42 protein-coding genes and 4 pseudogenes (1 of these 46 running past the window's edge) are annotated in these 57,671 nt (G+C 57.9%); 31 read left to right on the top strand and 15 right to left on the bottom strand.

Going from position 1 to position 57,671, the window contains the following annotated elements; all coding sequences use genetic code 11:
* From BJ122_RS13535 to BJ122_RS13505, 7 genes are all read right to left on the bottom strand, one after another.
* On the bottom strand, window positions 1-1,414 hold the 5' portion of the coding sequence (locus BJ122_RS13535; protein ID WP_181418958.1) for a TniQ family protein. 416 nt of this gene lie to the left of the window's left edge; 1,414 of the gene's 1,830 nt are visible here — the first part of the coding sequence; its start codon is at window positions 1,412-1,414; its stop codon lies beyond the left edge, outside the window.
* The gene (locus BJ122_RS13530) at window positions 1,414-2,505 is read right to left on the bottom strand and encodes an ATP-binding protein (protein WP_181418957.1); all 1,092 of its coding nucleotides are present in this window, start codon (window positions 2,503-2,505) and stop codon (window positions 1,414-1,416) included. Before BJ122_RS13530 ends, BJ122_RS13535 begins: the two co-directional genes overlap by 1 nt.
* Window positions 2,506-2,566: 61 nt before the next feature.
* Window positions 2,567-4,651: a Mu transposase C-terminal domain-containing protein gene (locus BJ122_RS13525; protein ID WP_110781564.1), complete on the bottom strand. Its 2,085-nt coding sequence runs from the start codon at window positions 4,649-4,651 to the stop codon at window positions 2,567-2,569.
* A gap of 110 nt (window positions 4,652-4,761) precedes the next feature.
* On the bottom strand, window positions 4,762-5,415 hold the full coding sequence (locus BJ122_RS13520) for a hypothetical protein (RefSeq protein ID WP_146227197.1): 654 nt from the start codon (window positions 5,413-5,415) through the stop codon (window positions 4,762-4,764).
* Window positions 5,416-6,358: 943 nt separating this feature from the next.
* Window positions 6,359-8,275, bottom strand: coding sequence for an AAA family ATPase (locus tag BJ122_RS13515; protein ID WP_110781562.1), 1,917 nt, complete (start codon window positions 8,273-8,275; stop codon window positions 6,359-6,361).
* A 23-nt stretch (window positions 8,276-8,298) separates the two neighbouring features.
* Entirely contained in the window at window positions 8,299-8,634 is a 336-nt protein-coding gene (locus BJ122_RS13510; protein ID WP_110781587.1) for a DUF6634 family protein, read from the bottom strand.
* 68 nt (window positions 8,635-8,702) lie between these two features.
* Entirely contained in the window at window positions 8,703-9,347 is a 645-nt protein-coding gene (locus BJ122_RS13505) for a hypothetical protein (protein ID WP_146227196.1), read from the bottom strand.
* A 547-nt stretch (window positions 9,348-9,894) separates the two neighbouring features.
* Between BJ122_RS13505 and BJ122_RS13500 the strand changes: the two genes are divergently transcribed.
* The gene (locus tag BJ122_RS13500) at window positions 9,895-12,957 is read left to right on the top strand and encodes a TrlF family AAA-like ATPase (protein ID WP_110781586.1); all 3,063 of its coding nucleotides are present in this window, start codon (window positions 9,895-9,897) and stop codon (window positions 12,955-12,957) included.
* A 1,022-nt stretch (window positions 12,958-13,979) separates the two neighbouring features.
* On the opposite strand, the gene BJ122_RS19035 is transcribed toward BJ122_RS13500, so the two are convergent.
* On the bottom strand, window positions 13,980-14,618 hold the full coding sequence (locus BJ122_RS19035) for a hypothetical protein (protein WP_146227195.1): 639 nt from the start codon (window positions 14,616-14,618) through the stop codon (window positions 13,980-13,982).
* A 420-nt stretch (window positions 14,619-15,038) separates the two neighbouring features.
* On the opposite strand from BJ122_RS19035, the gene BJ122_RS13485 reads away from it, so the two are divergent.
* From BJ122_RS13485 to BJ122_RS13475, 3 genes are all read left to right on the top strand, one after another.
* On the top strand, window positions 15,039-17,165 hold the full coding sequence (locus BJ122_RS13485; RefSeq protein WP_210205458.1) for an ATP-binding protein: 2,127 nt from the start codon (window positions 15,039-15,041) through the stop codon (window positions 17,163-17,165).
* Between the two features lie 365 nt (window positions 17,166-17,530).
* Complete coding sequence (locus BJ122_RS13480; RefSeq protein ID WP_110781557.1) at window positions 17,531-19,474, top strand: AAA family ATPase; 1,944 nt, start codon at window positions 17,531-17,533, stop codon at window positions 19,472-19,474.
* Window positions 19,475-19,791: 317 nt separating this feature from the next.
* On the top strand, window positions 19,792-20,790 hold the full coding sequence (locus BJ122_RS13475; RefSeq protein ID WP_110781556.1) for an IS1595 family transposase: 999 nt from the start codon (window positions 19,792-19,794) through the stop codon (window positions 20,788-20,790).
* Here BJ122_RS13475 and BJ122_RS13470 read toward each other — a convergent pair.
* Window positions 20,787-21,224, bottom strand: a complete 438-nt coding sequence (locus BJ122_RS13470) for a hypothetical protein (protein WP_110781555.1) — start codon at window positions 21,222-21,224, stop codon at window positions 20,787-20,789. The genes BJ122_RS13475 and BJ122_RS13470 overlap by 4 nt on opposite strands.
* A 69-nt stretch (window positions 21,225-21,293) precedes the next feature.
* A complete protein-coding gene (locus BJ122_RS13465; protein WP_210205457.1) occupies window positions 21,294-21,869 on the bottom strand; it encodes a metallophosphoesterase in 576 nt (191 codons plus the stop codon).
* Between the two features lie 368 nt (window positions 21,870-22,237).
* Between BJ122_RS13465 and BJ122_RS13460 the strand changes: the two are divergent.
* From BJ122_RS13460 to BJ122_RS13400, 14 genes and pseudogenes are all read left to right on the top strand, one after another.
* Window positions 22,238-22,902: pseudogene (locus tag BJ122_RS13460) on the top strand (transposase); the annotation flags it as partial.
* A 438-nt stretch (window positions 22,903-23,340) separates the two neighbouring features.
* Complete coding sequence (locus BJ122_RS13455) at window positions 23,341-24,354, top strand: ABC-three component system protein (RefSeq protein ID WP_110781553.1); 1,014 nt, start codon at window positions 23,341-23,343, stop codon at window positions 24,352-24,354.
* Window positions 24,351-24,839 carry an ABC-three component system middle component 2 gene (locus tag BJ122_RS13450; protein WP_110781552.1) on the top strand — a complete coding sequence of 163 codons (489 nt, stop codon included), beginning with the start codon at window positions 24,351-24,353 and terminating at the stop codon, window positions 24,837-24,839. The genes BJ122_RS13455 and BJ122_RS13450 overlap by 4 nt, the downstream gene beginning before the upstream one ends.
* A 56-nt stretch (window positions 24,840-24,895) precedes the next feature.
* Complete coding sequence (locus BJ122_RS13445) at window positions 24,896-26,713, top strand: coiled-coil domain-containing protein (protein ID WP_146227193.1); 1,818 nt, start codon at window positions 24,896-24,898, stop codon at window positions 26,711-26,713.
* Window positions 26,714-26,996: 283 nt separating this feature from the next.
* A pseudogene (locus BJ122_RS19915) lies at window positions 26,997-27,170 on the top strand (transposase); the annotation flags it as partial.
* An 88-nt stretch (window positions 27,171-27,258) separates the two neighbouring features.
* Window positions 27,259-27,605 (top strand): annotated as a pseudogene (locus BJ122_RS19910) (integrase core domain-containing protein); the annotation flags it as partial.
* A gap of 601 nt (window positions 27,606-28,206) precedes the next feature.
* Complete coding sequence (locus tag BJ122_RS13435; protein ID WP_110781585.1) at window positions 28,207-30,408, top strand: type I secretion system permease/ATPase; 2,202 nt, start codon at window positions 28,207-28,209, stop codon at window positions 30,406-30,408.
* Window positions 30,405-31,865: an HlyD family type I secretion periplasmic adaptor subunit gene (locus BJ122_RS13430; RefSeq protein ID WP_110781549.1), complete on the top strand. Its 1,461-nt coding sequence runs from the start codon at window positions 30,405-30,407 to the stop codon at window positions 31,863-31,865. Before BJ122_RS13435 ends, BJ122_RS13430 begins: the two co-directional genes overlap by 4 nt.
* Before the next feature lie 408 nt (window positions 31,866-32,273).
* Window positions 32,274-32,945, top strand: a complete 672-nt coding sequence (locus tag BJ122_RS13425; RefSeq protein ID WP_110781548.1) for a toxin-activating lysine-acyltransferase — start codon at window positions 32,274-32,276, stop codon at window positions 32,943-32,945.
* A gap of 2 nt (window positions 32,946-32,947) precedes the next feature.
* Window positions 32,948-33,781: a DUF4261 domain-containing protein gene (locus tag BJ122_RS13420; RefSeq protein WP_110781547.1), complete on the top strand. Its 834-nt coding sequence runs from the start codon at window positions 32,948-32,950 to the stop codon at window positions 33,779-33,781.
* A complete protein-coding gene (locus tag BJ122_RS13415; protein ID WP_110781546.1) occupies window positions 33,781-34,734 on the top strand; it encodes an imm11 family protein in 954 nt (317 codons plus the stop codon). The genes BJ122_RS13420 and BJ122_RS13415 overlap by 1 nt, the downstream gene beginning before the upstream one ends.
* A gap of 2 nt (window positions 34,735-34,736) precedes the next feature.
* The gene (locus BJ122_RS13410) at window positions 34,737-36,464 is read left to right on the top strand and encodes a hypothetical protein (protein ID WP_110781545.1); all 1,728 of its coding nucleotides are present in this window, start codon (window positions 34,737-34,739) and stop codon (window positions 36,462-36,464) included.
* A 21-nt stretch (window positions 36,465-36,485) separates the two neighbouring features.
* On the top strand, window positions 36,486-41,498 hold the full coding sequence (locus BJ122_RS13405) for a calcium-binding protein (RefSeq protein WP_110781543.1): 5,013 nt from the start codon (window positions 36,486-36,488) through the stop codon (window positions 41,496-41,498).
* 213 nt (window positions 41,499-41,711) lie between these two features.
* Entirely contained in the window at window positions 41,712-42,149 is a 438-nt protein-coding gene (locus tag BJ122_RS13400) for a hypothetical protein (protein WP_110781541.1), read from the top strand.
* Window positions 42,150-42,579: 430 nt separating this feature from the next.
* On the opposite strand, the gene BJ122_RS13390 is transcribed toward BJ122_RS13400, so the two are convergent.
* Window positions 42,580-43,578 (bottom strand): IS1595 family transposase, encoded by a 999-nt coding sequence (locus BJ122_RS13390; RefSeq protein ID WP_110781537.1) that lies wholly within the window; start codon window positions 43,576-43,578, stop codon window positions 42,580-42,582.
* 398 nt (window positions 43,579-43,976) lie between these two features.
* Between BJ122_RS13390 and BJ122_RS13385 the strand changes: the two genes are divergently transcribed.
* The 6 genes from BJ122_RS13385 to qatD all read left to right on the top strand — a co-directional run bounded on the left by BJ122_RS13385 (window position 43,977) and on the right by qatD (window position 50,480).
* On the top strand, window positions 43,977-44,921 hold the full coding sequence (locus BJ122_RS13385) for a hypothetical protein (RefSeq protein ID WP_110781536.1): 945 nt from the start codon (window positions 43,977-43,979) through the stop codon (window positions 44,919-44,921).
* Window positions 44,922-45,035: 114 nt separating this feature from the next.
* The gene (locus tag BJ122_RS13380) at window positions 45,036-45,515 is read left to right on the top strand and encodes an ATP-binding protein (RefSeq protein ID WP_210205456.1); all 480 of its coding nucleotides are present in this window, start codon (window positions 45,036-45,038) and stop codon (window positions 45,513-45,515) included.
* 30 nt (window positions 45,516-45,545) lie between these two features.
* Entirely contained in the window at window positions 45,546-47,504 is a 1,959-nt protein-coding gene (gene qatA / locus BJ122_RS13375; protein WP_110781534.1) for a Qat anti-phage system ATPase QatA, read from the top strand.
* Window positions 47,505-47,782: 278 nt separating this feature from the next.
* Complete coding sequence (gene qatB / locus BJ122_RS13370) at window positions 47,783-48,376, top strand: Qat anti-phage system associated protein QatB (protein WP_245407728.1); 594 nt, start codon at window positions 47,783-47,785, stop codon at window positions 48,374-48,376.
* Window positions 48,373-49,722, top strand: coding sequence for a Qat anti-phage system QueC-like protein QatC (gene qatC, locus BJ122_RS13365; protein ID WP_110781530.1), 1,350 nt, complete (start codon window positions 48,373-48,375; stop codon window positions 49,720-49,722). Before qatB ends, qatC begins: the two co-directional genes overlap by 4 nt.
* Before the next feature lie 8 nt (window positions 49,723-49,730).
* Window positions 49,731-50,480 carry a Qat anti-phage system TatD family nuclease QatD gene (gene qatD / locus BJ122_RS13360; RefSeq protein ID WP_110781528.1) on the top strand — a complete coding sequence of 250 codons (750 nt, stop codon included), beginning with the start codon at window positions 49,731-49,733 and terminating at the stop codon, window positions 50,478-50,480.
* Here qatD and BJ122_RS19960 read toward each other — a convergent pair.
* Window positions 50,477-50,578: pseudogene (locus tag BJ122_RS19960) on the bottom strand (transposase); the annotation flags it as partial. The gene qatD and the pseudogene BJ122_RS19960 sit on opposite strands and share 4 nt — an antisense overlap.
* 346 nt (window positions 50,579-50,924) lie before the next feature.
* Between BJ122_RS19960 and BJ122_RS13355 the strand changes: the two are divergent.
* The 3 genes from BJ122_RS13355 to BJ122_RS13345 all read left to right on the top strand — a co-directional run bounded on the left by BJ122_RS13355 (window position 50,925) and on the right by BJ122_RS13345 (window position 53,449).
* Window positions 50,925-51,272 (top strand): helix-turn-helix transcriptional regulator, encoded by a 348-nt coding sequence (locus tag BJ122_RS13355; protein WP_110781526.1) that lies wholly within the window; start codon window positions 50,925-50,927, stop codon window positions 51,270-51,272.
* A complete protein-coding gene (locus tag BJ122_RS13350) occupies window positions 51,262-52,539 on the top strand; it encodes a type II toxin-antitoxin system HipA family toxin (RefSeq protein ID WP_110781524.1) in 1,278 nt (425 codons plus the stop codon). The genes BJ122_RS13355 and BJ122_RS13350 overlap by 11 nt, the downstream gene beginning before the upstream one ends.
* 517 nt (window positions 52,540-53,056) lie before the next feature.
* Window positions 53,057-53,449, top strand: coding sequence for a hypothetical protein (locus tag BJ122_RS13345; protein ID WP_110781523.1), 393 nt, complete (start codon window positions 53,057-53,059; stop codon window positions 53,447-53,449).
* A gap of 260 nt (window positions 53,450-53,709) precedes the next feature.
* Here BJ122_RS13345 and BJ122_RS13340 read toward each other — a convergent pair whose 3' ends face one another.
* Complete coding sequence (locus BJ122_RS13340) at window positions 53,710-53,922, bottom strand: hypothetical protein (RefSeq protein ID WP_110781584.1); 213 nt, start codon at window positions 53,920-53,922, stop codon at window positions 53,710-53,712.
* Between the two features lie 470 nt (window positions 53,923-54,392).
* On the opposite strand from BJ122_RS13340, the gene BJ122_RS13335 reads away from it, so the two are divergent.
* Window positions 54,393-54,632 carry a BrnA antitoxin family protein gene (locus BJ122_RS13335; protein ID WP_110781521.1) on the top strand — a complete coding sequence of 80 codons (240 nt, stop codon included), beginning with the start codon at window positions 54,393-54,395 and terminating at the stop codon, window positions 54,630-54,632.
* A 242-nt stretch (window positions 54,633-54,874) separates the two neighbouring features.
* On the top strand, window positions 54,875-55,078 hold the full coding sequence (locus BJ122_RS13330; protein WP_110781519.1) for a hypothetical protein: 204 nt from the start codon (window positions 54,875-54,877) through the stop codon (window positions 55,076-55,078).
* 91 nt (window positions 55,079-55,169) lie between these two features.
* Here BJ122_RS13330 and BJ122_RS13325 read toward each other — a convergent pair whose 3' ends face one another.
* Window positions 55,170-55,532, bottom strand: a complete 363-nt coding sequence (locus BJ122_RS13325; RefSeq protein WP_110781583.1) for a hypothetical protein — start codon at window positions 55,530-55,532, stop codon at window positions 55,170-55,172.
* A gap of 148 nt (window positions 55,533-55,680) precedes the next feature.
* The gene (locus BJ122_RS13320; RefSeq protein WP_110781517.1) at window positions 55,681-56,190 is read right to left on the bottom strand and encodes a collagen-like protein; all 510 of its coding nucleotides are present in this window, start codon (window positions 56,188-56,190) and stop codon (window positions 55,681-55,683) included.
* A gap of 227 nt (window positions 56,191-56,417) precedes the next feature.
* On the opposite strand from BJ122_RS13320, the gene BJ122_RS13315 reads away from it, so the two are divergent.
* Entirely contained in the window at window positions 56,418-56,528 is a 111-nt protein-coding gene (locus BJ122_RS13315) for a sodium:solute symporter (RefSeq protein ID WP_110781515.1), read from the top strand.
* Between the two features lie 236 nt (window positions 56,529-56,764).
* On the top strand, window positions 56,765-57,436 hold the full coding sequence (locus tag BJ122_RS13310; protein WP_110781513.1) for a hypothetical protein: 672 nt from the start codon (window positions 56,765-56,767) through the stop codon (window positions 57,434-57,436).
* The last annotated feature ends 235 nt before the right edge of the window (window positions 57,437-57,671 follow it).

Here is a 57,671-nt window from a genome sequence, read left to right as displayed (position 1 = left end):
CAATCAGGTTCGTAATTGCGTCGACCGACGATTGAACGGCTTGGGCAGCTCTACCCAGTGACAAAGCACCTTTCGTGTCGGGACTGACCGGCAATGCATCGCGAAAGACGTCCGCGAGCAAAGCGTCCAATTCCGAAACGATATAGCGGTACGCATAGACTCCCGTGCTCTGCTTGTGGCGAGAGATCAGATTGCTTGCGATCAGTCTATTCATTACGTTCTCGGACACATTCAAATGACGCTGAGCTTCGACTTGAGTGATGCTTTCCATTTGTAGGCCAATCAGGCGCTCTGCCTCTTGGGCGTTAACCACCGCGTCGTGATTAGACCAGCCAGGTTGAGGCAACAGACCGCCCGCGGTAAGAATTTTCAGAACACGCGCAGATCCGATTTTGCAATGTTTCGCGGCCGTCGCAACTGAATGCAATTGGCGTACTTTCATCTCAACGCCGAAGACTGTATCGCCGGGACCGAGTGGGAAGTTGGCAAGGGCGTGTTCCGCAACGGTCTGCTGCACGGGACGGAATGCAGGGTTCTTTTCCAATCGTTTCAAGCTGGCGTACACGTGACCATAAACCTTCGCGGGGGTGAGCGCCCGAGTGCGAAGCTTCGCCATATCATGCACATAGTTTCGTTTCAGGTCGGACAGGAAGCGGGAGATGGAAGCTCCTCCCCCGTTTAGGACACTGAACCCGGCTTGCCCCACTTCGCGGAGTTCGCGATCGTTCAATCCATCGAGCGGAGCCTTAAGATCCGGCTTCGAACTGGCTCCGAAGATCTTGGCGGTGTGTTCTGCCGCGAAGAATTCGAGGCGATCGAGCCAGCTCTCCGTCGGCGCACCGTAAAGGCGATTGATAAGATACAGCTCGAAACCCGAAGGCGATCGTGACATGGCGACCGCAGCGAGGGCTGGAAGATCGTGGGCGATTGAGTTTGCAATGTCCGACCAGTTCTTCTTAACTCCACCGTTGGTTCTATTACCGATCTTTTGAAGCGCGATGTGGTGCTTCTCACAGGTTTGGACTGAAGCAAGAATCCAGTGCATCCTGTGTCGCACTGCCGCAGCCGCGGGGACGGCGGAGGTCTCAATGTCTTCCCTGAAGCACTCCGGACAGCCGACGTAGTGTCCATGACGCAGCGTCTGCCTAGTCAGAAGCTGGCCCTTCAGATGTCCGCGATCGGTTCTCATCCAATGAAGTTGGTTTTCTTGCAGCGATGTCAGAGGCTCGCCACTAATTTCTGCAAGTTTGGTAAGCGCCATTTCCGATCCGCTCGCGAGGTCGGAGAACGAAAACCCCATATCCAGCGCGAACGAGGATGCGGACCGGAAATTGCGGATCGCGAGCCGGGCGCAGTAGTCGGTAGTCAGCTCATCCGGCATCAACGGAACGCGAAGCGTCAGCTTCATGGACATCATGCCGCTCCCTTGCTTTTGGCCTTGGCCTTGGTTTTGATGGGATCGGTCGGCCCACCGATTTTCGGCGCGATGAAAATCTTCGAGCAGTCGATGTCGAGCCAGGCCGGGGCGATGAACGGATTGCGATCGGCGGCAAATCCGGTCTTACGCGCGAAGACGGTCGCGAAGTCCTCGGGGACGAGATGGGGGTAGCCGCCCTGCAAGGCATGCTCGATGGCCAGATGCGTCAGAACGATAGAGTATCCATAGGCATTCAACGCTGCATGAGCGAGTCGCGCGATAAAGTCAGCCTTGACTTCTTCACGGTCGCCCAGCTTTGCCTTCAGGTTGGCTGCCTTAGCGTAGGACTCGACCATATGGACGATTTCGCCGTGGTTGTCGTGATTGATCTCCTCAAATGGAACGATCGTAAAACGTCGGAGGACCTGCGTGTCGAATTGAAGAAACGGCTTTAAGGTTTCGACGCCCGAGAGAATGATCGTGATGCGGTGATCGTCGATGGCAATCTTGAGCGTGTCCGCCATCTGCTGGAGTTCTTTGTCAGGCATGTTATGAACGACATGCTGCATTTCGTCGAAATGCACGATGAATTTTCGCATGTGGTGCAATCGTTCGAAGGCCATCTCCCACAAGCGGTGGGCAGGGAGATCGCGTTGGACCGCGTAGCCGGTCGCACGAAGCAGCGCGCGAGCAAGCTGCATGGAGGTGCAAGGGCTCGGCACTGTGATGCTAATCAAGGGGGATCGGGACGTCGCTTCAGCGTATCCTCGCAAAACTGAGTGTTTCTCGAAATATCGCTGGAGCGAGCGGGATTTTCCGCCTCCCGTACGACCGATCAGTGCCAATCCACCGCCGCTCTTTCCGCGATTCTCGAACGACGGCGGAAGTTTTTCGTCCTTGCGTTTGACGGCTTCGCGAATGAGCAAGCGAAGGGCCTCGGCCAGCTTAGCATCCCGCTTGGTCGGGAGAAATTTGGCGCGGATGGTCTCCATGATCCTGAACTCGGTTGAGTTGCAGGCTTCTTCATGGAGGAGCGCGACCGGGTCAGCGGTGATTTCTGCGACATCGGTCATGTTGTCGTGAGGCATGATAGTTGCTCCGGTTTGTAGAAAAGCGTAGCGCGACTTGCGAGCGCTATTGTTCGGACGATCAGTCCTCGAGTTCGGGGCGGTAGGCAGCGTCCGGACTGTCACCGAGGATCGGAGTCGCCTCGGGCTGGCCGGCCGGCCCCGGGAAACTGGTGCCCAAGATGTCGTCCGGGTGCTTTTCTTCGGCAATGTCATCGCTGACGATGTCAAAGCCGAGCGTGAGGCGATCCTCCTCCAAGTCAAGTTCCTTCGCGGTCGGACGCGTGCCGGAGATGGCAGTGCGGCAGACAGCGTCTTCGGCGATTGCAGAGATCGCCCGGATCGCGTCGTGGACGATGTGTTCGTAGACACGGGCACCAGCAGCGTGACGGCGACGGAGGTCCGCAACAGCGTCCTTCCAGGTATTGAAATCGACGCCGCGAAGAGATGAGCGAACGGCCGGAACGACGTTCCAGCGGCCATCGAACCAGGCTGAGATGTGGCCGATGTCGGAGGTGTCGAAGCGTACGTCGAGATCGGTGTCCCCGACCTGGCGGCGCCACTCTTGGATCTCCTCGGACTGGTAATAATTGCCGCCAACGCGAATGCCGCGGGTGTGGAGAGTGCGCTTCAAAGGTACGCCAAAAATGTCACGACGCTCGTGGATATTGGGGCAGGGGGCGGTTCCGTAGAGGGCCGTCAGACGGACCCACGCATTATAGGGCGTCTCGCCGCAGAGACCTTCGTGCGGCGTGTGGTGATAGATATCGACAATAAAGCGCGTGAAGATCATCGGAAGCTGCTTACTTAGGATCGAGATACGGTCGTCCGCTTCGTAATCTCCCTTCTCAATGACATTGCTGAAGGATCGCCCAGTGAAGTTGGGCATCAACATGGTGTGAAACGTGCCAAGCGATCGCTCGATGTGCCCGCGCATATGCGACAGTCCGGCGGGAGCGTTTTCGTAAACAGAGCCGAGACAAGCGATCGTTCCGCGGAATCCAGAATCAATGAAGGGAGAACCAGCATCAGGCGAGTAGCAAGACCCGGGGCCGCGTTGCATCCAGTCGGACTTGCATCCTGCGGATTTGGCGATAGCGCTTTTGTCGGAAACGCTCATCGCGAGAGCGGCGATCGCATTCTGCGCATCGTCGAGTCTGGAGATGCGAAATCCGAGGACGCACCTCGTCGCAACGTCAAACACCACACAAAATTTGAGTCGCTCCTTCTTGAGACGTTTGCGATCTTCGGCCGTCAGTTGCTGATCGAGACCAAGGTCGTTCACGATCGTGTGCAACTGGATCGTCCAGGTGTCGATTTGGACGTGCTGTAGCGGGCGGGTCACATCAAGGCCATTGCCGACGACGGCAAAGCGTGCGCGAGCGCTCGAAATACCGTGTCGACTCGCATGAACCTCGAATTGATTCAGTTTCTGAATTCGACGCTGAAGCGTTGCCTTCGCGGGGGCCGTAAGTCGCGGTAGTCCGTCGGCATCACGCTGCAGGTTCACCGTGGCGAGCTCCGAAAGCAGCCTCCCGTGAAGCAAGCTGATAGGTGGTCGCGACTCGTGACAGTATGCGATGGCGTACTTAGTCAGTAGAGAGTGGACTTCTGGATCGATGTTCGAGATGGGATTGCCGCTGTGACGATACCGAGTGCGCAGTGCAATGACGTTTCGCTGGCCATCCTCGTAGTGTTTCAGCCAACGGCGCAAGGTTCGGGGCGAAGGCGGCCGCTTGTCCTTGATCCAGACGTCGCAACGGGTTCCATCGGTGAGACGACTAACCTCGATATCGATGATTGCCTTCTTGATCTGCGGATCGGTGCGGGTCACTTTATTGTCAGCGGCCTCCATCGCGAGGAATTGCGATACGTAGTATTCACGGCGCAGCAAAAGGTTTTGCTCCTCAGTTTTGAGGTTCGACAGGCTGTCCACGCCTGCCATAAGGCGAGCGCGGGCACGGGATTCTTCGAACCAATTGCGGTCGATGCGCATCTCGCCGGCATCGATCAACTTGACGATCTCTTCGTGCGTGAAGGGTTCGTGCAGCTCAACGCTGTGGCCCGTACGGGCAAGGACGTATCCGACGGCGTCACTGGATACGACACGACGTTCAGAGTTCTTCAGAATGATGCGATCGTTTTCGCCGATATTGATCTTGGTCATGACGGTCTCGAACTGCGGGCATGTGGGAGCGATGCGTCGGGCCGCTACTGCCGACGCTCATCGGGGTGTGAATGCTCGCTGTGAAGGCGAGCGTCGGGGCGATGCGTGGGCTACGTAACGAGGACGGGACGAATGAACGAGTCGTAGGTGATACGCTCTCTCGGACTTACCGGCTCGAATACGCGATGAACGATGAGGCGAACAATGGAACGGAAGCCCATCGCACCGAGGCCGCTTGCAGCCACGAGATCGGCAATGCGCACTGAAGTGGTGATTTGGTTGGCAAAAGCGGCCATTGCCTCATCGTGTTCCTTGACGGGGAAACGAAGGAAATCGAACGCCTGCGTGGCATTGTAGCGCGCTGCGTAGGAGAAATCAGCATCGGTCACCAAATGCACGGTAGCAGTTCGCGGCGGCATCTGCGCCGCGATTAGGCGAAGGGTCGTGTTGATCCCGGAGCGTTCAACACGCTTGGCGGGCTTGACCGCGACGTACATGCGGCTGCCATCGTGGTTGATCACAAGGAAATCGAAAGTGTGCTGGCGAAGATTGTTACCGTCGCGATAAGTTACGGCGGGCGGCTGGTCTTCAACCGTGGCCGTCTGCGTACGTAGCGTGAGCATAAAGAACACCATGAGCTCAAGATGGCTCTCGAACACGATTACACGGTTCTGGAAGACGGCGAAGCCGCGACAGGAGCCGCGAGACTTCAAGGCGATCTTACGCGTGGAGCGGGATTGCTCGGGCGGGATAGAGTAGTTCACGACGACCTCCGGACGCATCTCAAGCGTTCCGGGACTTATTAACCGGCAGCCTTGAGCGAACATTTTCCTCCCGATCGATGTATCGAGAGGACCGTGAGCCGCGGAGTTGGCCGCGGCGTCAGCGGGCTATGAGGCCGTTGTGGAGGATGGGACCGTTCAACACAGCAGTTCTCCTCGACCGAACACATGATGCGTCGGACGAATTTTCCAGAAAACGCGTTCCGGATCGTACGATTGACAGAACAGCGCCGCGGCGCCGATCGATCAGTCGGCTATTTTGGAGAATGCGGTAGAGGTCAGGAGAGTGCTAGCGGCGGAGGCGTAAGCGGTAATCAGCACGTTTTGCCTCCTCTTTTTCGGATCAATCGACTGATCCCGGTGCACTCAATGTTCGCAGCAGCGAACGCGGCCAAACATTGCTTTGTTTGGTGTGCCGTTAGGTACATGAGGGAGCCTGACTTGAAAAGATCCTACGGAAAACGGTCATTGCAAATGGTTAACAACCATTAACTCACGGTGCGCAATTTTTCCAAGAATATTTACTTCCATCGGAAGTAGGCATCCGATCGTTCGCCTTCACGGGAGTGACCGACGCGGGCGATCTCTTCGCATGGGCTTACGTCGCGCTTTATCGAGCTAAGCAAGAGAGTCGCGCCTGTATAAGCGTTTTCGTTCCCATGGAATCCGGGAGATCAATGTTGATGCTGCGCTGAATAGTGGCAGAAGATAACTTCACCCAGAGTTCGGGCCAAAAGTAGCGCTCCCGACCGGTGATGTATTTGGAGTAGACGCGCTTCTTCGATGGAAGCTCCGGCCGCATCGGTTGGGTGTCCCCACGGACATTGTCTATGCTGCGATCCGGCTTAGGTGCCAAATGCCACTACACAGACAACGATACGAGAAGTGTAGTTTTCGAGCCTAGGCCAAGCAGTAGTATGTAGCTCTAAACTGTAACAATTGCGTGCTTGAGGTCCTCTGCTGATGCGCGTCCGCGCTCCATCAAAAGCTGAACGATTCTATCGAAGGCATCTCTACGTTCTGTGATGATGCCTCTCGCTCTCTGGAAGCATCGATCCATCGTCCTTGCGACGGTCTGCCGGAGCAAAGGATCCAATCGCAGTCGTGCCAAAACGTCGTCCGGTTGTTTCGAGGTTAGGTAAACGAGGCTTTCCCCCAGACCGAGCGAAACTTCCATTGTCGCTGCAATCAACGTAGCCTGTCTGAGATCGGAATCGTCCGATCCGCCAGCTCCGTCAGCATGGTCGCCGAACACGAATTCCTCGGCCGCGATCCCAGCGAGCAAGATCGCGATCTGGGCGACGTAAGCAGCCTTCCCAAGGTTCCGGCCGGGAATCTGCCGCATGATGGTGCGGCCGCCAGAGCCGTCCATCCCGACCTCTCGGAGTACCTGACATTCGAGCAATTGACTGCCAGCCTCGCTCCCGAGGAAGTGGCCAACAATGGCGTGGCCAGCTTCGTGGACACAGGCCTCATGGAAGGCCTCCTCGGACTGCACAATCCGCACCGGGAGGCCGTGCATGAGGTCCGTGAAGGTCAGGGGACGCCGTTCGGAACGGGCCTTTCGCCTTGCGTCCCGGACCACCTGCTCGATCACAGCTCCGGAAGCGCCCTCAAGCCGGGATGCGATGTCAGCCAGATCGGCAGAGGCGGCGTCGTCCCTGAGATGGTGACGCAGAATGCCAATTCGGGCATCGAGATCGGGAAGGGGGATTTTGACGTGTTTTCCCAGTCGCCCCGGCCGGAGGATAGCCTTGTCGATCTTGTCCGGAAGGTTGGTGGCACCGACGACAACCACGCCTTCTCGGCCGTCAACGCCATCCAAACATTCAAGGAATGCGTTGATGACCTCTCGCGTATACTGCTCGTTCTTTCCGTCGAGGATTTCCCGATCTCCAAAGGAATCGAGTTCGTCGATGAAAAGGATGCTGGGGGCGTCCGCGATCGCTTCGTGGAAGGCTCGCCGCATGGCTTTCAGAAGGTCGTTGAGGTAGCCAGCCGCCTGCCAGCGGGCGAGCGAATGGATGTAAATTGGGACGTTGCAAGTTCGGGCTAGCGCCTGCGCAAACGTGGTTTTGCCAGTCCCAGTCGGACCAGAGACCAAGACGCCTCGATTGACATCTGCCCACGGCAGCTGCCCAGACCGATATTCATCGAGATCCTTGGCGAGTTCACGGCCCCAGGCAGCTGCCTCGCCAAATCCATGCAGATTGTCCAAAGTCAGCGTCAGGGACGGCTTGGGACGGTGCCTTCCGAGCTGGTCCTTCCTGACCTCCCTCAGGCTCCGCACGATGTGACGCGTGCTCCGACCTGGCTTGATCAGGATGCTCAGCAGGGAGAGAGGCTCTCCAACCGCAATCGCCAGAATTTCATCAGGCAGGCCACGAATTCCGACGGCCTGGGATGCTGTCTTCAGAGCCGAGAGGTCGGCAACTGGGAGGGCTAAGATTCCATCGGCCGCAAGGCGAAATGTCGGCGGGAACGCATCGGCACCGTAGGCAAACGCAACAACGTGATCATTGTCCGTAAGCGTCTTGCCGAGATCCTTTTCCCGTGTTCGTCGGCCCGAAGCATCACTGTCCCAATGCAGAATCTCTGGACGGATGGTGCGTTTGGTTCGATTGCGATTTCGATGAAGCGTCCGACCCGCCTCCACGAACGTGTCGCCGTCAGCCGGATTGCTCAGGATGAAACCAATAACGGAGGGGCATCCTGCCAGCACGTGATGCAGATAGTTCTGCCTTAGAGATCGAACCAGAAGATGGCGCGCGACCGCCACGCCGACGTCCGTTGGACGTTGGCGTGGGATCACTTGCGATCTCGAGAGCTTTCTCAGATTCATTGTTCTCTCCGAGATCGATGCGCTCAATGGAGACAGGGGTCGGCGAAGGGAGTGCCCAGCCTGTAGAGGCGAGAGAAGGTCCTGGCGTATCCAAGCTCCGGCGAAATCACCCACAGAGCCGAGGTGTAGGCCTCCTTGTCGTCGGTGATGATGGGATGACCGTTGACGACACCTGTGAGGCACAGCTCGAGGCGCTGCGCCATTTCCCAGTTGTTCAAGACCGGCGCCTTGGCAATTCGGGCCGGGCTGGGATGGTCTCCACGCCGAATGCACTCGAGGTCTTCGAGCAGACGACGCAGGCGATCGATGTCGGACCGAAGCTCGGGGACGGGAATGCGGCCTGTAACCATGTAAGACATGACGTGCTCCATTGTTGCCGGACGCACGAGCTGCGTTCGGTTAAGGTGGACGGGAGAAGGTGAAGGGATCAGCCGCGGAAGCGGGAGATTATGGTGCCGGGACCAATGCGGGCTTCATCGAGTTCAATCTCGATGAAGCGTTGCAGCGCCAGCGAGGCGATGACCGCTATCGCGTCATGCCCACTCCGGATGGCCTGCAGGCAGCTTGAGAGCGGCAAAGAGCCGCATTCCTCAAGGACGGTTAGAATGCGGACGCGATCCCCCAAGGAGGGTCTATAGGCCGCGTATTGGAGAAGATCGCGCGCGTTCTCGAGACGGACGCTCCCGCGCAATTCGGCTTCCTGGCGCGTCTCGTACTGGTAGCCCAGCGACTGAGCAGCTTCGCCGACCCAGTCGAGCGCGGTCCGCTTTCCAAATGTGGGCTTGGCATCCACCAGGCTGGCACCTTCGGGTCGGGTGACCGAGAAATCCGGAACGTGGTGGCGATTACGGCGGCTCAGAACCAGCGGCAGGCAGGTCCAAGAGATCACCGTTGGATCGAGGTCGAGAAGGCACCCCACGTCGCGCGCCAACCGCGTCCGGAAGATCGGCGCACCGATGCATCGCATCGTGCTCCTTGGAGAAAAGAACAGGGCTGCAGCTTCATCCCGGGTGCGCTGAAGAAGCTTCGAGAGTTGATGCTGCTGGTGGTCAGAGCGCTGAGGTCTGGACATGATACGCTAGTCCCCCAAAAGGATTGGGTGGTATCCGCGATACCTTCAAAGGCGAGGCGTCGTGGGTATCAGCGTATGTAAGAAAGGCGCGATCCATCGGGGCGCAGCAGGCGCTTTCCAGAGACCTTGAGGTGGGTGATCGCACTTGACATGGAGAGAACAAATAGCGAACTTTGCGCCGATGTCAATGAGGAATCTTTCGGCTCGAGTTTTCCCCGGAAATGACCAATGGCCGCTTTGCATTGGGTTGACTGATATCAGCGCGATGCTGACGTTAGCTTCAGTAAGCGATGATCTTCAATCGCGTTGTGTGGGATTGTGATACCAACTTAGTAGCTGCGGAACATAATATCCGATCCGATCAGGTTAACGGCGTTACTCGTGGCAGGAGCCTCTGCGGCGGCACAGAACGAGACCGTCGATACGCTGCGCCTATTGGTCAGGGCTGCTGATCTGTTCGGGGGCGTGCGGCCGCGCTGCGTGCGTGTCATATAGGTGATTGATTTAGTGTAGAAGTCTAAGAGCATGTTTGGCGGTGGGGGTTAACATGTATTCGAGGGGGTCAGAATGGCGCGAGTGGGACCTACACATTCACTCACCCGCATCCTTCCATTGGGAAGGCGAACGCTTCGGCGCCGACAAAGACCGCAACGCATCGCTCATTGACGAAATGATTGGCGTTCTCAACGACGCCAATCCAGCGGCGTATGCGCTCATGGATTATTGGACATTTGACGGCTGGTTCGCACTCAAGAGCCGTTGCGAGGACGCCAGTGCACCATCGCTCAAAAAGACCGTCTTCCCTGGAATCGAATTGCGTCTCGCTGCTCCGATGGAAAAGCGCCTAAATGCTCATGTCGTCTTTTCAGATAAAATCGACGATCAAGATCTCAGGGATTTCCTTGCTCGACTAAGACTTGAGCTAACGAACCAGCCGCTCTCGCGCACCGCTCTGGTTTCATATGCTCGTTACGTCGGTGCGGACAAGTTGTCGAAGCATGGCTTCGATAAATCCGCCGTCGATTCAGATGAGGAAGAGGCGCACCGCGCTGGATGTACGATCGCCGAGTTAACGGTCGCCTCCTATAAAGAGGCAATAGAGTGCGTTCCAAACGGACATGCCGTAGGCTTCATGCCATTCTCCACCAATGACGGTCTTTGCTCTATCGATCATATGGAGCACTACGCTTACACGTTATCCCTCTTTGAGAGTTCGCCGATTTTTGAAACTCGCAACCCCGATCTTTGGGCTGCCTTTTGCGGGATAACGACCGCTGGCAACGCAAAGTATATCGACAACTTTAAAGCTGCGCTCAAGAAGCCCCGATTAGCCGTTTCAGGAAGCGACGCTCACCAATTTATGGGCAACGGCACGAACGACAAGCGCGGGTACGGCGATTTTCCAATGGGTAAACGTACGTGGATCAAGGCGGATCCGACTTGGAAGGGCCTACTACAAGCAATAAAGGAACCTGCAAATCGCTCATTCCTTGGTGGAGTTCCCCCTAAACTCGAGCGGATCAATAACCACAAGACATTCTACATAGATCGGGTTGGGGTCACCCGATCGCCAAATAGTACACTTGTCGACACGTGGCTACACGGAACCGACATACCATTGAACCCTGACCTTGTCGCGATCATAGGAAACAAGGGAAGCGGCAAAAGCGCACTTGCTGACATTATGGCTTTACTCGGAAACTCACAGCAGAGCGCGCACTTCTCTTTCTTAAAGCGCGACCGTTTCCGAGGAAAATCCGGCGAACCGGCCCGTCAGTTTGTTGGTACGCTCTCTTGGATCGCGGGCAATCCATGTTCGATGAATCTCGCCGACGATCCATCAGCTGAGCGCGTTGAGCTTGTGCGATATATCCCGCAAGGCCGTTTCGAGGCGCTTTGCAACGATCACGTGTCTGGAAAAACCGACGTATTCGAGAAAGAATTGCGAGATGTCATTTTCTCTCACGTGCCTACGAATGTTCGTCTTGAGGCCCTGAGCTTCGACCAATTGATTGAGGCCCAAGAGAAAGTCTTTAGAGCTCGTACCGATGAGCTTCGCAAGTCGTTACGCGCCATCAACGAGCGGATAGTAGACATCGAAGATCAGTTACATCCCACGGTCCGAAAGAACATAGAAGAACAGATCCGACTTAAAGAAAACCAGATCAAGGAACATAACGCAACCGTTCCTACCGTTGTCGATAAACCTACGGATGAACTGACTGAGGCTCAAAGAGCTGCCAGTGAGCGACTTACAAACATCAGCGATGAACTGGAAGTATTGAAGGCGGAGGCCAAGGCCGAGGCTGACAACAGCCAGGCCATCAGTAGACAACAACGTGCACTGCGCAATATTGCGGAGCGCATCAGCCTGTTTAAGACGCAGTTCGCCTCGTTCTTATCCGAGATCGCTGATGACCTTTCCGTTGTCGGAATACCGCCAGCGAATTTTGTTGCTTTGAGGATCCGCGAGGATCTCCTAACACAGGAGCAGTCCGCTTTGGTGGCACGGGAGGAAGCCACAAAGACGGCGATTGAGAAGAACCGCTCTGACATAGACAAGCTTCTCGCCGAGCGGCAACAGTTATCTGCAACCCTCAATGAACCACAAAAGAAATACCAAGCTTACATTCAAGCTTTCACTGTATGGCAGAATGGTCTCGACGCAATACAGGGCTCTGACACCGAGCCGGACAGCCTCAAGGGCTTACAAAAGCGCCTTTCTCAGATACAGGCACTTCCAGCCGCGCTTGCATCTCTTGAAGCGTCTCGGCTTGATGTCACCATGGAAATTTTTTCTGTCTTGGAGGGGCAGAGATCGGCCCGCGAAGGCTTGTTTGCTCCACTGCAAAAGCTAATTCAAGATAACGCTCTAATCCGTCAGGAATATAAACTTCAGTTCCAAGCCCGGTTGTTGGGGTCACCTGAAACGGTCGGCTCCAACTTGTTCGGAATGGTCAAGCAGAATGCTGGCGACCTTCGGGGCGAGGATGAGAGTTTCGCCGCGATCCGCAGCCGCTTTGAAAAGTATCGATTTGACAGCGCCAACGACGCGAAGGGATTTGCTTCGGACGTTGCAACCTTGCTTTCGGCTACAGCCGCACTGTCTGTGGCTGGCATTCCGGGAATCCGCGCCCTGATGCGGAAGGACAAAAGCCCGGCAGATGTCTATAACTACCTCTTTGGCCTCCAGTACCTAGAGCCTAAATATACTCTGTTATTTCAAGATGCACCGATTGAGCAGCTGTCGCCTGGACAACGCGGCGCACTCTTGTTGATTTTCTATCTGCTAGTGGACAAAGGTCGCAACCCAATTCTGCTAGATCAACCAGAAGAGAATTTGGACAACGAAACGGTTGTGAGCCTTCTGGTTCCGGTCGTAAACGAGGCCAAAAAATCTCGACAGATCATCATGGTCACTCACAATCCAAACTTAGCGGTTGTGTGCGATGCCGAGCAAATCATTCACGCGACGCTCGAAAGGCGGAATGGGATACATATTGTCTATCAGTCCGGGTCAATCGAGGATGAAACTCTGAATAAGGCCGTCGTTGACGTCTTAGAAGGAACAAAAAGTGCCTTCGATAACCGAGGTGAGAAATATCATTGATCCCTCGGCCGAGCTGCAAATGGACGACCAAACGATCATGTTCTCAAAGAAAAGTCGTGATGTTAACCGAGATAGTGTTCCTGGTAAGATTGCGCGTGCACTTTCCCTGAAGTGTTTTCATCGCGCCTGTGAGCTGAACAGAACGCGGCCTTGAGTGATCGATGAATCGTCGAATCTTCTGCTCAACGCAATTAGCGCGCATTGGAAGAGTGCATGGTTAACCGTTGACTTCGCAGATTAGAGCGCCGACCGTTCCGAACCCGCGATCGAGACGAACCGGATCGACCTGATTCACACTTCCCCTGTGATCAGTTGAATAGAACTGAATACGGTCGCTGTTCGTGTCGATGAGAGCCATCGTCAAGACGCCAGATTTGACGGCGCCGGTGTCTATCGAGATCCGGTTTTCAGTTACAACAGGCTGGGGTGGCGTCAATGGAGAGTGACCATGGACGACAACGTGCGACAGCGGTCCTACATGATCTAAGAATGGCCCCCTGATTTGGAGGAGAAACCTTCAAATCTTGCTTGTCAATCGGACGGCAAGGGTCGATTCCAGCATGAATGAATGCGGCATTAGGTAGCAACCGCCACCAAAACCCGTTTAACGCATTGATATATCGAAAGATTATCTATCGCCTCAGAACAATGCCTCCATCCAACACCTTGCAATCTTGTCGGCCTAGGTGCCCTTGAACGCTGTCCACTCCATGGGATCAGCGCCGCGCTCCCAGCGAAATCCCGCATGTCCAAGCGTTGCTTCCAAGTCGACCGGACACAGGCAGCTATTCATTTCGCCAGGTCGATTGTCTAACCAAACGAGATGGTCCACGCCTCCAACAAGCTGGGCGAGTTCGCGCGGCGATTGATACTCGCGACCGGCATAACGTACCGAGTTACACATATAGCCACCTTCATCGCAGGTTCTTGACCGGTTTTCTGGGAGGCATGGAATGGACGCCAGCTGAAGACCCGGTCAGTTTCACCCGATCTTTCACCTAGCGTCCGAATGTCACGACCGTTTAGGTCCTCTTTCCTGCAGGCTTGGAAGTGATGTTAAAGAATGCATTTGGGGAGCCCGGGTCGGTCGGTCTGACAGTATACCCCAGTGCAAGACCGGCCGCGATCAGCATGCCGTTCGCGACATAACCCTTCGCAAATCGTTCCGCCTGGTGCTTCAAGCCGTAGCTATTGGAATTACGATTGATGGTCTTACGCTTCCCAAATCGGGATAGATAGTCGACCGCGCGAATGAATTCCTCGACAGCGTACTCCTCGAGCATTGCCGCACGATTCTCTGCGAACTTGGCCTTTCGAACTTCGGGGGACTGACTACGGTCACGGAAGATGCCGTATCCGAAATGCGTCAATGTTGGTTCAAGCGCCATCGCATGGCGGATTCCAGACTTTGCCAGAATCCTAGTCAAGCAACCATTCGGTGCCTCGAACGAGTGTTCGCTAAGATATCCGAAGAACGCATCATCATCAGGAGCGACTGAGACGGGGCCAGACGCCAGTTCAACACGCATTGCTGCGTTTGTACGCCAACCGAGTCCTCGGGCAAAGGCTTCGGTACGATGGGATGATTTGACGTCAGGGAGTACAGCCCGCAGGTCTGCCTTCATTGCTTCAACGTCGGAAATTCCAATGGACAACTTCATCTTCGATCCTCGGTTAGGGCAACGGTTCGCCGATTACGCCAGATGCCCATATCCGAAAGGACCGGGATGATTGTTAAGGGGCCGTTTGACCCGGCGACAGGTCGAAGGTGGCAAGCCAAAAATGATAGTAGCAAGGAGTCGGACCGACGGCAACCGGACCGCTAGTCCGTGAACGCCACTGAAGCCCGTAACCTCCTGAAAAGGTGAGATATATTCGTCTTGTGATCTTCGTGGCGACTAAACACGTGAATTCACGCCAAAGTCCGCCACACGCCCAAGATCGAACTTCGGTCTGCGGCGGAGCAGAAGACCCTACGGTCAGAAAGACGCCTCTTTGAGTTCACATGATTCGCGGTGTCAGAAACGCGATCAGCGAAAGTCCATCGTCGCCCATTTACAACGCAACGTCGGCTAGTCATGGTGCCCGTTGACACCTTTCGGGATTTCATCGTGGCGACGCTTACTCAAAACATCGAAAACCGTATTAGGAAGCTGCCGAAACCTTCAAATGCTGCTCAGGCGCTACAGCCACTTTTCGAGGCTGTCAGCAATTCGATGTACGCGATAGAAGATCTGCTGGGCACAGATGTCGCCAAAGGAAAGATCTCGATACGCGTCAAGTCGCTCTCCGACTCTGACAAGATTGAGATCGTCGTGGCGGACACCGGGATAGGTCTCGATGCTAGTCGTTACGACGCATTTTGCGAAGTCGACACGGATTTCAAGCGCGTCAAGGGCGGCAAAGGCGTTGGTCGGCTGTTCTGGTTGGATGCCTTCAAGTCGATCGTCGTTGAGAGCGTCTACGACGATCCAACAGGGCGGTTCCGACGTGGTTTCTCCTTCGTTTTGGAACACGAGGATCAAGTTAAGCCAACGCGGGCAGACGAGCTAGCAACTGGCCTTTCGACCGGCACCACGATCACGTTCTGTGGAATAAGAACGAAAGAGTATGCGGACACGTTCCCGAAGCGAGCCGACACGTTTCTTCGGTATTTCAGTGCGCACTTCATCTCAGACTTCCTATTGGGCGTAGGCCCCACAATCATCGTCGATCTCGAAGGTGATATTACCACCTTCCCCAATGCGGTGGCCGAACTCACAGTCGGCTCGCCGTTAGAAACCGGCCATTTTGAGTTGAAGGATTTTGGAACGCTATCCATCGTCGGATTCACGTGTAAGGCTGAGGCCAGCACTGGCCTTGACGGGAAGCATCAGCTTCACCTACTCGCAAATGGCCGGACCGTCGAGACGCGCAAGGTCGATGGACTGCTCGGCGTGACGGACCTTACACGCGATGCAAAGAACGACCTCGTATTTCACGGCTGCGTTTCAGGCGAATACTTGGACCTGCGAGTGAACGAGGGGCGTACCGCATTCAATCTACCTGAGAAGACGCTCAACGAGATCAGTCGCGGCTGCATGGAGCAGGTCCGAACGAAACTTCTTCCAGCACAAGTTTCGGCCTATGTCGAAAAACGAAAAGAGAACTACCAGTCATTTGTGACGCGATATCCGACTTTTGGCTTCGACGATGACGAAACGCAACTGCAACGAGTCCCATTTCATGCAACAACTGCAGAAGATTTTGCCGCGGGCTTGGTGAAGTATCAGATTAGGCGGGAAGAAGAGCGACAACGAGCATTGCAGTCGCTAATCGATACGTTGGATCTGCAGGACATCCCTGCGAATTTCGACAAGACGGTCAGCGATGCTGCCAGGGGTATACAATCGTCTGAGCAACTGGCTCTCGCTCAGCACGTCGTTCGTCGAAAACTTGCTCTAGAGCTTTTAGAGAAGCTGATCAAACGTCTTCGCTCCCGGAAAGATAAGGACGACGATCACTATCTTGAGAAGACGTTACACTCATTCATCTGTCCAATGGGGATACGTGGCGATGATTCCACGGAGGTAAAGAACCGTGCTCATGAACTCTGGATTGTGGACGAACGATTAGCGTTCACAAGGGCGTTCTCCTCCGACAAGCGGCTCGACGCGATTATGGCCAGTGGTGGATCAGCGGAACGGCCGGACCTATTAGTATGGAATCTAGCATATGGCTTGGGTGTGACCGAGGGCGACTCCGTAGACACATCTGAACCGCTGCGGACGATGATGATAGTCGAATTCAAGAGACCCGGGCGGGAAGACTACAAAGAAGCCGATGATCAAATAGAAGCACAAATAGTGAAGTACCTCGGTCAACTACGCGGCGGTGAACTTGAATCATTCGACCGCAGCCGTATCCGGGTGGCGGACGATTGCGTGTTCTACTGCTATGTCATCGCTGATATCGTTGGGGACTTGAAGCAACAGCTGTCGAATTGGGAGACAACGGCAAATGGCCAAGGCCGCATTCGGCCACTGAAGAACCAGTATCGAGGATCGATTGAAGTTATCCAATGGCAAGACCTTGTGAACGACGCATGGATGCGAAACAGGGCGACTTTACGCGCTGCAGGTTTGAGCAGGTCAAGGCCGAAGCTCATCGAGGCTCCAAAGGTTTCCGAGGGGGAGCCGGAACAGGTATTCGATCCGGCAGAGTCGTGACGTAATGCGGGTCGACTAGAAAATCGGATTCGGCGATGTCGAAAGATCCCGCTTAGGGTCAACGGCTCTGGCAAGCGGTTCAGGACATTCGAGTTCGAAAACGGTTGACGGGAGCGCAGATGTTCTCTATACGTTCTCGTCATGAAATTCCACCGCTTCATACGCTGATCGCTCACGAATCGCCCGAACGCGGGTGGGACGATGACGATTCAGCGGGCGGTGAAAGCCCCTTTAGCGACTGATAATTCGAATTCGAGTTGATCTTAGACGCTGCGGCGTCCTCATAGTCGTGCACCCCGCAATCAGCCGTTCCATCCGATGCCTGCACCGCCGTGCGGTGTGCTTCCAACGCATCGGTTTTCGCTATGCCCAAGCCATCTGCTAGCCTTTCACGCCATCAATCCAGCCTTCTGAAGACCTTCAAAGCCAACGCGGCCCTGTTCCTTGCGTATTGTTGTCTCGCTCGCGCACTTCGAAACGAATATCACGTTCGTCGGGGATTACCGTCGATTGTCGTGGTCATGATCGCGGAGGGATTGACGTCGGCCGACGTCAGCGACGCCGCAGACCTATTTGTTCGAGAAAGTAGCTACGAGGTTTTGAACCTCACCAAAATGCGCAGGACCGGATCACGACCGATCCTCGGTGAATCGGAATTGAATTCGGCCCTACGAAGATCTCGCCTTCTGGTGATTGCAGAAAGCGTCCAGTTCACTCCGGAGCCGATCATTGCCGCAGCCGACACAGTCGTCGTCATGGAAAGGCCAACACGAAGTCATTTGGAGGCGTCTTGTCGGCTCACGCTGGGGCAGGTGCCTGAGCCCTCGGCACTCGATCTGATGATGCAGGCTCCGGCCTCCATGATCGGTCAGGCCATTCGCCGGGGCCGATCCGTTCGGCAAACGCTGGAGCGCTTGCAGAGGCTGAAAACGGCGCAACTGAAATTAAACACGGGGGCCGATAAGTCCACGGTGCCATCCCTCAGCGAGATGCATGGCCTCGGCGAGGCAGGCAGTTGGGGCCATGAACTGGCTGTCGACTTGAAAGCGTGGGCAGATGGGATGTTACCTTGGAGCGATGTCGATCGTGGCGTTCTGCTGCATGGCGTCCCGGGTACGGGCAAGACGACCTATGCCAAGGCTTTGGCAAAGACCTGCGGCGTTCCGCTGATCATGGGCAGTATTGCGAGGTGGCAGGCCAAAGGGCATCTCGGCGACCTCCTGAAGGCCATGCGTGCAGCATTTGATGAAGCCAAAAACAAAGCGCCGAGTATTCTGTTTCTGGACGAGATTGATGCAGTCGGTGATCGAGAGCGATTTGGGGACCACAATGCCCAATACTCCACAGAAGTCGTCAACGCACTATTGGAATGCATCGATGGAGCTGATTCTCGTGAAGGTGTAGTCGTAATCGGCGCCTGCAACCACCCGTCCCGCATCGACAAGGCATTGATCCGTTCAGGTCGTCTTGATCGAACCATCGAGATTCCGTTGCCCGACGAATCCAGCCGTGACGGCATCCTGAGATGGCATCTGAGAGGCGCGCTCGCCGATGTCGCTTTATCCTCGATCGTTGGGAGAACCAGTGGTGCCAGCAGCGCCGACCTTGAGCGCTTCGTTCGCGAGGCCCGCCGACGGGCCAGACGAGAGCGACGCCAGATGGTTGTCGACGACGTCTTGGCGTCGCTTCCTGAGCTGATCGAGATTCCAGATAACTCCCGTTGGCGAGCGGCCATCCACGAAGCTGGACATGCCGCGGTCATCACCGAATTTGGCTTCGATATGGTCCTGGTGGCCGCTATCGCTGCGCATGTTGAAGTCGGCAAGTCCGGCATTGCCGGCGGCGTACGAGCGCGACCGATCACTTCCTATGATTGCACGCATGATACGTATCTTGCAGACATCGCCGTCTTGCTGGCAGGCATTGCCGCCGAAGATCTCTTCTTCGGATGTCGCTCGGATGGAGCCGGAGGCAGTCCTGGCACCGATCTCCATCTCGCCACAGTCAAAGCGACCTTGATGGAAGCAAGCGTGGGTCTGGGAGAACACCTGACCTATCTTTCGTCTCGAGAAGAGGCTGACCTGCTGGCCAGCCTTCAATCCAATCGCGAGTTACGGATGCGCGTCGAAGCTATTCTCGCCAAACAGCTCGATGTCGCGCGGCGCATTATTGGATCTCAGCTTGAGGCAGTTGAACGACTTGCAGAATGCTTGATGGAGCGACCGCTTTCCGGAGATGAGGTCCGGGAAATCCTCTTGCGTCAACCTCGATTCAAGCTGGTTATCGAAACTAAGGCTAAAATTGATTAAGCCACGTGAGCATCTCGCTCACGTTGACTGCCGTTCGGCCTGGATCTGATCAGGTGTCCCGGCTAAGAGGCCGCCATGACCTATCGTTCTCACATAGCCCTGCGTGGCGAGCGGACAATCCGCATTGCACGTCTCCCGGCTATGTTCGGGATCGTCTGATCGGACACCGTCGTTCGCCACGCAGATCACTGCGATGTGCATCCAGAACGAGGTATCCCATGTTTTCCAATCTCCATTTTATCGGTGCGGCTCTGACGACCATGGTCGGGGGCTGGTCCATACGGTGACCATCTCGTTTCCTCTCGGGGGAGGTGCTGATGGGACAGCATTTCCTCCTCTCGAAAGAAGCTCGCGATCTGCCGCTCCAAAAGGTCATGCGAATGACCGAACCTGGGGCGTACCGTTGGTTCAAGCGAGCCCGCTGGCCTCTGACCAATGGCGAACCGACCTGTCCCGAGTGTGGCAACGTGCGGTGTTACACGTTGAAGCGTGGTGGCCGCTTCAAGTGCTCGTTCGCGGAATGTCGTAAAGAATTCACGGTCACCAGCGGCACCATCTTCGCCAGCCGGAAGCTGAAGTTTCGGCAGATTCTGGCGGTCATCGCCATGTCGGCCAATGCCGCAAAAGGCAAGGCTGCGCTGCAGGTCGCCCGAGAGCTTGGAGTCCAGACGAAGACCGCATGGCACAACCTGATGAAGCTGAGAGAGGCGTTGGCAGCTCGACGTGAGCAGATGCAGCTCGATGGTCAAGTCGAGATCGACGGCATGTACCTGGCCGGTCACATCAGACCCGAGAATCGTAAGGAGGATCGGGAGGACCGACGCAAGATTCAGTCGCCGAAGCGCCTTGTCGTCATGGCTGTCCGAGAACGTCGCCTGACTGGGCAGACGCTCACCCGCGTCACCCCGTCCGAGAACTCTGATTGCGCCTGGGACATGGTCCGGGCGCACGTCAGCCGCAAGGCTCACGTCTATGCCGACGAACATCTAGCGTATGACGAACTCTGCGGCCTTAACCCGCTCACCCGGGTGAACCATTCGGAGGCCTACCAGCACGGCTTCGGCGTCTCGACCAACATCATCGAGTCGTTCTTCTCTCGTGTCCGGCGCTCGTATCGCGGGATTCATCACCGGTTCTCGATGAAGTACCTCGACTGGTACGCAGCCGAACTGGCCTGGCGTGAAGATCGCCGGCGTGTCGGCAATGGAGGGCACGTTCTCGAGATGCTGAAGCGGGCCTTGGCGCATCCAACGTCTCGTAATCTCTGCGGATACTGGCAAGGAAACAAGCCGGACGATCTTGTGTGGACGGGCTAGGCAGCAACCCGCCATAGATAGGCCCGTCCATCTCCCTTAATCTGCTCGACACGATTTCGCTTCGCGAGGCCGGACAATTGGATCGACACCCGACCAGCGATCTCGGACATGCGAGGATCGTCCTCAGCGATGTCCTTTTGCTGAGCAACGCGAATGGCGCATTCGTGCGTTGAAATCGGCGTTTGCGCCAAACGGAGCGTGTTGAGGATTCGGGCGGAGAAATTGTCCTCGGCGAACAATCCCCCGAGGAACTGCCCGCCCTTCCTGCCACGTTGAGCGGCAGCCTTCCGAGGCGAATGTCCAGGCTCGTAAATCTGAATAACTGCATCGACGGCGGCAATCTTCCTGTCGATCTCCGCGATCTGCTCGACAAGCGCCTTTCGATCAGCCTTCAAATCATCCTGCTTGCGGCGCAGTTCGCGAACAACGTCCATCGAAAACCCCAATTATAGATGGGGCTATTATGAAGTCGGACGGGATGTTGGTCTGGTGGCGTTTGCTACCTAATGCCGAATGAATGCATATTTGCCAATGCGTTCGATTAGGGATGCGGACTGAAGAATACGGAGATGTTCGGGATATCGATCTTTGATGAGCCAGAGATCGTCGAAGGTGTATGAATCCGAGTCACCTAGGTATGAGGCGAGGGTGTTGATCGCCCCGCGTTCAAGCCAATCGTGAACCAGCAATTGCGACGTCAAACCGTCTCGAAATAGCCAGTCGTGGTTGCCCATGACGAAGCGACTTTCGGGCCAGCGTCGGAGCGTCTCGCAAACGATTTCCATTGCTTGGCGACTGTCAGGCCCACGATCAACGATGTCTCCTAAGAAGTAGACGCGAGGGGGCTGCGGGGCTCGGGCTGACTGGTCATCGAGAAAGTCGATCAGGAGCCTAAGCAGGTCAGCGCGCCCGTGTACGTCGCCTATCGCGCATACCGTCGATGGTAGATTCAGCAGATTCATTGTTCGATCCGGAGCAGATGGGAGGTCTTGGGGAAAACCTTGCGCAGCAATTGCTGCGGAAAGCTTTGCATTGAGAAAGCGGTGGCCGCGGAGCCTGGCTCCCACCAGCTTCGCCACCTCTTCAGGTTAGACTCCATGTTCATGGTACGTTCTTGTGCGCCATGTCTGATCGACCTGCAAGCTGGCGTATGCCCACACCAAAGCAAATGGAGAGGCTGGCCGCCGAAGCACGTCGGAAAGGAGTTCCGGAGAGCCATACAGGGCACGAGATGCCCGCGGCGGACTGGCGAGCGGTCATTGCCGACCTCAAGCACAACCGCGCCCCGAGAGCCGTTTAATCCGGCAGTGTCTGTCCTCGCTGGCAGGGCAGATTCTCCGCATCTCATGCCTCCTGACCTTGTCCCTCGTGCTTAATCCAGTTTGAAGTTCGTTCTGGCCCTAACGAGGATCAGAGCATGAAGCGCAGTCGCTTTTCGGAAGAGTAGATCATCGGGATTCTGAAGGAGCACGAGGCTGGCGTTCCGGTCGCCGATCTGTGCCGCAAGCGCGGCGTCAGCGACGCCAGCATTTACAAGTGGAAGGCCAAATTCGGTGGAATGGACGTGTCGGAGGCCAAGCGGCTGAAGGCGCTGGAGGACGAGAACACGCGGCTCAAGCGGCTGCTGGCGGACGCCATGCTGGACAATGCAGCCCTGAAGGATCTTCTGGGAAAGAACTGGTGACGCCCGCGGCCAAGCGGAAAGCTGTCGCGCATCTCGTTGGCATTCACGGGATGAGCGAACGGCGGGCGTGTAAAGCCATCGGCTGCTGCCGCATGACAGTCAGATATCAGACGAGCCGGAGCGATGATGCCGGGCTGCGCCAACGTATGAGGGCGATCGCCCATGAGCGCCGGCGCTTTGGCTATCGGCGCCTCCACGTCATGCTCAAGCGTGAGGGCTACCACGTCAATCACAAGAAGCTGTTCCGGCTGTACCGTGAGGAGAAGCTCACAGTGCGTCGCAGGGGTGGCCGCAAACGGGCCCTCGGCACACGAGCACCTATGACTGTGCCGGTGCTCCCGAATGATCGCTGGTCGCTCGACTTCGTGTCGGATCAGATGACCGATGGTCGACGCTTCCGCACTCTGACTGTGGTCTACGACTGCACCCTACGGTACCGTTCCGGGGTTCTGTGCGTGGCAGAGAGCACGACGGTCTTATGGGGCGCCGTGACGTTCATTTGGGATGAAGTGCAGTCTTATGGGGTGCGCAAGACTGATGTCGTAGCATTGAAAACGAACGGAAGGCGGGCATTTCAGATGCCAGTCCATCGCGGCAATTCCGGACAACGATCACAGAAGTCGGAGCATTCCTTGCTCGGCGACTGCCAACGTACAGCCACTGCCTGACCCACGGGCAGCTCTTACGTAATTGTCTTCTTCTCAATGACGAGATTGACGCAAATCTCGCGATGCGGACCGTTGACTGTCATCCGTTCGCGAGGCGGCATCCTCTTTAACGCTCCGATATTATGTTTTAGAGAACACCTTTGTGACAAATCGCCTTTCGATGCTCGGCATATCCTTAAAGGAAGCCTCAATCCTTCCATGCCCCAGGACGAAAAATTCAGCCGCCGTCTGCTGTCGGCCACCGCTAACGATCTTGAAATCTTCATCCACCATTTGGTTTCGCTCGAAACCGAAAAGTACGTTGATCATGACCGGTACGGCGGCTCAGGAGACATGGGTCGGGACGTCGTCGGATTCTTGACAAAGAGCCGCCACGAGGGGGATTGGCACAACTTTCAATGCAAGCAATATCGCAGGCCGCTTGGAGCGTCATACATCTTCGAAGAGCTTGGCAAGCTGTTCTACTACAGCTCGCGTGGTCACTTCATCTTACCATCGAAATATGTGTTCGTGGTGCCGAACAATTTCGCACAGCCCGCCCGCGATCTTCTCGACCGGAAAAGTGAACTAAAGCGACGTTTAGTTCATGAGTGGGACTCTCTCTGCGCAACGAAGATTGCCAAAGGCGTCACGATTCCGCTTGATCAAGATATTCAATCGAAGATCGATGCATTCGACTTCTCGAACGTCGAGTCATGGGAGCATGGAAAGATCTTGACGCTTCCCAACGTAACGTACGCTGCAGCTAAGACTTTCGGAGACGATCCCGGAGAGGCTCCGCGAGGGATCGTTCCTTCTGTTGTCGATCCGTTGTCTGAACATTACGGCGAACAGCTACGCAACGTTTATTCCGAGCACGATGGTCAGATGTATCCGGACGTGACGTCAGTGCTGTCTCACCCCGATCACGGCGGTGACTTTCAGCTTCATCGGCGACGATATTTCGACGCTGTCGAATTCGAGCGACATTTCCGCGTGAAACTCGACAGTAAAAACGTGGACGATTATCGCGAGAACATGTTGGCGACTGTTTCAGATATCTACAAGTCGAAGGCGGGTCTCGATCGCGTTCGCTCCATCATGACCGCCGCCGGCGCGGCAAACGTAGGCGGCCTGTTTGATAGGCACTCGCGAGTGACCACTCTTGTTCGGCAAGGCACTTGTCACGTGTTTGCCAACGAAGGGATAATGCCTTGGTGGAAGGAAAAATGAAATCTTCGACCCAAGCAGATTTGTTCAACGGCGTCCTCGAAACGGGGATGCGCGCGCTCGTCATCCTGAATGCATTCCGGTCGATCGATTTGGATAGGGATGAATTGGGCTTGCTGGATTATTTCGTCGTTCACACGTCGCAAGCAGGCGGGCCGTCCGATATCCACCCCACTGGTCCATCGAGCTTCAGCGAATATCATATCCGCCGACGCCGTATAGATGATGGCATCCAGTTACTTCAAAGAATCCGCCTTATTGAGGTCGTGGCCGATCATGAACGAGGCATAGTCTTCCGAGCAGGGGATGACGCGCCAGCATTCGTAGACCTCCTCCGCACGACCTATAACCGAGAACTGGTGAAACGTTCTGAGTGGCTTCGCGAGCAATGCGCAGAAAACAGTTCATTTCTTAAAGGGCTGCGCTGCCTCATCGAACGTTGGTCAATTGAGTTTCAAGAGCGCGAAGCGCCGGGAGCGAGCGAATGACAGTACCACGATCCATTGTGATACTGCGTCTGAGTTTCACTGGAGCGGGTAAGCCTGTGGCTGCGCTTGACTTCGCTAGCGGGCTCAACTTGCTATATGGCGGATCCAATGCCGGAAAATCATTTGTTCTGAAGGCGGTCGATTTCGTCACCGGAAGCGGCGACGACTTCCCAGGAGTTAAAGAATCTCAAGATTACGAGAACGTCTTTTTGTCGTTCCGTCTCTTGCCTCAGGGGCGCACGGTCACAATTCGGCGCTCCATTCGCGGAGGTGGTGTCGACTGGTATGAGGGCGTGCAGAACGAGGGGGCCATCGAAGGCGTCAAGGCAGAAACGCTGCATCAGATCCATGGCAAGGGCCGCAAAGGCGCTGGTTCGCTTTCAGAGAGGCTTCTTGATCACATCGGAATCGGCGTCGCTAAAATCGCTTCCAACAAATCCGGTACTCCCGAAACCTTCACGTTCAGAAATTTCATTCCGTATGTCTTGGTGAACGAGGGGCGCATGCTTGGGGAGGACAGCCCACTCAAGCAGAGCAAACGTTCCAAGCCCGGCACCGACAAGAATTCGTTTCGTTTTATCCTCACTGGTTGCGACGACTCATCGATTGCTCGGACAGCGACGCCGCAGGAGGCTAGGGCATCAAAAGCAGGCAAGATCGAGCTCCTCGAAGGCATGCTGAGGGATGCAAATGCGAAGGTTGAAAGGCTCGCCGATACCCCCGAGTTTTCCGACGCGGACAAAGAAGCGCTGGAATCGCTTGGACGTCAGATAGCCGAGCACCAGATGAACCTTGATCGACTGCGTCTTCAGCGTCGACAAACCATGAATGACTTGGACTCCCTTCGGGCTGAAGCGAGCGAGCTCGACACAACAATTGTTCGCTACAATGATCTTGAAGATATTTTCCGTTCTGACATACGGCGATTGGAGGCGATCGAGGAGGGAGGATTCCTGCTTCGGCGGTTCGACGATCAACCGTGCCCGCTTTGTGGTGCTGAACCAAGTCATCAGCATACCTCCCATGAGCCTGAAGACCTCGAGAGACAACATCAGGCAGCCGTTATCGAAATGGCGAAGATCGATCGAGACAGTCGCGATCTTCGCGAGTTAATCATTTCGCTATCCGCGCGTTTGGATGGGCTGCGGGCGCGCGAAGAACGCCTAAATGCCGCGCTTGCGCAAACGGACGTAGGCATTCTCCATAATTCTCCAAAGGAGGCTTCACTTCGTCAGCAATACCTTGCCACGTTGTCACGCGCGGATGGGGGGCGATTTCGCGAGAACGCCGTCGCACAACGTGATGCCCTGCAACGGCAATTGGACGAGGTTCGGAAGGCAAGGAGTACGGTCAGGCGGGACGAAGAGGTACCAATGGGGATCGCCTCGAACATCGGGCATGAGCTCAGCATGATCGTCAAAGAAGTGCTTCAGAAATGGGAGTTTCCATTTGTAGAAGCAGTCCGATGGGACCCCGTATCAGACGACATTGAGGTCAACGGCTGGGCCCGTAAGACGAATGGCAAGGGTGTGAAGGCAATCTTTCACTCCGCGCTGAAGGTGGCCGTTTTGATTTATTGCCGCAGGAAGTCTTTGCCACATCCCGGCTTCATCTTCTTGGATTCACCACTTGTCACATACCGAAAGCCGATCATGTACGAGAAGCATGGTGAGTTGGCCGCCGACGAGCTTGCCGTTAGCCAAACCTCACTTGATCGCAAATTCTACGAACACCTGGCTTCAATCTCAGATCTCGGCCAATTCATAGTGATCGAAAACGCCGATCCTCCTTCTGGCACTGAGAAGCTCGCCCGGATCGAAGTCTTTTCCGGGCAGAATGGCGTCTATCGTCAAGGCCTCTTTCCACCTCTGTGAACACGGCCGCTGTCTCAAAAAGGTCTGTTTCAGGCCTAGTTCATTGAAAGTGAGGGTGTCTCTCACATCTCGTTGCCCAAGCACTCCCAGGCAACTCTCTCCATCGAGAGCATGCGCGCTGGCAGTGGGCGCGTTCCGGCCAGAAGTCTGCATAGTTCCCTCGATATCGGCGATCGTGCTAAATTATTTGAAGTTCTTCGACATCTTACGGCTTCGGCCTGATCAATATCAATGTCGTTGCCCCTTGGGCTTAATTCGCTCGGCCCAAGATGAGGACCTGATCATGAAGCGCAACCGCTTTTCGGAAGAGCAGATCATTGGGATTTTGAAGGAGCACGAGGCTGGCGTTCCGGTCGCCCATCTGTGCCGCAAGCGCGGCGTGAACGACGCGGCATTTACAGGTGGGCAACATTTACAGGTGGAAGGCGAAATTCGCGGAATGGACGTGTCGGAGGCCTAGCGGCTGAAGGCGCTGGAGGACAGAATACGCGAATGGAGCGGCTGTTTGTTGGCTGACGCCATGCTGGACAATGCAGCCCTGAAGGAGCGAACTGACCAGCAACGCTATCCTGGCATGGGCCGATAGCGCACGTCGATTGGCATTACATCGCACCGGCAAACCCACGCAAAACGTCTTCATCGAGAGTTTCAACGGCCGGCTCCGGGATGAATTGCTGAACGAGACGCTGTTTACGTCACTGGCCCAGGCCCGCATTATCCTCGGGTGTTGGCGCCCCGACTATACGCTCGCCCCCACTCGAAACTCGGATGGCAAACACCTTCCTTCGCCATCACCCTCCATCCGCACCACCTCCCGCCGCTCCACCGCCCCATCAGGGCGGCTCAACAGCCAGGAGCGAACTCGCCGCTGCATAAGACTTGGGGGCTATAGGTCAAAGTCGGGCGGGATATTGGTTTGGTGCCGTTTGCTACCCAATGCCAGAATGATTCCAGCTTCTCATTCAGCTAACCGAAGCTGCCCTATCTGAATGTGCGTTTCAAGTGCAGAAAATGTTGCGCGCGCACGTATATTTCTTCTGCAAAATCTACCTTTGGTTGACGTCGGAGTGTGCGCGTGGGTAGTGTAGAAAGCGGAGTGCAATTATTTGGTTGGTGTGCGAGTGAATGTCTCGTTTGGCCTTTACGACGTCCGCACGGATCAGCGCCATTGCAATCCGCTGTTGCGTGCCGAGTTCGACGATCATCGCAAGGCGATGATCGAAGGGGGGGCTGATTCGGGTCGACGCGATTTGACAGGCGCACCTGTCGAAATTGGCGATAGAAGCGGGCGGCGGCGCCGATGAAGTGGCTTAACTGGCGCGGCCTGTTTTCGGTCGGTTGTGCTCTGGCTATGCCAGCGGCAGCAATGCCTGCGCCCTCTCAGTCTCAGAGTGATTGTTCCGCTGACCAACGAGCGTTGTTCCTGAAGGCGATCCAACTTCCTAACGATTAGTCGTAAACGCCGCCGCTCTCCTATGTCAGCCAAGAAAGCCATGCCAACCTCTGCGTCTCCCAAGCTCGTCTCGGACGTTGCGCACGAGGCCGAAAGCCGGGCAGAAGCTGCTCCGGTTTTAGCTGAAACTCTGCTGGCCTTTGTCCTTGTAGCGAAATTCCTTGGCGTTCCTGCCGATCCCGCTCAGATCGTTCATGACCACGGCGCGCCCGGCGAGAGCTATCGCCTTGAGGATCTGGCTCGAATTGCCAAGCGATTGAAGATTGTCGCCCGCATCAAGTCCGTTGCCGTAGACGGCCTGGAGAAGGTTCCTCTGCCGGCGATCGCCGAGCTTCGAGACGATGAGTCCGTCATCCTTCTAAAGGTCGACAGGCAGCCGGACGGGACCCGCCTCCTTGTTCAGCGGGGTGCCGGGGATCGTCCGGAGGTATGGACGGAAGAGGATTTCTCCGTCCGCTTCGCCGGACGGCTCCTACTGATGACGACGCGCGAGCTGATGGCGGGCGCTGCCCGACCCTTCGACATCAGCTGGTTCATTCCGGCGTTGGTGAAATATCGTGGGCCGTTGCGCGACGTGCTGATTGGGTCGTTCTTCCTGCAGCTCATGGGGCTGATCTCGCCGATCTTCTTCCAGCTGGTCATCGACAAGGTTCTGGTGCATCAGTCATTGACCACGCTAGACGTGCTCGCGATCGGGCTTTCGGCCGTACTGATCTTTGAGACCGGACTTTCGGCCCTGCGCAACTGGCTGTTCGCGCACACGACCAATCGCGTCGACAGCGAGCTGTCGGCACAGTTGTTCCGGCACCTTCTCAATTTGCCACTGTCGTATTTCGAGGCGCGGCGTGTAGGAGACAGCGTTGCCCGGGTACGCGAGCTCGAGCGCATCCGGGAATTCCTTACCTCGAACGCCGTCACCGTAGTGATCGACCTGTTCTTCACCATCGTGTTCTTCGCGGTGATGTATGCCTATAGCCCGCTACTGACACTGATCGTCACGTTGTCGATCCCGCTCTATGTTGCGATTTCAGTCGTCGTGACGCCGCCGCTGCGCGCTCGCCTCGACGAGAAATTTCGTCGCGGTGCGGAGAACCAGTCGTTCCTCGTCGAAAGCGTCACCGGCATAGGGACGCTGAAGGCGATGGCGGTCGAGCCGCAAATGCGAGCAAAATGGGAGAAGCAGTTCGCGGGTTACACCAGCACTGGGTTTCAGGTCGCGACGCTGGCGAACTGGGGTAGCCATCTGATCCAGCTGGTCTCCAAGCTGACCACGGTCGCGATCCTGTTTTTCGGGGCGAAGGCGGTCATCGCCGGCGATCTCTCGGTTGGCTCTCTGGTCGCGTTCAATATGCTCGCCGGGCGTGTCGCCCAACCGATCCTACGCCTCTCTCAGCTCTGGCAGGATTTCCAGCAGGTCCGTATCTCCGTCGATCGTCTCGGCGACGTGCTGAACACCCCCGCCGAACCCGACCACAATCCTAACCGGGCGAGCCTCCCCCCGATCAAGGGCGGCGTGACCTTCGACCGGGTTCGTTTTCGCTATCGTCCGGATGCGCCTGAGGCCCTGCGTGGCGTCACACTTGCGATTAAGCCTGGCGAGATGATCGGTATTGTCGGTCCCTCCGGTTCGGGCAAGTCAACTCTCACAAAGCTGGTGCAGCGTCTCTATGTGCCGGAGCAGGGCCGGGTGCTGGTCGACGGCGTCGATCTCGCTCTTGTCGATCCCGCCTGGCTACGACGGCAGATCGGCGTGGTGTTGCAGGAGAACATCCTGTTCAATCGTTCGGTGCGGGAGAACATTGCGCTGGCCGACGTCACCTTGCCGATGGAAAGGGTGATTGCTGCCGCCCAGCTCGCCGGCGCGCATGACTTCATCCTGTCACTCTCGCATGGCTACGATACGGTGATCGACGAGCGTGGCGGCAACCTCTCGGGTGGGCAGCGTCAGCGCATGGCTATCGCCCGGGCGCTGATCGGCAATCCGCGCATTCTGATACTCGACGAGGCGACCAGCGCGTTGGACGCCGAGAGCGAGGACATCATTCAGCACAATCTCGCCGGCATCGCCCGGGGCCGCACCGTCATTATCATCGCCCATCGCCTGTCCGCCGTCCGCCAATGCAACAGGATCATCACGGTCGAAGCCGGCGAGATCACCGAGACGGGCGACCATGCGACGTTGCTGAAATCGGGAGGACGCTACGCCCAGCTCTACACCAAGCAGATGGGGCTCGGCACATGACCGCTTGGGTAGCCGATCGCTTTCCGACGCTCGCCAAGCACTGGGCGGTGCTGCGTGTGAGCTGGGGCATGCAGAACGAGGCCGATCGCAACAAGCGCCCGATCTCCGATCACGAGTTTCTGCCTGCAGCCCTTGAGATCATGGAGAAGCCGCCGAGCCCCGGCCTGCGCATGCTGCTGCTCATGACTTGCGCTTTCTTCACCATAGCTCTCATCTGGTCTGTCATGGGCTCGGTCGACGTAGTGGCCGTTGCCAGCGGCAAGATCATCCCGTCCAGCAAGGTGAAGACCATCCAGCCTATGGAAATCGGCTCGGTGCGCGCCATCCATGTCAGCAACGGCCAGCATGTTGAAGAGGGCCAGCTTCTGGTCGAGCTCGACCCGACACTCGCCACCGCTGACGAGGCGCAGGCGCGTCAGAACCTGCAGACTTCGAAGCTTGTGCAGGCCCGCAATGCCGCGCTGCTCGCCTATCTCGACGGCCGTCCCAGTGCCTTCGTCGCCCCTGATGACGCCCCCGCTTCGGCAGTGATGGTCGAAGAACAATTCATCCGCGCAAGCATCGCGGAATACGAGGCGCAGGTCGCGAGCCTGCGTGAACAGATTGCGCAGCGGGCGGCCGAACTCACATCGGCTGAAGTTGAAATCAACAAGCTCGAGCTCACTCTCCCGCTCGTCGATCAGTCGCTGGAAGGCCGCAGGCTGCTCACCAAACAGGGTAATTTCGCGCGCCTGAAGCTGCTCGAATATGAGCAGCAGCGCATCGAGCACGTCCAGAATATCGATGTGCACCGTGCCAATGCCGCGCGCGCGCGCGCGGCGATGATCGCGCTCGAGTCCGAGATTCGCAAGCTGCGCGAGACGTTTGGCAAGACCGCCATGACCGAACTCGTCCAGGCCCGCGACAAGGCGCAGCTTGCCGCTGAGGAGCTGCGCAAGACCACGCGCCGCCGCGAGTTTCTCCAGCTGCGCGCGCCGGTCGCCGGCACGGTGCAGCAACTTGCGGTCGCGACAATCGGCGGCGTCGTGCAGCCGGCGCAGCCGCTGATGCTGATCGTTCCTGACGGCACCGAGATCGAGGTCGAGGCCCATGTCCTCAACAAGGATGTCGGCTTCGTGCGCGAAGGCCAAGCCGTTCGGGTCAAGCTCGAGGCGTTCCCCTTCACCGACTACGGGCTCGTGCCAGGAATCGTCGAGGGCATCAGCCGCGATGCGATCGACCTCTCGCAAGCGAACGGGCCGCAGCGTGACGAGAAAAACCGGCCAATCCAGACCGGACTTGTCTATGCCGCGCGAATCCGCCTGCTGCAGACCAGCATCCGTATTGGCGACCGGCAGCAACTGCTTGGCCCCGGGCTCTCGGTGCAGGCCGAGATCAAGACCGGCGAACGACGGATCATCCAGTATTTGCTGTCGCCGATCACAAGAGCTCTCGACGAAGCAGGCCGGGAGCGGTGACGACCACCGGAACTCGGGACCTCCCGGTGTCGAGTGCAGACTTCCTCCCGACGCGAAGCATTTCGCTACTAATTAGCAAACGATCCCGGCTCTTGGACGGAGGCAGCTTCGGAGGTCCGCCGCGTGGCGATGATACCGGCAAGACCTACGCAGAGCACAACAGACTGACAAATTGCACAACTTTTCCCACTGTAGTGTTGATTTCATCTTGCGGTTGTATCAACCATAAGCTCCATGAAAACGGGTAGGGGTGGGAGAACATGCAGTCGCGAAGCGGCCGCCGCGAATTACCGGCTCTCGTGCGGGGGCACCAAGCGATGGTGCGCACGGTCGTCCGCCGGTCTTCGCGTCCTACCGAATGACAACGTCACGCCCGCCGGGCGGATTGAAAGACTGAGAGGGTATCCTGTGGCGACGAACAGCAACGAGCAAGCAGCAGCCGAGCAGCCAGGCCTGAACGGGATCAATGGCGGGGCTGCCGCCGAGCACGCCGCGCCAAAAGACCGGCCGCTTGATCCTGAGCTGCTTAGTCAGATCACCGCGTTTCGCACCAGGATCCAGGCCAGCGTCGGCGAGGTCGTGCTGGCGATGCTGAATCTTCCGCGTTATCGCAACCAGACACTCGCCGATGTCATGCATCTGGTGGTCGAGCCGATGATCCGCGACCGCATTGCCATCGCCAAATCCGGCGGCGATGGCAAGCTGGAGGAGACCGCCGGCATCGCGATCTGGGCCAGCGTCTCCGACGAGGTCGACGCCAAAATTCGTGAACAGATCCAGGCCCGCGTGTTTCCGGTCCGGCTCAAGGCCGAGGACTGGAATAGCGGCGACACCCATTGGCTGCTCGACGTCATCGCCCCCTCGCAAAAAGTCGCCACCGCGGTGCTGGCGAACTTCAAGCAGGTGGTGAAGGACAAGCCGGTGCGTATCCATCCCATCGTCAGCCAGTTGGTCGATCCGGCCGTGCTGGACAAGATGAAGGTGCGGCCGGTGGGAGAGGCGGGGGGGGGAAGTCTAGGAGCGCATAACGGTTTGGCGACGCGTACACTTCGAAAAGCGGCTGATTCGGATAGGGAATAGTTATGCAAGACGATGACCCATCGCTGCTTAGTGCAGACCTTGAGAATGCGCGATTTACGGCGCTCGTGGCGCTTCCCGCGCAGGCTCGTCTTGCTGAGATGCGGTTAGTCGAAGAGATCAAGAACCTGTTTCCGCGCAGTACGGCTTCCATCGGCGTTGTGCGGTCTGATGGAATCGATCAGCCGAGCTTGGTCTTTCCCTGGGGGGATATGCTTGTCGCAATCGTTGCTTTGCCCTTTTCAATACCAGCCGAGACCGTGCGAGCGGCACTGGGGAATGAATTGATATGGAACGGGGCGGCCGACGCGTTCTCCCGATCGAAGGCACATCTGCTCGTCAGCGTGATGGGTCTCGGCAAGGATTTCGAGATAAGTCGCCTCAAGGCATTTCGGTTGACCGTTACTGTCGCTGCACTTTGCGGACTCGGAAACGCGTTGGGGGTCTTTTGGACCGCTTCGGAGAGCGTCATCGAGCCCGGACGTTTCGTGCGCGTGGCGCGGGAGGCAAACGAAACCACGCCGCCCGCGGACCTTTGGATTTCTCCGCGGTTCTTTCCCGGCTTCGTCTCAGCAGATCATCTGGTTTGCCGAACGAGCGGCCTGATTCCGTTCGCTGGTCGTGAACTCGAATGCGGCCCGGTGTCGCTCAATCCAGGTGATCTTGCCGGTCTTGTTCTCGGCATTGCGCGCTACATCGTTCATAGCGGCGCCAAATTCGAGGACGGAGCGAGTATCTCGGATGGCGGAAATCCCATCGGAACCATACGATACGAAGTATCGCGTTTTGACGGCGTCGATACCCAAGTGCTGAAACTCCAACTTGCGGAGCGCGGGTGATGAACACTGGCATCATGGATTTAATCCACGGAAACATGCCAGGCAGCAAGCCGAGAGCAAAGCCGCCGCGCCTCTATCTGGGCTCGCCCGAAAAGTTCATCGATATCGACGACGAGGACGTGTTCCAGAAGACAACGATTCCAGAGATGGAAGCCCGCGGATGGAATGCGATCAGTATGGAGCCTCAACACCTCATTCAACCGGTCCCGCCGGCACGGCAGCACGATGACCCGGTTCGCCACTATTTGCTCGGCATCGACGGCAGGATTTCCTGGCCGCGAGCACGTCCACAACATCATATTCTCAAGTTTCAAAAACGTGTGAAGCCACGTTCGAGCGAGCAAGATGCCAGCTCGAAACTTTGGCGCTATTTCCACCCGGAGGGCTGGAAATGCGGCGATCCTGAGATCGGGTCGAAGGACTACGACGAGGCGCAGCGGGCGCTGTCCGAGTTGGTGCCACGATACGGGCTGTTCCGAAAGGGGCTTTATACCGACATTGGATACGAAAGTTTTGTCAGCGACGACCGTGGGCGCGGCATGCTGAAGGTCGTCAACACGGCTTTTAAAGACGCCATCGAAGCCGTTGAGCCGCGCATTCATCACTTCTTTCCCTATGAAATTCGGTGTGACGACGGTCGCATTGCCGAGGATTACTGGATTTTCGTGCATCGCGGCAGCGTACGTGCGATCGACCCGATCGCATCGTGCTTCATCGAGAAATTTCGCGACGATGGGACATCTTATTTTTCGAGTTACGTCCCTTGGATGCATACCGAGGCGGCGGAAAATCGGATCGTCGTGCGGGCCGACGCGATGGCTGGGCGCCATTACGCTGTCGATGACGCGCTTAGTAGTGACCGGCCGATCATCTCCGCTGCGTTGGCCGAAAGGCTTCGGCCGATCCTCTGGAAGAACCAAACACCTGTTCCTGTCATCACACGGAATGGCTGACAATGGCCAGCACGATTTACGATCTTAGCGGCGCTTATGCCGACTCGACGCAAACGAGCTTTATTGGTGCAGTCGATAATAAGTTTGAAAAACTGCGGCAGTGGGCTAGTGCGCCCCAGGGGCATCATATTATTCCGCAGTCATTTCTGACTGGCTCCACCGTCGATCTCGATGTCCAAACAATGTTGAGGGCGCTGACAGAAAAAGGTTTGTTCAGCGTTCGAGATTCGATCCAAAACTGCATTAGCCTTCCGACCAACCAAGCTGATGCAAATGCCACGATGATGGCATTACATAATCCAGGTGATAGTCATCCAGCCTATCGTGGATACTTAAATACGTTGCTGAGGCAAATTTATACCGAATACTTTGCACCCGGAAGTTCCGTGATTGACGCTCCGGTTGATAAGCTGAAGGCGGCTGCTGCAGATATCGCCGGCTTACAGAATTATGTTGCCGAGAGGTTGTCGATGGGCGTCGACCCGGAAACGGGCAAACCCACGAGCACTGACATCAAGTTGTCATCAGGCGATACCCGGACCGGTCAGGACAATCGGTCGCTGACGCTTGACATAAGAAAGATCCGCGAGACTCAAAGCTTCATGCGTGGCCAATCTGCCTTTTCGGCCGCGCTTAACGCGGCCGATAGCGCAGCGGCACGTGCGGTACTGATCGCGGCACGGGTGGCGCAAGACACGGCAATCGCGAGATTCATCGGCCAGATCAAGGCGGGCCAAACGATCGTCGGTGACGATGGCGAGTCCGGGGGAAAGAGTTCCGGCAACAAAAATTTATACGGACTTCTGACGAAGTTCGGAAAGGTGCTCGGCTGGATTGGCCTCGGAGAGAGCGCTGCCAATGTCATCATCTCGGCCTACAAGGGCGGTGCCACTGGCTTTTGGAATGCGCTTTACGAAGAGGGCCAGGGATTTGCGGTCGGTGCTGCGATTGGCGTCGCGGCGATAGGCATAACGTGGGCAATTCCCGTGGCTGCCCCCGTCATTGCCGGAATCGGCGTGGTCCTGACGGCCGTCGGCGTCGTCAGCATGGGTATCCATATTTATGAGATGCTGACAGCGGTTGATAGCGGAAAAGCTCCGAATCCGGTGAGCGACTCAGTACTAGGAGTTCAACAAGACCGCGCGCCGGATTTCCTTGCAATGATGGCAGAGTCGACTCCTGTCGAAGGCAAAACGATTCTCGCTTTCGGCTCAAGGGAGACAACGGGCACCAACGGCAACGATTTAATATTCGCGGCGAATGTCAACGATGTGGACGCCGGCGAGGGTAATGACATCGTATTCTACTATGGGGCGGATTCCAAAAGTGGAACCGCTCGAGGCGGTTCGGGCAACGATTGGGTCATCGCTGCCGGCGGTCAGAACGCTACCACGGTTGGCGGTACCGGTCGCGACTGGATCTACAACCGCTCCAACGGCGGCATCATCTACGGCGATACGATCGACGGGATCGATCCTGTCACCGGCCGGAAGGTCGAAGACTCCGCCGCCAACGCCGACAACATCTGGTACTCGGCCAATACCAAGGTCATGGATGCGCAGCATCATGACGTGCTCAAGTTCTATGGCCTGACGCTCACCGGCGGCAATGCCGAGGGCGGCGTGGCCGGTCTGCTGGCGTTCGGCGGCATCGGGGCGGTCACCGGCCTGGCCAATTTCTACAGTTCGCTGGATGCCAACGGCAAATACGATCCGGCGCGCTCGGTCTAGTTCGATCACCTGTTTCCCTGGATGACCTATGTGTTCCGGCCCAACGGCAATGGCGGGCTGGACATGTATATCACCAACCAGTTCGACCAGCTGTTTACCGCGGTGTTCGGCGGCACCGCGAGCGACGCCTACAAGGCGCAGCAGGCGCTGGATTCCCAGGGCATCCTGAAGGGCTGGATGAAGGTCGAAAACTTCGACCTGGTCGGCAGCTTCATCGGCTTCCAGCAGGCGGAGCTGACCGGGCAGGGCACCTTCGGCATGGTGTTCAAGGCGGTCAATCCGATTGCCGATCTGATGACGCTGCTCGAACCGCTGCTCGGGATCTACGGCATCGCGATGGCCGCGCAATATGGCGGCAACGTGCTGATCGATCAGGCGGCGACGCTGGCCGCCGCCGCGACGCGCTTCGCCAAGGGCCTGAAATGGGCCGAAGGCGCCGATCCTCTGGTGATCGATCTTGACGGCGACGGCATCGAGACAACCGAGATCGCCACCAGCCAGGTGTATTTCGATATCGACAATGATCTGTTCGCCGAGCGCAGCGGCTGGCTCAGCGGCGATGACGGCTTTCTGGTCCGCGACGTCAACGGCAATGGCCGGATCGAGGATATTTCGGAGATGTTCGGCGGCGTCGGCCAGTCCGGCTTTGCGCAGCTGTCGCAGTTGGATTTCAACGGCGACGGCAAGATCACGCGCGCCGACGTGCTGTGGTCGGAGTTGAAGGTCTGGCAGGACTATGACCGCGACGGCGTCACCGATCCCGGCGAGTTGAAGACGCTCGACCAGCTCGGCATCGTCACCCTCGATCTCGCCGCCGCCGCGATCGACATCACCACCCCGCAGGGCGCGCGGCTGACCGGCGTCGGCGACGTCACTTTTGAGACCGGCGCAGTGCGGCATCTCTACGACGCGATTCTGGCCTCCAACGATACCGATACCAAATACGCCGGCGAGTCCGGCCACGCCGCCTGGCAGTCCAATTCGACGCTCGACGTCAAGGGCTTTGGCCGCGTCACCAACCTCGCGGTTGCGATGGCCAACGATGTCGGCTTCAGCGAATTGGTGACGTCGACCGCCGCTGCGATGACCACGCCGAAGCTGCGCACGCTGGTGGCGCAGGCCGGCAGCGTGCTCGGCGCCTGGGGCGAGGCGCTGGAGCAGACCCGCGAATTGACGCCGGTGCTGGTCGGCACCGATGCCGGCGGCAAGGCGGTGCTGCTCGACCGCGGCGTCTATGTCGAGGACGCCGACGGCGGCTACTGGACGCTCGCCTCCGGCGCGCCGGTGCGGGACGCGCAGGGCAACGCGATTGCGCGGGCGACGCTGCAGGAGGTGCTGCCGCAGGCCGCGGCGTCTGGCGCCGGCTGGCGGCTCGAGCAGACCTGGTCGCCGTCCGGCCGCGACCACGCGCTGAGCGATCGCGATGCCGCGCCCTATCTGATGCGCGTCGAGAACGGCCGCGCCGTGATTCTCGACTACGGCATCGAACAGGCCGACGGCAGTTGGAAACTGGCGTCCGATTTCGCCACCAGCTACGCCAGCAAGGACGCCATCCTGGCGCTGGCGCATCCGACCGGCACCGAATGGCGCACCGAGCAGCTCGGCTTCAATCCTTACGCCAACCTTCCGGTCGACCGCATCGGCGTGCGCTTCACCGACGGCATAGCGGTCGACTACACCGTCGAGGTTACCGACCAGGACGGCAGCTTCTATGTCTGGGCGCGCAATCTCGATCGCGCGCTGCAGCTCGAATGGAAGACCGGCGACAGCCGCGAATTTAATCTGCGCAATTACGCGATCGATTTCGACACGCTCGACGAGGTGAATTCCACCGACGATTCCACCTACCGCGTCGAAATGCTGACGCCGGCTCAGTTTCATTTCGCGACCTCGCTCGGCGGCATCGATTTCCGTCCCGAGATGCTGACGGCGCAGCTCGACAATGCCACCGGACACATCGCCTACGCGGTCGGTCCCGGCGGCAGCGCCAATCTGTCGACCGATCCGGCGCAATACGTCTCCGGCATCGCTACCATGATCGACATGCTGCAGCCGGTGATGGAGCAGTATATCACCACATCGCGACGCTACGCGGTGCGCCTCGCCATGCAGGGCGGGCTCAAGGAATTTTTCCAGGGCGTCAGCTACGACGTCGCCTCCGACAGCTACAAGCCGACCACCAACCGCGAACTCGCGCCGCTGTTCGAGGCGATCTTCCGCGGCGCGCCGGCCAGCAACGCCGACGATGCCGTGCTGGATTATCTCACCGAGTGGAACGGGATCCTGGCGCAGGTCTATCCGGATTATCATCCCTCGGGCGAAGGTAATCTCGGCGGCTCGACGCTCACCGTCGACCAGGCCTTCATCATGCAGATGCTGCTGCCGGCGTTCGAGACCGTCGGCATCGATCTCGACATCCGCGGCGTGGCGCACGCGCTGTCGATCAGCGAAGAGCGCATCATCACCCACGCCGCCGACGCGACCGTGGTCGACGGCACCGATTCGATCGACTACTTCTATATGACGGCGGGCAACCAGACGCTGCGCGGCGGCCGCGGCGCCGACTACTACTTCGTCGGTCGCAATTCCGGCGCCGATCTCATCGACGACAAGGACTATGGCGACGCCGACCAACTGCGCTTCAGCGATGTGCTGTCGAGCGACGTCAAGGCGATCCGCGACGGCGAGGACCTGATCCTGCAGATCCGTGGTCGCACCGACACGATCCGCCTGACCGACCAGTTCCTCGGCGAGCTCAACGAACTGCTCTCCAACGGTAAGCGGATGGATTCCGGCGTCGATTCCATCGTGTTCGCCGACGGCGTGGCCTGGGATCGGTTCCGGATGTCGATGGAGGTGCTCGACAAGGATCGCGCCGCCGGGCTGTACAACGACAGTCTGATCGGCTCGGGCTCCGCCGACATCCTGTGGGGCGGCAAGGGCAACGACTATATGAGCGGCGGTGCCGGGGGAGATATCTATATCTTCCAGGCCGGCGACGGACAGGACGTCATCGACGATCTCGGCACCTTCTCCTTCGGCGCGGTGAAGGCCGGCCTCGACGTGCTCAGCTTCAAGGGCGGCATCACCGCCGAAAATCTGAAACTGATCCGCGACGGCGAAAGCGGCAACCTCAGGATCATCTTCCTCGACAATGACGGCAATGCCACCGGCGACACGCTGGAGATCGTCGGGCAGTTCTCCGGCATCAGGACCGGGCTCGGCCTGTTCTCGGACCTGCTGGGCAGCAGCGACGGCCTCGACTACGTCGCCCCGAACATGATCGAACGCTTCCTTTTCGATGATGGTACCGGCCTCGATTTCCAACAGGTCTTCGAGCAGGTGCTTCAGAACGCCAAGACGACGGGCGACGACGCGATCTACGGCATGCTCAACGTCAACAAGCTTGACGGCGGGACGGGCGATGACTTCCTGTCGGGGAAGGAAGGCGACGACACCTATATCTACGGTCGCGGTTACGGTCGGGACGTAATCATCGACAACTCGCCTCCCGCGCTGTTCGATCCGCCTCAAAAGGACAAGCTTCAGTTCATCGATGAGATACGCTGGACCGACCTTGACTTCCTGCGAGACGGCCCAACCGATACGCTGCGGATGCGTGTCAAGGGTACGAACGACGAGGTCGTGCTGGAGGACTTCCTTGTCATCAGCATATTTGGTTTCGCCAACATCATCGAGGACATCGTCTTTGGCGACGGCACAACCTGGACTGGCTTCAAACTCGCACAGCACTATATCGATATCGCGAAAACCAGCGCTGACGATACCATCTACGGCTACGAGGAATTGTCGGATTCTATCGATGGCGGCGCTGGCGACGACCGTCTAATCGGCTTCGGCGGTAACGACGTTTATCATGTCGCGATCGGAGAGGGGGACGACGTTATCCTCGACAGCTCGGGTCATGATCAACTGATCTTCTCGGGCATTGCTACGGTCGACGTCGAATTTACCCGTACCGCGCTCGACCTGATCATCACTGTCCGCGCAACAGGTCAGCGTTTCGTGCTGGAAAACCAGTATGTGCGCGACGAAAGACAGACTTATGCGGTTGAAAACCTTGTCTTCACCGACCGCACGGTATCGTTCACCGATGTGAATGCCGAGGACATTGACCTTGTCGGCGTTAACGGTGATGACATCATCACCGGCTCGAACTTTAGTGAAGTCCTCGACGGTAGGGAGGGTAACGACACTCTGATCGGCGGTGACGGCGGTGACATCTACAAGTTCGACGCCGGTTACGGTCAGGACGTCGTGCTCGATCGGCGGGTGCGAGCGAGCTGGCAAGACCGCCGTGGGGTTCGCGTGCCTATCGATGACGTGGTGGAATTCGGCAGCGCCATCACCCGCGACAACATCGTCTTCACCAAGGACGGCATTGACCTCCTGATTTCGATCAACGGGCGCGCCGATACCTTGCGCATCAGAAATCAGTTTCGCGACGCAGAAGATGGTGTCGAGCTTTTTCGTTTTTACGATGGATCGACCATTAAAATCTCCGACGTCGAGGAGCTTCTGCAGATTGCCGGAGGCAACCGCGGCGACAATATCCTCACCGGTCTTTCCAATCAGGAGAATGTCCTCGACGGTCGCCAGGGCGACGATACTCTCTACGGTGGCAACAGAACTGATACTTACGCCTTCTCGGCCGGCTATGGCTTCGACCATATCATCGAGAAGACAGACGCAGCTGGCGTCATCGACCATGTTGTCTTCGGTGCCTCCGTCCGGGTCGAAGACATCATCATCTCCCGCAACGGCAACGATCTCCTCATCGACCTCGGTAATGGTGTCGACGTCCTGACGGTCGTGAATGGGCTTTCGACCACCCGTGTCGAACAGTTCGAATTCGCCGACGGGCGGACTCTGTCCATCGAGTCGATCATCGATCGAATGCTGATGGGCACGGCTGCTGACGATCATCTGATTGGCTTCGACAACCGCAACGACACCCTGTCGGGCGGCGCTGGCTCCGATGCGCTCGAAGGCGGCCTTGGCAACGACACCTAACGCCTCGCTGATCAGGACAGTGCCGATGATGGCCAAAGCAGTGTTAACTAGTATGGCCTCAATCTAGGCCGACGGCGGTGTCATTCGATGTGCGCACCTTGTCGACGCCGTATTAGCCGTCCTACGCAGACATCCGGCATTAGGTAGCAAACGCCACCAGACCAACGCCCCACCCGACTTCATAATGGCCCCATCTATATTTGGGGCGTTCCAATGGATGTTGTTCGCGAACTGTGCAGCAAGCACGATGAACTGAGGTCTGTTCGTCAGGAATTGATTGACCAAATTGCGAAGATCGACCGTGACATCGCGGCGATTGATACGGTTATCCAGATCTACAAACCAGACCACACGCTGACAAAATCAAAAACGCGGCGTTCTAGCACGCGCGGCACGTTCCTTGGTGGATTGTTCGCCGACGATAATCTGTCCGCGCGCATCCTGAATACGCTCCGCCTCGCACAAGTGCCAATTTCGTCCCATGAATGCGCGATCCGGGTGGCCTTGCAAAAGAACGTTCCAGAAGACGACCCCAGAATGCCGGAGATCGCGAACAGGGTTGCAATCTCATTGTCCGGTCTCGCAAAGCGCAGTCGCGTCGAGCCGATCAGAGGCGACGGCCGATCCCTCCTATGGAAGGTCGCGGCGTAGTGGCCAAGGACTACGACTGGCTTGATGCGGTCTCGATGTGCTGACGAGCTTTTGGTGATCGCAGCACCTTTGTCGGTACGTTATACTCGTCTGTACACTTTCTTCCGCGGAAAATACGAATCGTTGCGGTCTTTTGGCGCCTCAATTCATCGCAAAGGACATCCGCTTGACCTCCCAAAAACACTCGTGAATATCATCTTCAAGCAGAAGTGTGACGACTGGTCCGTCTGGGAATCCACTTAGCTCGACACACATTACGCGGAATTGCATGTCCTTCTTCGGTTTCAAGTCGAAACCGCACTTATGGCCCAAGAACCCCATGTAACCGTCAAAATACGCTGGCGGCGTATTCCAGCGATTTCGATTCCTCTTCATTCAAAAGACTTCCCGAGTTTTTTGCGATAGCGTAACCCGATTATTGTGGGCGTGATTATCCCGTCCACACAAGATCGTCCGGCTTGTTTCCCTGCCAGTATCCGCAGAGATTGCGCGACGTCGGATGCGCCAAGGCGCGCTTCAGCATCTCGAGAACGTGCCCTCCATTGCCAACACGCCGGCGATCTTCGCGCCAGGCCAGTTCGGCGGCATACCAGTCGAGGTACTTCATCGAGAACCGGTGATGAATCCCACGGTACGATCGTCGGACGCGAGAGAAGAAGCTCTCGATGATGTTGGTCGATACACCAAAGCCGTGCTGGTACGCCTCCGAATGGTTCACGCGGGTCAGCGGATTCAAGCCGCAAAGTTCGTCGTAGGCCAGATGCTCGTCCGCGTAGACGTGGGCCTTCCGGGACACGTGTGACCGGACCATGTCCCATGCGCAATCGGAGTTCTCGCTCAGGGTAACGCGGGTCAGCGTCTGGCCGGAGGAATCCCGCTCCCGGACTGCCATGACGACCACGCGCTTCGGCGACTGAATCTTACGTCGGTCCTCCCGATCTTCCTTGCGGTTCTCGGGGCGGATGTGACCGGCGAGATACATGCCGTCGATCTCGACCTGGCCATCGAGCTGCATCTCCTCACGTCGAGCCGCCAACGCCTCTCTCAGCTTCATAAGGTTGTGCCATGCGGTCTTCGTCTGGACCCCAAGCTCTCGGGCAACCTGCAGCGCAGCCTTGCCTTTCGCGGCATTGGCCGACATGGCGATGACCGCCAGAATCTGCCGAAACTTCAGCTTCCGGCTGGCAAAGATGGTGCCGCTGGTGACGGTAAACTCCTTGCGGCATTCCTTGGCCGAGCATTTGAAGCGGCTGCCACGAGCAAGCTCGTAGCACCGCAGATTGCCGCAGGAAGGGCAATACGGCTCGCCGTTGGTTTCCGGCCAGCGGGCTCGCTTGAACCAGCGATACGCCCCAGGCTCGGTCATTCGCATGACCTTCTGAAGCGGCAGATCACGAGCGTCTTTGGAGAGGAGGAAATGCTGTCCCATCAGCACTTCCTCCGAAAGGAAGCAAATCGGTCAGCAACGTATGGACCAGCCCCCGACGACGATCGTCAGGGCAGCACCTCGAAGAGGATGATGGGAGAACATGGGAAACCTTCGTTCGATACGCAGAACACAGCAGTCACGGGCTGCATGGCGAGCGAACGACGTTTCCGGATCAGACGGTCCCAGTCATAGCCAGAACACGTGCATGATGTCGGCGGTCGGTCCGCGCGCCACGCAGGGCTATGTGAGAACGAAGGGTCATGCGGCCTGAGATATCGGAGACCGTAGCCGAGATCCATGGGAATCTATGGTTAGCAAATGCCTAAGATTGGCTTTGCTCTGTTGCTCGCCGGCAATCATTATTTCGTCCAGGCTTAAGCAAACGGAATGGCATCTGTATGGATTTGAATGACGCGCTGAACCGGATGTTTCAGAAAGAGGCCATGCGGAAATTCGATGGGGTAGCGAGTATTCCCTGGTCGGGCGCCATAAGGGAACGATTCGACAAAGCTACCAAATCCATACTCTACTTCGACGACATCGCGCGGTTCGACAAAATGCATGCATCGAAGCGGCACAACTTTCTGTTGGGACCTGTCAGCATCGACCCGTTCCTCATGGATGCATTTGATTGTCTGAACATCCTGATCAGCTTTGACCTAGACCAAGCGAGGTCAAGGAATGACGTCGGTTTGGGAAGGTCTTGGACATTCGAAGGTCATCGTATCTTTTCGCAAATCCGCGAAATCCAGCGGATGTCGTGGCCTGATATAAGAACGACCAATCAGATAATCAGTGATCATCTCGGACAACTGTCCCGGCACGTCGCCGAAAAGCTGGCAGCCGACGTCAACACAGTGCGAGAAATTCTCGATCAACGACACCCGGACTTTGGCTTTTTCAACTCGTCTCGAATGAAGAGCCTGTGCGACCTTCAGTTCAACTTCCTTGATCGAAACCACATCTGGTCTACAGCAAGATCTACCCGAGTCTACGTTGCCCCAAACAGAGACGGCACCATCTACGAGGTAGTTGCTGAAGCACTTCTGTCGGACGCGAAATGGGACGGATTCTATGACCAAATCGACCGAAAGCCCTTCGCCCGCCACGAAACGCGAACGATAAACGGCACAACCGTTTCTTACCCAGCGCTGCATTTTCCGCCTGATCCGCAAATTGCCGCGTGTCTGAGAAGCGAGGCAAGACGGTTCGATCCAGATGCAATCATCTGCGTTTCCACTGAAAGCTTGGCAGACTACCGTCGCCCGATTCCGGTCAGCCAGGCACGACGCAAGCTCGATAACGACCTTCGCGATATGAGTGTATCGGCACCTTCGATGTGAGGCATGTGACCTTCGGTCAAAGTCGATCAATCGCTTGCAGCGCTCAAAATTTGCGAATCAAAGACCTTATATATTTCAGGGAGTTAGAATAGGTCTGGTGGCGCTTGCTACCTAATGCCGCTGTTGTGCGACGAAGCGCACCTTTATCTTCCGGTTCGTGATGACGCTGATGCGGTTCAACGTCAGGCTCTAGGATCGTTCGAAAGGATCGCCAAGGAAGGCCGAAAGTATGGGTTCTCCTTGCTTGTTGTGAGCCAGCGTCCCTCGGACGTCAGTCGGACCATTCTTAGCCAGTGCAATAATTTTTTGGCGTTGCGCCTCACTAATGAGACTGATCAAGGTGTCATCAAGCGCTTAATGCCGGACTCTTTAGCAGGGCTGACGAGCATATTGCCGCTACTCGACACGGGGGAGGCGCTGTTGCTGGGTGACGCCGTTCTGCTGCCGACGCGGATCAAGCTCGACATCCCTAAGGTGGTACCGGATAGCGCGACTCGAGAGTTTTGGAAGGAATGGGGGACGGTGAAGCCGGATGATGCTGCCATTGCGTCAGCAATCGAATGTTTACGAGGACAATCTCGTAACAGCGGCTAAGAGCGGCTGTGAATACATTGGGGGGAAGGTATGATTCTAACGGATAATGAGACAAAGGTAGATCTTCTCAACAATGAAGCGATCGCAAAGACCATCATCGGGCTGTTGCGCGAAAAGCCCGAGCGGGCCGTCACTATCGGTGTTCATGGTGACTGGGGCGCCGGCAAATCCAGCATCCTGGAGATGATCGAGAATGGCCTCAGTTCTGACAAGGACGTCCTCTGTATCAAATTCAATGGCTGGCGTTTTCAGGGATTCGAAGACGCCAAGATCGCGCTGATCGAGGGCATCGTCACCGGGCTTATCGAAAGACGTCCGTCGCTTACTCAGGCCGGCATGGCCGTGAAAGACATTTTCCGGCGGATCGACTGGCTCAAGATCGCGCGGCACGGCGGCGGTCTCGCTTTCACCGCATTCACCGGCATTCCCACAGCCGATCAGGTTGGCGCGGTGGTCGGCACCTTGAAGGGCATTTTCTCCGATCCCTCAAAACTCGCCACGCAGGAGAATTACGACAAAGCCATCGACGGTGTGCAGGGTCTGCTGAAACCCGGTGAGTCGAAGAATGTACCCGAAGAGATTGAGGCGTTCCGAAAGGCTTTTGACGATCTGCTCAAGCAGGCGGGCGTCGAGCAACTGATCGTTCTCATCGACGATCTCGACCGCTGCCTGCCGGATACGGCGATTGAAACCCTCGAAGCGGTTCGCCTGTTCGTATTCACTGCCCGCACCGCGTTCATCGTCGCGGCCGACGAGGCGATGATCGAATATTCGGTGCGCAAGCATTTCCCGGAGTTGCCGGACACGACCGGCCCCCGCGACTACGCGCGCAACTATCTCGAAAAGCTGATCCAAATACCGTTCCGTATTCCAGCTTTGGGCGAGACCGAAACCCGCATCTATGTCACCATGTTGCTCATTGGCGCCGAGCTAGGCGAGGACGCCCCCGCTTACTCAGCGCTGATCAACGTCGCGCGTGAACTGCTCAAACGGCCCTGGAAGACGGCCGGGCTCGACGCGCAGACGGTCAAAACCGCCTTGGGCGATAAAGCCAGCAAGGTCCAGAACGCGCTCACCTTGAGCGACCAGATCGGTCCGATCCTGGCCAGCGGCACGCAAGGCAATCCGCGGCAGATCAAGCGCTTCCTGAACACCCTGCTGCTGCGCCATCAAACCGCGCTCGCTCGCGGCTTTGGAGAAGAGGTGAAGCTGCCCGTCCTGGCGAAGTTCATGCTGGCCGAACGCTTCCTCTCCAGATTGTTCGACCAGATTGCCAGCGCTGCCGCCCGCGATCCGGATGGTCACTGCGCAGACTTGGCGGCGCTGGAAGCTGACGCTTCGCAAGAGAAGCCGTCTCCTAAACCTAAGCGGACCGGGCCGAAGATCAGTTCCCTTGATGACGCCAAGCCGACAGCCGTACCTGACTCCAAAGACAGCGCCATCCTGACAGAATGGAAGGCAGCGGACGCGATACGCGCCTGGGCGCGGTTGTCTCCGGCCTTGGCCGAAGTTGATCTGCGTCCCTATCTGTTCGTGACCAAGGACCGGAAGGACTATTTCGGGGCGGCCTCCGTCCTCGGGCGACTCGCTGCTGTGGTCGAAAAACTGCTCGGTCCGAAACTTGCCGTCCAGGCGTTCGAAGGCGAACTCAAGCAGCTCGTTCCGGCCGAGGCCGCCCAGGTCTTCGAGGAACTGCGCGGGCGCGTCATGGGCGGAGATGCCTTCGATATTGCGCCCCCCGGCATTGATGGACTTGCCGTGTTGGTTCGCGCGCACCCGACACTTCAAGCCAATCTTCTCGACCTGCTCGAAGCCTTGCCGGCCGATCGGTGCGGGCCGTGGCCCACGTCCGGCTGGGAAGGCGTCATCAAGGATTCCGACGCCGTTGCTCGATTCGAAAAACTGCTCCAAGGGTGGTCGACGTCCCGATCATCGTTCCTGAAGACGACGGCGAGCGCCGCGCTTCGCACTCGGAAAGGTGGGCGCTGATGGGCACGTCGAACGCTTTTGGAGGTGCGGGCGGCGGCACGCCGCTCATACCGAGTTGGTTGCAGGGTGACGGCGACGGCGGGACCAGCGCGGGCGACGTAACGCAACCCGTGTCGCCTGATGGATCGCCCCCAGCGGTTCCTCCCGCCCCGGCACCCCGACCAGCTCCGCCAGCAGGAGCATCGGATCGCTTTACATCGGCGCGAAGCAATTTCACGCGCTTCGTAAGCTCGGGCGGCCGCGACCGCAGGAGTCTCGGCCGCGCTGTCTCGCAATATGTGTCCAAATCGGCGGGCGGTTCGCGCCAGGCAGCGCAGCGCATGGGCTCATCGCGCGGAGCGGGTGCCGGGCTCGTCAGATTCCTCAATGACGCCAGTGCCAATGGCGTTCGCGAAGCTCTGCGAACGCTCAACCTTGAAAGCCTCGCCGGGCGGCCGATTGAGGAAGTATTCGCGGGGCTCGCCGATTACATTTGCCCCGAAGGCGGGTCGATCGACGAGGGAATCGCGCGAGACGCCTTCGTCGAGACCATCGCCGATCTCGCCGGTGCGGGCATTACCGATATCGATGCACTCACACCCGGCCAGATACAAACCGTCTTCGAACTATATGCAACGCACGCGATCGAGGCGCGCATCTGCAACGACATCGGCACCAAAGTCGTGACCTTGCCCACCGATCCGCGCGCAGCCGAGAGGGTTCAAGCGCAATTGCGTGATTTTATCCAGCGTGCTGTCAGCGACGCCATCAACGCCGCGGGTGTGAACATCCAGTCGCTGACCCCTGATGCGGTGATGGGCTTTGTAACCAACGTTTATCAATCCGCCTTCGACGTGTTGCATACGATGGGCGACGGGGAGGCAGCGAAATGAGGCGCCATGTCATCATCGGCCGTTTCGGACCGGACGACAAAACCCGTGTCCCGAAGGCGAGCGACGAGGTTGCATCGACCTTGCAGTTGGTAACGGGCACGCGTCTCGATCATGGGATCGGCCGCGCCTTGGCCGACCTCAAGGCGCTGCACCTGACCCCGAGCGAAGTCGGCGTGGACATGCTCGTCGTTGCCGCCCATGTCCACGCAGCGGACACCCGCATCTCCCGCTTCACGGAATCGCAGGACGCCTGGACGCGCGAAATTCGGCTGGTCATCCCGGTGAGCGATCCGGTGCGATGGACCGCCGCGGCACCGATATTGGTCCGCGCCCTCAACTTCCTGACCGGCGACAGATGGGATGTTGGCTTCCGCAAACGTGCCAAGGACTATGCGAAGCTGGTTCCTGTCGCGGCACCCACCTTTATACCTGCCCCGTTCGATGGCGTGAGTCTATTTTCCGGTGGTTTGGACAGTCTGATCGGCGTGATCGACAGCTTGAATGCTGGCGAGACGCCCCTCCTAGTCAGCCACGCCGGCGAAGGGTTGGTGAGCAAGTCGCAGGAGCAGTGCTTCGAAGGTTTGAAAGCCGCTTACAAATCATCCGCCTTCGATCGGCTGCGGGTGTGGATGAACTTCGATAGCGGGCTCGTCGAGGATGTCGCATCGGAGGGCACCACGCGCGGCCGCTCGTTCCTATTCTTCTCCCTGGGCGTCGCCGCTGGAACCGCGCTAGGCCGTGACTTCGTGCTCAAGGTTCCGGAGAATGGTCTGATCGCGCTCAATGTACCGCTCGATCGGCTTCGGCTCGGCGCGCTCAGCACCCGGACGACGCATCCTTTTTATATGACCCGGTGGAACGATTTGCTCCAGGCGCTCGGCGTTGGAGGGATAGTCGAGAATCCCTATTGGGATAAGACCAAAGGGGAGATGGTCGCCCAATGTGCCGATCCGTCCGTGTTGAAGCAGCTCGTCCCGCTGTCGCTATCATGTTCGTCACCGACGAAGGGGCGTTGGGCCAAGAAGCAGCAGGGACACTGCGGATACTGCCTGCCTTGCCTCATTCGGCGGGCCTCTCTGCGAGGCAAAGACGCGACCATTTACGGCGTACCTGACCTGAAGGCTGCCACATTGGACACCAGGCAGGCCGAAGGTCAGCAGGTCCGATCCTTCCAGATTGCATTCGAACGACTATCGAAGCGCCCGGAACTCGCCAAGGCCCTCATCCACAAGCCAGGGCCACTCTATGATGCCCCCTCGCGCCACGATGACTTGGCCGATGTATATCGCCGTGGATTGGAGGAAGTCGGGCGCTTGCTTACTGGCGTTCGCGCCGCACCGTCGTAAGAGGCCACATGCGATCAGGTCTGGTCGATTTTCATTGCCACCTCGACCTCTACCCCGACCACGAGGCCGCGGTGGAGCGTTGCGAGCACGATGGCGTGTTCACTCTCGCTGTGACCACCACGCCCATGGCTTGGCCGCGGAACCACGAACTTGCATCCGCCACCCGTCACGTTCGCGCGGCTCTCGGCCTGCACCCTCAGTTGGTCGCCGCTCGCGCTCATGAGATCGGGCTATGGGAGGAATTACTGCCGCGAACTCGCTATGTTGGGGAGGTTGGACTGGATGCCGGCCCACGGTTCTACAAGTCTTTCGACGCCCAAAAGGAGGTCTTCGCTCGCGTGCTATCGCTCTGTGCGGCGGCGGGGAACAAGATCGTGTCGACGCATAGTGTCCGTGCGACCAAGGCCGTGCTCGATATGGTCGAGCAATACATGCCGCCCTCGCGTGGGCGGATGGTGCTTCATTGGTTCACCGGCACCACAGCAGAGGCCAGGAGAGCCGTCGATCTCGGCTGCTATTTTTCAGTGAACGCCGAAATGCTCGTCAACGAGAAACGCGCGGCAATAACCAAGGCTTTGCCTCTAGATCGCATTCTGACGGAGACGGACGGACCGTTCACCCAAACCGACGGCCGCCCCACCACGAGCGATGTGTGGATCGCCGTGGAGGGCTTAGCGCGCCTGCACGGCATGCCTCCGGCCGTCATTTCAGCGACTGTAATGCGCAATCTGAAAAGCCTGGTTGTAGAACAAGAGTAGAGGGCCGTGACGCTCAACCCGTCGGCGACCGGAACGCCAGCCTCGAGCTCCTTCAAAATCCCGATGATCTGCTCTTCCGAAAAGCGGCTGCGCTTCATGCTCTGGTCCTCGTTAGGGCCAGAACGAACTTCAAACTGGATTAAGCCCGAGGGGCAAGGTCAGCGGCAATCCGACGATCGCCGCGAAAGAACTTTGATTTTCCGTTTTTGGGATCCGGCTAGGTCTTCGGGCTTTCGCCAACAGCGACTTAAGGCGGCCACCAGCTTGGCGCTGGCAGAATAGCCGGGTTTCACTGCTAGCCTAACCACCCTAAATGACCGCCACAACAGGCGAATTTGGCTATTATGACTGTTATGGCGGTCAAATATTGCAAGAAGGTCAAGTGTTCGCTATATGACTGAGGCGGCGGTCATTTAGGCCCTTAAGCCTTCTATATCGGTCAAAATGAAAATCTCGTCTCCCAAACGCCCGCGCACCTACTCGCGCCTCACGAAAGAAGCTCTGGAGCTGCTGGGTAAGCAAGTGCGCCTCGCGCGCAAGCAGCGTCGCATGTCCGAGGCCGATCTGGCGGCTCGCGTGGGTATCGCGCGCAGCACGCTTCAGCTGATCGAAAAGGGCGATCCCAAGGTCGAGATTGGCCTCGCATTCGAAGCCGCGACATTGGCCGGCGTGAGCCTGTTCGTGCCCGAGGCCTCGACACTTGCACCTCAATCGGAGCGGCTGAACGACAAGCTCGCGCTTCTCCCGAAGTCGATCCGTCGTCTGAGCAAGGAGGTCGACGATGATTTCTAAGAACGATAAGCGCGAGGCCCCACAGACTGCGTTTGTGTGGATCTGGCTGCCAGATGCCGATGAACCGATCGTGGCTGGCCGTGTCGATCGCGATGGCGATCTCTACGCTTTCACCTACGGTCGCAACTATCTCGCGCACAAGCAGGCGATCCCGATCTATTTGCCGGAGTTGCCGTTGCAGCGCGGCGCAATGCTGCCGAACGCTCCGCTAATGATAGCGAACTGTCTGCGCGACGGCGCGCCCGATGCCTGGGGGCGGCGTGTCATCATCAATCGCCTTACGGGTCTTAAAGGCGACGCGGCCAAAGATGTCGAATTCGACGAGCTGACCTTCATGCTGAATTCGGGTTCGGATCGCGCCGGCGCTCTCGATTTTCAAACCTCTCCCGGCGTTTACACGCCGCGCGACCAAGCCAGCGCAACGCTGGAACAATTAATGACTGCGGCCGAGTTCGTCGAGCGCGGCGAGCCGATTCCGCAGGCGCTCGACAACTTTCATGGCACCTCGATCGGCGGCGCGCGACCCAAGGCGCTGATTGAAGATGGTTCCAAGAAGTATATCGCGAAATTCTCCGCGACGAACGACACCTATGCGGTCGTCAAAGCCGAATTCATCGCGATGCGGCTTGCTGCGCGGGTCGGTATCGTTGTTGCTCCGGTCTCCTTGTGCGCGGTCGCGGGCAAAGATGTGCTGCTGGTCGAAAGGTTTGATCGCACACGTGCGGGCAAAGTGTGGTGCCGCCGCGCTATGGTCTCCGCTCTTACGCTGTTCGGCCTCGATGAACTATCGGCACGCCACGCGAGTTACACCGAACTCGCCGACATCGTTCGCGCGCGCTTCACCGCTCCGAAGGAAACGTTGCGTGAGCTGTATGCGCGGATGGTGTTCAATGTGCTGGTCGGCAACACCGATGATCATGCACGCAATCATGCCGCGTTCTGGGACGGATCGACTCTGACACTGACGCCAGCCTACGACATCTGCCCGCAAGCTCGCAACGCGCGGGGGCCGAACCAGGCGATTGGCATCGACGGTAACGAACGCAGAAGTTTGCTCGAAGCCTGCCGCGCGGCCGCGCCCAAGTTTCTGCTGAACGATAACGACGCGCGCGCCGTCATCGACGGTCAGGTTGTAACGATCCGGCAGAGTTGGGCCGACGTTTGTGACGAAGCCGGCTTGAGCGAGATCGATCGGACGTTCCTATGGCAACGCCAATTTCTGAACGACTACGCATTCGACGGCTACTCAACATCTGCGACCGGATAAACTTCGTGTGAGCTGTCTCAATTGGAGAGCTTCGATAGGCGATTAGCAAGGTCTTGCTAATCGCCTATCGACTGACCGCTTGACAACATTTTCACCGAAGAGAACCCGCCGCTTCCAGCGGGTTCTCTTTTGCCGCAAGGGGTGCGGCTCATCTTTGGGGTGATTTGCTGCACACTGTGGCTGAATCCAGCCATCCTATGCCAGCATTTACAATTCGCGGAACGAGTCTTCCAGAGCGCCCGGTACTTTCGCAGGTGGAACATTTCGACAGATACTCAGTCGATTTCTCTTCTTCACCGACTAGCTGCCAATTCCTCTCTATTGATGGTCGCTGCGGCTTTCGCCGTGGTGTTCATCGCGCCGCTTGAAATCGTCAATTTAAGTAAACTTGTTCGCAGGCTCATTCTGTTCTCTGCAAATCGTGGGTCTCATGCTGTGGGGTGCAGGTTGCCAAACCGCATCAATTCGTAACTTGCTGCAATCAACCGTATGCTGGCCTCGGAAGTGGGAGGACAACATGAGCTATGAAGATATCGGGATCGCCGGAGATGTAACTGAAGCATTGGAAGCCTGGCTCGCACGACGGTACGACAACGTGGTCGATATTGAGGTGCGAGGCGTCCACGAGGGCGAGTACGCCGCGATCGCCTACGCCGCCGTGCAATCCCCCGAGTCCTCTGGACCGGTGGGAGCCGTCGTTCTCATGCTTAAGCATGATCCAGAAGGCGGCTCTTACGGATATCGGATCAAAGAAATGACTGAGGACGAGGGCCCTGTTGTCGATTTCTGTCCCGTCCGTATCCTCGACCAACTGTCGCCAACCGAGAATCACTTCGCCGAGCACTGGAGAGATAGGTGTCGTCAGCGGGTGACCGAAAACGAAGGGATGCCGCAGTTTTCTAAGAGCTAGGCGCCGTAATATTACGGCATCGCTCTCGTCGGCGAATCGACGTTTGAAGGGACGCTACCGGTGGACATTGGTGGCGCTAGATACTGGATAAAATGCATGCGGGATGACCACGCTAGTCAGACCTCGCCAAACGATCTGAGCGGGCGCCGGGGAAGTTGCCTCTCGAGATCAGGCGTCCAATTCGAATGGTCATCGGAGAAGTTCCAAAGTGGTCAGAATGACCTTGAAAATGGACAACCTTCCCGATCTCCACAGCCGCGTTAGTGGGATTTGTGGATCTCGTATTTGGTCACGAAACCGTAGCCGCAGGTGTCGCAGCTCCACAGATAGCTGATCGAATCCTCGGCGAGAAATGCCGATGCTTCGGCGGCAATCATTGAATCGGCGCAGACCGGGCAGGTCGGGCGATCGCTTCCGCGCTGCTGAGCGGGACGAGGTACGCTACGCGGCAGCACTTCGATCGCTGCTGACATCGTGTCCTCCTTCACCATTGGTTGATCAGCTGACAATTAGTTCCTGATATCGAATGGCGGCATCTTACACATGAAACTCTGACGATGTCGCAACATAAATGCGTTCTCTGTGTGATTTCATGCAATGCAGAAATGAATGTTGCGCTGCATGATGTGACAGGTCTGAGTAGCAAGCGGGGCGATCCCAACTAGTTAGTTCGATAACCTCAGAGGGATCGATTGTGCGCTTGCAAAGATGGAACAGCGGGTAAACTTGACCATCGACGCCGATGCCGGATGCCATATCCGGTACCTCGCCCCTGAAACGGCGCCGAGGTCGCAGCGCCGGCTTTCAGGCGCGACGGCTATGACGCCGCCGTGACGAGGTGCGCGGAGTGCGTCGCTCGGCCACGAAGAACATGGCGCTGCGCGCAGCGGGGCGCTATCACTAAAACTTCACCCGGACTCACCAAAACTCCCAGAGATCTCCGATGGCACAACCGCCAAGACGCCCGCGAACGCTCGCCGATGCACGCACCGAAGCCGAGGCCGCGTTCAAGAAGATCACCGCCAAGCAGGCCGAGGCGCCGCCCAAGCAGGTGGCCGTGCCCGGCATCCGCGAGCAGGTGACGCTGCGCATCGACCAGGACGTGCTGGAGCATTTTCAGCAAGACGGCCCGGGCTGGCAGGACCGCATCAATGCCGCGCTGCGCAAGGCGGCGGGCCTGTAGCCGACCTGCGGCCGGCGTCTGTGCATGACGGGCCGCTGGCGGCAGCCGGCCGCGCTTGTGCTGCCGGGCGCGGCAGCGTATGTGGCGGCGGCGCTGCCGCTTGTCGCGGCGCGTGAAGTTTGCAGCGTTTCTGCGCCGACTGGCTGCCAGTCAGCGACAGGATAACGTGTCACAGTGAGAAAACGACTATTGCGGCTCTGGGGGCAGAACCGCAAGCATTCGCGTGCAAGAGGACTTGTTCGATGACGCAGCGTTCGACATCCGCCGATTTCGTCACCGCCTTCGCCACCGGCTGGCCGGAGCAGCAGCCGGATATCATGATCATCTCGTTGACCACGCAAAAAGGCGTGCAGGATTTCGCCGTCAACAAGGAGCAGGCGCTGCTGATCGCCAAGACCATCAAGCGCACCGCCGCGCAACTGGCGACGCCGAAGCCGCTGTCCTGACAGCCCAGCTTTTGAGGGGCAGCCGAAAGCCGCCGCTTCGCGCGGCGCAGCCTTGATCGAAGATCGGCAGGGGCGCGCTGCGCGCGAGGTGTTAGGAGCGGACCGCTTTGCCGGTGACCAGGCTGGTCTGATTGGTCACCGGATCGGTGACCGCTGTGCGGATCGACGCTTTATTGTTGCCGGCGAGGATGAACTTGCTGTCGCCAACGCGGAATGAGTTGTCGCGGATCAGCACCGACTGGAACTTGATCGTTCCTTCGCTTTCATAGCGAACCTGCGCGCGAAAACCGTTCACCTGCGAGATGGTGAACTTGAATTTCTTCGAGTTGGTGTAGCTGCCTTCCCATCGGCCTTCATAGGCTTCTGGATCGACATTGGTGTACGGCTTGCTCGAGGCGGAATTCAGATTAGCCTGAACGTAGCCGGTTGATAGAATGCTCATAATATCGGCCATCGACATACTCCCGCAGAATCGGCCGTCGGCTCTGTTGGTTCGCGTGGCGAGTAGACGCGCGATCCGTTAACGAAAACTGAATCGCGCACGGGCGCCGGTGTGCCGCCTGGCAGGTCGCGGCGGCGCGAAGTTAAAAACCGGATTGCGGCTAGCCGCCGCGCGGCCCGGCTTCACCTTGCGGGCCGGCATCACCCTTCGGGCCGGCATCACCCTTAGGTCCGGGCTCGCCCTTGGGACCAGGCTCGCCCTTCGGTCCAGCTTCGCCCTTGGGTCCGACATCGCCTTTCGGTCCCATATCGCCTTTGGGGCCGGCTTCGCCGCGCGGGCCAGCTTCGCCCTTGGCGCCGGGCTCGCCTTTGGGGCCGCGCGGACCGCAATTGGCGATCAGCAGATCGCGCAGCGTCTCTTTGCCGGCTTTCAGGTCGAATTTGCAGGTTTCCGGCAGATAAGACGTCGAGAAACGGAAACGGCGCGAGGAATTGCTCACGACCTTCTCACCGCTGCCGACGATCTCGACCTCCTGATTGGCCTTGTCGGTGCGGCCGGTGATCTGCAGCCTGCCGCTCTCGATTTTCGCGTCGAACAGATCCAGCGACCAGGCGGGGCTGCCGATCAGCAGCGAGGTGGCCAGACCGAGCAAAACGGGCTGCTTAATCATGATGAGGTCTCCTTAAGACAGGGTGCGCGCAGGCGTAAGAGCCGACCACCATAGTCAGTTCCAGATGGCCTCGGAATGACAAGGCTTGGCCTGGTCGCGCGGCGCCATGCCCCATCGCGCCAGCTTAGGCGGCCTAGCTGAGTTTTTGAGCGATATCAAAGTGCGGTGCGGCGGAGAGGCGCATCATTTTGTGCGCTGCATTATCCTCACGAACCAGGTGTCGTGTCATGGCAACTCCGGACATTCTGCTGATCGCCGCCGCCGCGCTGTCGACCGTCGTGATTTGGCTGGGCGTCGAAGTGCAAGGGCAGATCGTAGCCGCGCTGTCGAAGTCGTAACGAAGCAGCGCAGTCGATCCGTAGCGCTCGGCCCGTAGCGGCCGCGGGAGCGCGTGCGGACAAGTATTCCTTTTGAGTTTGCCGCTGACGAGGCGGCGCAAGGCACGCTGGTTCCGGCGACATCGGAACCGGCCGGCTTTGCTTTGTCTGCGGGCGAGCAGGAACAGAACCTGCTTGCTCCGCATTTTAGGGTGCCTCTCCGGGCGTGACACGTCGGCAGGGAGAACCGAGCACCCATGGCGCAAATCATCCGTCTGTTCGACCCCGGCCAAGATGCCGGCAAGGATGCGGTCAAGGCCGCCCAGAATGCCGCCGACGAGTTGAAGGCCAGCGGCTTTGCGCCGCGCGTCGCGACGGTGCCGCCAGATAAAAACCGCCGCCCGGAAGCGGCGCACGACGCCATCATTGCCGCTGGTTTTTCACGCACTGAAGCGGAGCGGCTTGCGCCCACGCTCGGCAGCGGCGGCGCGGTGCTGTGCGTCGAGGCGCCGTTCGGCCGCGGCACCCTGGCGGAGCAGATCATTGATCGTCACGGCGTGAGCCGGCCTGCGCCGGCACTGAGCGCCGCCGACAACCGATCCAAGCGCGCGCCGTCGCGCTCGGTGCTGCGCGGCAAGAGCGACCACGTCGCCGCGCCGTTGTCGTCGCTGCTCAAGCTGCCGGTGCTCATTCAATCAAAGCCGATCACGGTCAGCTCGCTCGGCGATCAGCGGCCGACCTTTCCGGTCAGCCTGCTGCGCTCTGATTTGTTCCTGTCGCGGCTGTTGGGCTTGCCGTTGCTGATGGCGCCGAAAACCTGGGCAAGGCTGATCCATGACCCTGCGCCATTGTCGACCTGGCTCGGACTGCCGGTGCTACTTCGCGGCGGCGACAGCCATCGCTCCAAGCCGCCGCATGAAGAGCCGTAGCCGAGAGCGCCCCTATGCGTGTGATAATAACGGCAATTGATACCAACCCATCCGCACGTCATGGCCGGGCTTCGTCCCGACCATCCACGCCTCTGATCTTGCTGCGCTTGCAAGACGTGGATGCCCGCGACAAGTGTTTAGCCCGGGGACATCCCTGACGGGTGTTCAGGGACATAGCGGACACATCACAATGGCTGGAATGGCTCTTTTTGGGGAGGCGTTCCATGCCGTTTCG

Origin of the sequence: Rhodopseudomonas faecalis (assembly GCF_003217325.1) — a bacterium.
Classification (GTDB): Bacteria; Pseudomonadota; Alphaproteobacteria; order Rhizobiales; family Xanthobacteraceae; genus Rhodopseudomonas; species Rhodopseudomonas faecalis.
Note: the sequence above shows the minus strand (reverse complement) of the source record. Positions and strands in the feature narration are given on the sequence as shown.

What these genes read in the sequence shown, in the direction of transcription:
- BJ122_RS13530 (WP_181418957.1), bottom strand. Translation starts at nt 2,505, where the DNA reads ATGCCTCACGACAACATGACCGATGTCGCAGAAATCACCGCTGACCCG.
- BJ122_RS13525 (WP_110781564.1), bottom strand. Translation starts at nt 4,651, where the DNA reads ATGACCAAGATCAATATCGGCGAAAACGATCGCATCATTCTGAAGAAC.
- BJ122_RS13515 (WP_110781562.1), bottom strand. Translation starts at nt 8,275, where the DNA reads ATGAATCTGAGAAAGCTCTCGAGATCGCAAGTGATCCCACGCCAACGT.
- BJ122_RS13510 (WP_110781587.1), bottom strand. Translation starts at nt 8,634, where the DNA reads ATGTCTTACATGGTTACAGGCCGCATTCCCGTCCCCGAGCTTCGGTCC.
- BJ122_RS13505 (WP_146227196.1), bottom strand. Translation starts at nt 9,347, where the DNA reads ATGTCCAGACCTCAGCGCTCTGACCACCAGCAGCATCAACTCTCGAAG.
- BJ122_RS13500 (WP_110781586.1), top strand. Translation starts at nt 9,895, where the DNA reads ATGTATTCGAGGGGGTCAGAATGGCGCGAGTGGGACCTACACATTCAC.
- BJ122_RS19035 (WP_146227195.1), bottom strand. Translation starts at nt 14,618, where the DNA reads ATGAAGTTGTCCATTGGAATTTCCGACGTTGAAGCAATGAAGGCAGAC.
- BJ122_RS13480 (WP_110781557.1), top strand. Translation starts at nt 17,531, where the DNA reads ATGCCCAAGCCATCTGCTAGCCTTTCACGCCATCAATCCAGCCTTCTG.
- BJ122_RS13475 (WP_110781556.1), top strand. Translation starts at nt 19,792, where the DNA reads ATGGGACAGCATTTCCTCCTCTCGAAAGAAGCTCGCGATCTGCCGCTC.
- BJ122_RS13470 (WP_110781555.1), bottom strand. Translation starts at nt 21,224, where the DNA reads ATGGACGTTGTTCGCGAACTGCGCCGCAAGCAGGATGATTTGAAGGCT.
- BJ122_RS13455 (WP_110781553.1), top strand. Translation starts at nt 23,341, where the DNA reads ATGCCCCAGGACGAAAAATTCAGCCGCCGTCTGCTGTCGGCCACCGCT.
- BJ122_RS13450 (WP_110781552.1), top strand. Translation starts at nt 24,351, where the DNA reads ATGAAATCTTCGACCCAAGCAGATTTGTTCAACGGCGTCCTCGAAACG.
- BJ122_RS13435 (WP_110781585.1), top strand. Translation starts at nt 28,207, where the DNA reads ATGCCAACCTCTGCGTCTCCCAAGCTCGTCTCGGACGTTGCGCACGAG.
- BJ122_RS13430 (WP_110781549.1), top strand. Translation starts at nt 30,405, where the DNA reads ATGACCGCTTGGGTAGCCGATCGCTTTCCGACGCTCGCCAAGCACTGG.
- BJ122_RS13420 (WP_110781547.1), top strand. Translation starts at nt 32,948, where the DNA reads ATGCAAGACGATGACCCATCGCTGCTTAGTGCAGACCTTGAGAATGCG.
- BJ122_RS13415 (WP_110781546.1), top strand. Translation starts at nt 33,781, where the DNA reads ATGAACACTGGCATCATGGATTTAATCCACGGAAACATGCCAGGCAGC.
- BJ122_RS13410 (WP_110781545.1), top strand. Translation starts at nt 34,737, where the DNA reads ATGGCCAGCACGATTTACGATCTTAGCGGCGCTTATGCCGACTCGACG.
- BJ122_RS13405 (WP_110781543.1), top strand. Translation starts at nt 36,486, where the DNA reads ATGACCTATGTGTTCCGGCCCAACGGCAATGGCGGGCTGGACATGTAT.
- BJ122_RS13400 (WP_110781541.1), top strand. Translation starts at nt 41,712, where the DNA reads ATGGATGTTGTTCGCGAACTGTGCAGCAAGCACGATGAACTGAGGTCT.
- BJ122_RS13390 (WP_110781537.1), bottom strand. Translation starts at nt 43,578, where the DNA reads ATGGGACAGCATTTCCTCCTCTCCAAAGACGCTCGTGATCTGCCGCTT.
- BJ122_RS13385 (WP_110781536.1), top strand. Translation starts at nt 43,977, where the DNA reads ATGGATTTGAATGACGCGCTGAACCGGATGTTTCAGAAAGAGGCCATG.
- BJ122_RS13380 (WP_210205456.1), top strand. Translation starts at nt 45,036, where the DNA reads ATGCCGCTGTTGTGCGACGAAGCGCACCTTTATCTTCCGGTTCGTGAT.
- qatA (WP_110781534.1), top strand. Translation starts at nt 45,546, where the DNA reads ATGATTCTAACGGATAATGAGACAAAGGTAGATCTTCTCAACAATGAA.
- qatC (WP_110781530.1), top strand. Translation starts at nt 48,373, where the DNA reads ATGAGGCGCCATGTCATCATCGGCCGTTTCGGACCGGACGACAAAACC.
- qatD (WP_110781528.1), top strand. Translation starts at nt 49,731, where the DNA reads ATGCGATCAGGTCTGGTCGATTTTCATTGCCACCTCGACCTCTACCCC.
- BJ122_RS13355 (WP_110781526.1), top strand. Translation starts at nt 50,925, where the DNA reads ATGAAAATCTCGTCTCCCAAACGCCCGCGCACCTACTCGCGCCTCACG.
- BJ122_RS13350 (WP_110781524.1), top strand. Translation starts at nt 51,262, where the DNA reads ATGATTTCTAAGAACGATAAGCGCGAGGCCCCACAGACTGCGTTTGTG.
- BJ122_RS13345 (WP_110781523.1), top strand. Translation starts at nt 53,057, where the DNA reads ATGAGCTATGAAGATATCGGGATCGCCGGAGATGTAACTGAAGCATTG.
- BJ122_RS13340 (WP_110781584.1), bottom strand. Translation starts at nt 53,922, where the DNA reads ATGTCAGCAGCGATCGAAGTGCTGCCGCGTAGCGTACCTCGTCCCGCT.
- BJ122_RS13335 (WP_110781521.1), top strand. Translation starts at nt 54,393, where the DNA reads ATGGCACAACCGCCAAGACGCCCGCGAACGCTCGCCGATGCACGCACC.
- BJ122_RS13330 (WP_110781519.1), top strand. Translation starts at nt 54,875, where the DNA reads ATGACGCAGCGTTCGACATCCGCCGATTTCGTCACCGCCTTCGCCACC.
- BJ122_RS13325 (WP_110781583.1), bottom strand. Translation starts at nt 55,532, where the DNA reads ATGGCCGATATTATGAGCATTCTATCAACCGGCTACGTTCAGGCTAAT.
- BJ122_RS13320 (WP_110781517.1), bottom strand. Translation starts at nt 56,190, where the DNA reads ATGATTAAGCAGCCCGTTTTGCTCGGTCTGGCCACCTCGCTGCTGATC.
- BJ122_RS13315 (WP_110781515.1), top strand. Translation starts at nt 56,418, where the DNA reads ATGGCAACTCCGGACATTCTGCTGATCGCCGCCGCCGCGCTGTCGACC.
- BJ122_RS13310 (WP_110781513.1), top strand. Translation starts at nt 56,765, where the DNA reads ATGGCGCAAATCATCCGTCTGTTCGACCCCGGCCAAGATGCCGGCAAG.